The 53,634-nt window shown below is 67.9% G+C and carries 57 protein-coding genes and 7 pseudogenes (1 of these 64 only partly in view); 34 read left to right on the top strand and 30 right to left on the bottom strand.

The genetic code is table 11. From position 1 onward, the window contains the following. Positions 1-308 precede the first annotated feature (308 nt). On the top strand, positions 309-710 hold the full coding sequence (locus tag ACGFML_RS35955; protein WP_393549875.1) for a hypothetical protein: 402 nt from the start codon (positions 309-311) through the stop codon (positions 708-710). A gap of 34 nt (positions 711-744) precedes the next feature. On the opposite strand, the gene ACGFML_RS35950 is transcribed toward ACGFML_RS35955, so the two are convergent. Beyond that, entirely contained in the window at positions 745-1,122 is a 378-nt protein-coding gene (locus ACGFML_RS35950) for an SUKH-3 domain-containing protein (RefSeq protein ID WP_393549874.1), read from the bottom strand. Between the two features lie 449 nt (positions 1,123-1,571). On the opposite strand from ACGFML_RS35950, the gene ACGFML_RS35945 reads away from it, so the two are divergent. After that, positions 1,572-1,736, top strand: a complete 165-nt coding sequence (locus ACGFML_RS35945) for a hypothetical protein (RefSeq protein ID WP_393549873.1) — start codon at positions 1,572-1,574, stop codon at positions 1,734-1,736. A gap of 448 nt (positions 1,737-2,184) precedes the next feature. Here ACGFML_RS35945 and ACGFML_RS35940 read toward each other — a convergent pair whose 3' ends face one another. Continuing rightward, positions 2,185-2,574 (bottom strand): hypothetical protein, encoded by a 390-nt coding sequence (locus tag ACGFML_RS35940; protein ID WP_393549872.1) that lies wholly within the window; start codon positions 2,572-2,574, stop codon positions 2,185-2,187. A gap of 542 nt (positions 2,575-3,116) precedes the next feature. Here ACGFML_RS35940 and ACGFML_RS35935 point away from each other — a divergent pair. The 3 genes from ACGFML_RS35935 to ACGFML_RS35925 all read left to right on the top strand — a co-directional run bounded on the left by ACGFML_RS35935 (position 3,117) and on the right by ACGFML_RS35925 (position 4,974). Further along, entirely contained in the window at positions 3,117-3,950 is an 834-nt protein-coding gene (locus ACGFML_RS35935; RefSeq protein ID WP_393549871.1) for a PIG-L family deacetylase, read from the top strand. A gap of 398 nt (positions 3,951-4,348) precedes the next feature. Continuing rightward, positions 4,349-4,606, top strand: coding sequence for a hypothetical protein (locus tag ACGFML_RS35930; RefSeq protein WP_393549870.1), 258 nt, complete (start codon positions 4,349-4,351; stop codon positions 4,604-4,606). Positions 4,607-4,656: 50 nt separating this feature from the next. Beyond that, entirely contained in the window at positions 4,657-4,974 is a 318-nt protein-coding gene (locus ACGFML_RS35925) for a dihydrofolate reductase family protein (RefSeq protein WP_393549869.1), read from the top strand. A 196-nt stretch (positions 4,975-5,170) separates the two neighbouring features. Here the strand turns inward: ACGFML_RS35925 and ACGFML_RS35920 are convergent, their stop codons facing one another. The 3 genes from ACGFML_RS35920 to ACGFML_RS35910 all read right to left on the bottom strand — a co-directional run bounded on the left by ACGFML_RS35920 (position 5,171) and on the right by ACGFML_RS35910 (position 7,852). Further along, on the bottom strand, positions 5,171-6,331 hold the full coding sequence (locus tag ACGFML_RS35920; RefSeq protein WP_393549868.1) for a hypothetical protein: 1,161 nt from the start codon (positions 6,329-6,331) through the stop codon (positions 5,171-5,173). Continuing rightward, positions 6,328-7,473, bottom strand: a complete 1,146-nt coding sequence (locus ACGFML_RS35915) for a hypothetical protein (protein ID WP_393549867.1) — start codon at positions 7,471-7,473, stop codon at positions 6,328-6,330. The genes ACGFML_RS35920 and ACGFML_RS35915 overlap by 4 nt, the downstream gene beginning before the upstream one ends. A gap of 256 nt (positions 7,474-7,729) precedes the next feature. Then, on the bottom strand, positions 7,730-7,852 hold the full coding sequence (locus ACGFML_RS35910; RefSeq protein WP_393549866.1) for a hypothetical protein: 123 nt from the start codon (positions 7,850-7,852) through the stop codon (positions 7,730-7,732). 193 nt (positions 7,853-8,045) lie between these two features. Between ACGFML_RS35910 and ACGFML_RS35905 the strand changes: the two are divergent. Further along, positions 8,046-8,549: pseudogene (locus ACGFML_RS35905) on the top strand (DUF2071 domain-containing protein); the annotation flags it as partial. Positions 8,550-9,150: 601 nt separating this feature from the next. Here ACGFML_RS35905 and ACGFML_RS35900 read toward each other — a convergent pair. The 4 genes and pseudogenes from ACGFML_RS35900 to ACGFML_RS35885 all read right to left on the bottom strand — a co-directional run bounded on the left by ACGFML_RS35900 (position 9,151) and on the right by ACGFML_RS35885 (position 13,230). Continuing rightward, positions 9,151-9,435 carry a hypothetical protein gene (locus ACGFML_RS35900; protein ID WP_393549865.1) on the bottom strand — a complete coding sequence of 95 codons (285 nt, stop codon included), beginning with the start codon at positions 9,433-9,435 and terminating at the stop codon, positions 9,151-9,153. A gap of 1,165 nt (positions 9,436-10,600) precedes the next feature. Next, a pseudogene (locus ACGFML_RS35895) lies at positions 10,601-12,045 on the bottom strand (NF041680 family putative transposase); the annotation flags it as partial. A 264-nt stretch (positions 12,046-12,309) separates the two neighbouring features. Next, positions 12,310-12,618 carry a hypothetical protein gene (locus ACGFML_RS35890; RefSeq protein ID WP_393549864.1) on the bottom strand — a complete coding sequence of 103 codons (309 nt, stop codon included), beginning with the start codon at positions 12,616-12,618 and terminating at the stop codon, positions 12,310-12,312. A gap of 159 nt (positions 12,619-12,777) precedes the next feature. Continuing rightward, the gene (locus tag ACGFML_RS35885) at positions 12,778-13,230 is read right to left on the bottom strand and encodes an Lrp/AsnC family transcriptional regulator (RefSeq protein ID WP_393549863.1); all 453 of its coding nucleotides are present in this window, start codon (positions 13,228-13,230) and stop codon (positions 12,778-12,780) included. Between the two features lie 147 nt (positions 13,231-13,377). Between ACGFML_RS35885 and ACGFML_RS35880 the strand changes: the two genes are divergently transcribed. The 5 genes and pseudogenes from ACGFML_RS35880 to ACGFML_RS35860 form a co-directional block, all read left to right on the top strand. Beyond that, positions 13,378-14,388 carry a DMT family transporter gene (locus tag ACGFML_RS35880; protein ID WP_393549890.1) on the top strand — a complete coding sequence of 337 codons (1,011 nt, stop codon included), beginning with the start codon at positions 13,378-13,380 and terminating at the stop codon, positions 14,386-14,388. Further along, positions 14,357-14,972: pseudogene (locus ACGFML_RS35875) on the top strand (DUF4158 domain-containing protein); the annotation flags it as partial. The gene ACGFML_RS35880 and the pseudogene ACGFML_RS35875, both read left to right, overlap by 32 nt. Before the next feature lie 805 nt (positions 14,973-15,777). Then, positions 15,778-16,188: a hypothetical protein gene (locus ACGFML_RS35870; protein WP_393549862.1), complete on the top strand. Its 411-nt coding sequence runs from the start codon at positions 15,778-15,780 to the stop codon at positions 16,186-16,188. Between the two features lie 821 nt (positions 16,189-17,009). After that, positions 17,010-17,795, top strand: coding sequence for an ArsR/SmtB family transcription factor (locus ACGFML_RS35865; RefSeq protein WP_393549861.1), 786 nt, complete (start codon positions 17,010-17,012; stop codon positions 17,793-17,795). 279 nt (positions 17,796-18,074) lie between these two features. After that, positions 18,075-18,318: pseudogene (locus ACGFML_RS35860) on the top strand (Tn3 family transposase); the annotation flags it as partial. 457 nt (positions 18,319-18,775) lie between these two features. Here ACGFML_RS35860 and ACGFML_RS35855 read toward each other — a convergent pair. Then, positions 18,776-19,690, bottom strand: coding sequence for a hypothetical protein (locus ACGFML_RS35855; RefSeq protein WP_393549860.1), 915 nt, complete (start codon positions 19,688-19,690; stop codon positions 18,776-18,778). 45 nt (positions 19,691-19,735) lie between these two features. Here ACGFML_RS35855 and ACGFML_RS35850 point away from each other — a divergent pair, with 45 nt between their 5' ends. Further along, entirely contained in the window at positions 19,736-19,891 is a 156-nt protein-coding gene (locus tag ACGFML_RS35850; protein ID WP_393549859.1) for a hypothetical protein, read from the top strand. A gap of 791 nt (positions 19,892-20,682) precedes the next feature. Here the strand turns inward: ACGFML_RS35850 and ACGFML_RS35845 are convergent. Both ACGFML_RS35845 and ACGFML_RS35840 read right to left on the bottom strand, forming a co-directional pair. Then, positions 20,683-20,868: a hypothetical protein gene (locus tag ACGFML_RS35845; RefSeq protein WP_393549858.1), complete on the bottom strand. Its 186-nt coding sequence runs from the start codon at positions 20,866-20,868 to the stop codon at positions 20,683-20,685. 369 nt (positions 20,869-21,237) lie between these two features. Further along, positions 21,238-21,759, bottom strand: coding sequence for a transposase (locus ACGFML_RS35840; protein WP_393549857.1), 522 nt, complete (start codon positions 21,757-21,759; stop codon positions 21,238-21,240). Positions 21,760-22,067: 308 nt separating this feature from the next. Here ACGFML_RS35840 and ACGFML_RS35835 point away from each other — a divergent pair, with 308 nt between their 5' ends. Then, on the top strand, positions 22,068-22,361 hold the full coding sequence (locus tag ACGFML_RS35835; protein ID WP_393549856.1) for a DUF1330 domain-containing protein: 294 nt from the start codon (positions 22,068-22,070) through the stop codon (positions 22,359-22,361). A gap of 534 nt (positions 22,362-22,895) precedes the next feature. Here ACGFML_RS35835 and ACGFML_RS35830 read toward each other — a convergent pair. Further along, positions 22,896-23,057 carry a hypothetical protein gene (locus ACGFML_RS35830; RefSeq protein WP_393549855.1) on the bottom strand — a complete coding sequence of 54 codons (162 nt, stop codon included), beginning with the start codon at positions 23,055-23,057 and terminating at the stop codon, positions 22,896-22,898. 225 nt (positions 23,058-23,282) lie between these two features. On the opposite strand from ACGFML_RS35830, the gene ACGFML_RS35825 reads away from it, so the two are divergent. Further along, positions 23,283-24,533, top strand: a complete 1,251-nt coding sequence (locus tag ACGFML_RS35825) for an IS256 family transposase (RefSeq protein WP_393549854.1) — start codon at positions 23,283-23,285, stop codon at positions 24,531-24,533. Between the two features lie 5 nt (positions 24,534-24,538). Continuing rightward, positions 24,539-25,048, top strand: coding sequence for a GNAT family N-acetyltransferase (locus ACGFML_RS35820; RefSeq protein ID WP_393549889.1), 510 nt, complete (start codon positions 24,539-24,541; stop codon positions 25,046-25,048). 185 nt (positions 25,049-25,233) lie between these two features. Here the strand turns inward: ACGFML_RS35820 and ACGFML_RS35815 are convergent, their stop codons facing one another. From ACGFML_RS35815 to ACGFML_RS35795, 5 genes are all read right to left on the bottom strand, one after another. Continuing rightward, on the bottom strand, positions 25,234-25,566 hold the full coding sequence (locus ACGFML_RS35815) for a DUF6355 family natural product biosynthesis protein (protein WP_393549853.1): 333 nt from the start codon (positions 25,564-25,566) through the stop codon (positions 25,234-25,236). Between the two features lie 617 nt (positions 25,567-26,183). Continuing rightward, positions 26,184-27,086: a hypothetical protein gene (locus ACGFML_RS35810; RefSeq protein ID WP_393549852.1), complete on the bottom strand. Its 903-nt coding sequence runs from the start codon at positions 27,084-27,086 to the stop codon at positions 26,184-26,186. A 408-nt stretch (positions 27,087-27,494) separates the two neighbouring features. Next, on the bottom strand, positions 27,495-27,653 hold the full coding sequence (locus ACGFML_RS35805; protein WP_393549851.1) for a hypothetical protein: 159 nt from the start codon (positions 27,651-27,653) through the stop codon (positions 27,495-27,497). A 39-nt stretch (positions 27,654-27,692) separates the two neighbouring features. After that, a complete protein-coding gene (locus ACGFML_RS35800) occupies positions 27,693-27,953 on the bottom strand; it encodes a hypothetical protein (protein ID WP_393549850.1) in 261 nt (86 codons plus the stop codon). 80 nt (positions 27,954-28,033) lie between these two features. Further along, on the bottom strand, positions 28,034-28,726 hold the full coding sequence (locus ACGFML_RS35795) for a hypothetical protein (protein WP_393549849.1): 693 nt from the start codon (positions 28,724-28,726) through the stop codon (positions 28,034-28,036). 1,021 nt (positions 28,727-29,747) lie between these two features. Between ACGFML_RS35795 and ACGFML_RS35790 the strand changes: the two genes are divergently transcribed. The 4 genes from ACGFML_RS35790 (at position 29,748) to ACGFML_RS35775 (ending at position 33,112) form a co-directional block, all read left to right on the top strand. Further along, a complete protein-coding gene (locus ACGFML_RS35790) occupies positions 29,748-30,212 on the top strand; it encodes a hypothetical protein (RefSeq protein ID WP_393549848.1) in 465 nt (154 codons plus the stop codon). A gap of 29 nt (positions 30,213-30,241) precedes the next feature. After that, on the top strand, positions 30,242-31,504 hold the full coding sequence (locus ACGFML_RS35785; protein ID WP_393549888.1) for a sensor histidine kinase: 1,263 nt from the start codon (positions 30,242-30,244) through the stop codon (positions 31,502-31,504). Positions 31,505-32,196: 692 nt separating this feature from the next. Then, positions 32,197-32,655: a hypothetical protein gene (locus ACGFML_RS35780; RefSeq protein ID WP_393549847.1), complete on the top strand. Its 459-nt coding sequence runs from the start codon at positions 32,197-32,199 to the stop codon at positions 32,653-32,655. A gap of 37 nt (positions 32,656-32,692) precedes the next feature. Next, positions 32,693-33,112: a hypothetical protein gene (locus ACGFML_RS35775; RefSeq protein ID WP_393549846.1), complete on the top strand. Its 420-nt coding sequence runs from the start codon at positions 32,693-32,695 to the stop codon at positions 33,110-33,112. 900 nt (positions 33,113-34,012) lie between these two features. On the opposite strand, the gene ACGFML_RS35770 is transcribed toward ACGFML_RS35775, so the two are convergent. Further along, on the bottom strand, positions 34,013-34,453 hold the full coding sequence (locus tag ACGFML_RS35770) for a VOC family protein (RefSeq protein ID WP_362032003.1): 441 nt from the start codon (positions 34,451-34,453) through the stop codon (positions 34,013-34,015). Between the two features lie 210 nt (positions 34,454-34,663). Further along, positions 34,664-35,161, bottom strand: a complete 498-nt coding sequence (locus tag ACGFML_RS35765; protein ID WP_393549845.1) for a hypothetical protein — start codon at positions 35,159-35,161, stop codon at positions 34,664-34,666. Positions 35,162-35,423: 262 nt separating this feature from the next. Between ACGFML_RS35765 and ACGFML_RS35760 the strand changes: the two are divergent. Then, positions 35,424-35,636: pseudogene (locus ACGFML_RS35760) on the top strand (helix-turn-helix domain-containing protein); the annotation flags it as partial. Positions 35,637-35,903: 267 nt separating this feature from the next. Here ACGFML_RS35760 and ACGFML_RS35755 read toward each other — a convergent pair. Further along, on the bottom strand, positions 35,904-36,482 hold the full coding sequence (locus ACGFML_RS35755) for a hypothetical protein (RefSeq protein WP_393549844.1): 579 nt from the start codon (positions 36,480-36,482) through the stop codon (positions 35,904-35,906). A 137-nt stretch (positions 36,483-36,619) separates the two neighbouring features. Continuing rightward, entirely contained in the window at positions 36,620-37,201 is a 582-nt protein-coding gene (locus ACGFML_RS35750) for an AAA family ATPase (protein ID WP_393549843.1), read from the bottom strand. Between the two features lie 208 nt (positions 37,202-37,409). Here ACGFML_RS35750 and ACGFML_RS35745 point away from each other — a divergent pair, with 208 nt between their 5' ends. Further along, on the top strand, positions 37,410-38,339 hold the full coding sequence (locus ACGFML_RS35745) for an ADP-ribosylglycohydrolase family protein (RefSeq protein WP_393549842.1): 930 nt from the start codon (positions 37,410-37,412) through the stop codon (positions 38,337-38,339). 646 nt (positions 38,340-38,985) lie between these two features. Here ACGFML_RS35745 and ACGFML_RS35740 read toward each other — a convergent pair. Next, on the bottom strand, positions 38,986-39,231 hold the full coding sequence (locus tag ACGFML_RS35740) for a hypothetical protein (protein ID WP_393549841.1): 246 nt from the start codon (positions 39,229-39,231) through the stop codon (positions 38,986-38,988). A gap of 242 nt (positions 39,232-39,473) precedes the next feature. Further along, the gene (locus ACGFML_RS35735) at positions 39,474-39,854 is read right to left on the bottom strand and encodes an Lrp/AsnC ligand binding domain-containing protein (RefSeq protein WP_393549840.1); all 381 of its coding nucleotides are present in this window, start codon (positions 39,852-39,854) and stop codon (positions 39,474-39,476) included. Here ACGFML_RS35735 and ACGFML_RS35730 point away from each other — a divergent pair. From ACGFML_RS35730 to ACGFML_RS35715, 4 genes and pseudogenes are all read left to right on the top strand, one after another. Beyond that, the gene (locus ACGFML_RS35730) at positions 39,796-40,146 is read left to right on the top strand and encodes a hypothetical protein (RefSeq protein WP_393549893.1); all 351 of its coding nucleotides are present in this window, start codon (positions 39,796-39,798) and stop codon (positions 40,144-40,146) included. The genes ACGFML_RS35735 and ACGFML_RS35730 overlap by 59 nt on opposite strands. A gap of 924 nt (positions 40,147-41,070) precedes the next feature. After that, positions 41,071-41,262 (top strand): hypothetical protein, encoded by a 192-nt coding sequence (locus ACGFML_RS35725; protein WP_393549839.1) that lies wholly within the window; start codon positions 41,071-41,073, stop codon positions 41,260-41,262. A gap of 375 nt (positions 41,263-41,637) precedes the next feature. Then, entirely contained in the window at positions 41,638-42,570 is a 933-nt protein-coding gene (locus ACGFML_RS35720; protein WP_393549838.1) for a phosphotransferase family protein, read from the top strand. Between the two features lie 193 nt (positions 42,571-42,763). Continuing rightward, a pseudogene (locus tag ACGFML_RS35715) lies at positions 42,764-43,172 on the top strand (class I SAM-dependent methyltransferase); the annotation flags it as partial. Here the strand turns inward: ACGFML_RS35715 and ACGFML_RS35710 are convergent. Then, positions 43,151-43,807: a TetR/AcrR family transcriptional regulator gene (locus ACGFML_RS35710; protein ID WP_393549837.1), complete on the bottom strand. Its 657-nt coding sequence runs from the start codon at positions 43,805-43,807 to the stop codon at positions 43,151-43,153. The pseudogene ACGFML_RS35715 and the gene ACGFML_RS35710 overlap by 22 nt on opposite strands. A gap of 76 nt (positions 43,808-43,883) precedes the next feature. Here ACGFML_RS35710 and ACGFML_RS35705 point away from each other — a divergent pair, with 76 nt between their 5' ends. From ACGFML_RS35705 to ACGFML_RS35695, 3 genes are read left to right on the top strand one after another with little or no spacing between them, the layout of a single operon-like run. Next, on the top strand, positions 43,884-44,576 hold the full coding sequence (locus ACGFML_RS35705; RefSeq protein ID WP_393549836.1) for an NAD(P)-dependent oxidoreductase: 693 nt from the start codon (positions 43,884-43,886) through the stop codon (positions 44,574-44,576). Further along, positions 44,573-44,977 carry a pyridoxamine 5'-phosphate oxidase family protein gene (locus tag ACGFML_RS35700; protein ID WP_393549835.1) on the top strand — a complete coding sequence of 135 codons (405 nt, stop codon included), beginning with the start codon at positions 44,573-44,575 and terminating at the stop codon, positions 44,975-44,977. The genes ACGFML_RS35705 and ACGFML_RS35700 overlap by 4 nt, the downstream gene beginning before the upstream one ends. Then, positions 44,974-45,882, top strand: coding sequence for a haloalkane dehalogenase (locus ACGFML_RS35695; RefSeq protein WP_393549887.1), 909 nt, complete (start codon positions 44,974-44,976; stop codon positions 45,880-45,882). The genes ACGFML_RS35700 and ACGFML_RS35695 overlap by 4 nt, the downstream gene beginning before the upstream one ends. Before the next feature lie 344 nt (positions 45,883-46,226). Here ACGFML_RS35695 and ACGFML_RS35690 read toward each other — a convergent pair whose 3' ends face one another. Next, a complete protein-coding gene (locus ACGFML_RS35690) occupies positions 46,227-46,991 on the bottom strand; it encodes an ABC transporter permease (RefSeq protein ID WP_393549834.1) in 765 nt (254 codons plus the stop codon). Further along, positions 46,984-47,925: an ATP-binding cassette domain-containing protein gene (locus tag ACGFML_RS35685; protein WP_393549833.1), complete on the bottom strand. Its 942-nt coding sequence runs from the start codon at positions 47,923-47,925 to the stop codon at positions 46,984-46,986. The genes ACGFML_RS35690 and ACGFML_RS35685 overlap by 8 nt, the downstream gene beginning before the upstream one ends. Between ACGFML_RS35685 and ACGFML_RS35680 the strand changes: the two genes are divergently transcribed. From ACGFML_RS35680 to ACGFML_RS35665, 4 genes are all read left to right on the top strand, one after another. After that, positions 47,813-48,226, top strand: a complete 414-nt coding sequence (locus tag ACGFML_RS35680) for a hypothetical protein (RefSeq protein WP_393549892.1) — start codon at positions 47,813-47,815, stop codon at positions 48,224-48,226. The genes ACGFML_RS35685 and ACGFML_RS35680 overlap by 113 nt on opposite strands. Continuing rightward, a complete protein-coding gene (locus ACGFML_RS35675; RefSeq protein ID WP_393549832.1) occupies positions 48,223-48,582 on the top strand; it encodes a hypothetical protein in 360 nt (119 codons plus the stop codon). The genes ACGFML_RS35680 and ACGFML_RS35675 overlap by 4 nt, the downstream gene beginning before the upstream one ends. Beyond that, a complete protein-coding gene (locus ACGFML_RS35670) occupies positions 48,473-48,829 on the top strand; it encodes a hypothetical protein (RefSeq protein ID WP_393549831.1) in 357 nt (118 codons plus the stop codon). Before ACGFML_RS35675 ends, ACGFML_RS35670 begins: the two co-directional genes overlap by 110 nt. A gap of 76 nt (positions 48,830-48,905) precedes the next feature. Further along, entirely contained in the window at positions 48,906-49,241 is a 336-nt protein-coding gene (locus tag ACGFML_RS35665) for a hypothetical protein (RefSeq protein WP_393549830.1), read from the top strand. Here ACGFML_RS35665 and ACGFML_RS35660 read toward each other — a convergent pair. Continuing rightward, positions 49,238-49,714 (bottom strand): annotated as a pseudogene (locus ACGFML_RS35660) (IS5 family transposase); the annotation flags it as partial. The gene ACGFML_RS35665 and the pseudogene ACGFML_RS35660 overlap by 4 nt on opposite strands. Before the next feature lie 10 nt (positions 49,715-49,724). Further along, a protein-coding gene (locus ACGFML_RS35655) for an IS5 family transposase (protein ID WP_393549829.1) occupies positions 49,725-50,533 on the bottom strand; the annotation gives its coding sequence in 2 pieces (ribosomal slippage) (positions 49,725-50,185 and positions 50,185-50,533; 810 coding nt in all). Between the two features lie 155 nt (positions 50,534-50,688). Between ACGFML_RS35655 and ACGFML_RS35650 the strand changes: the two genes are divergently transcribed. After that, positions 50,689-51,315, top strand: coding sequence for a DUF3291 domain-containing protein (locus ACGFML_RS35650; protein WP_393549828.1), 627 nt, complete (start codon positions 50,689-50,691; stop codon positions 51,313-51,315). Between the two features lie 268 nt (positions 51,316-51,583). After that, positions 51,584-52,915, top strand: coding sequence for a hypothetical protein (locus ACGFML_RS35645; protein WP_393549827.1), 1,332 nt, complete (start codon positions 51,584-51,586; stop codon positions 52,913-52,915). Between the two features lie 652 nt (positions 52,916-53,567). Here the strand turns inward: ACGFML_RS35645 and ACGFML_RS35640 are convergent. Then, positions 53,568-53,634, bottom strand: partial view of a hypothetical protein gene (locus ACGFML_RS35640; RefSeq protein WP_393549826.1) — the 3' portion only. The gene runs 356 nt beyond the window's last position; 67 of the gene's 423 nt are visible here — the last part of the coding sequence; the start codon falls outside the window, past its right edge; it ends in the stop codon at positions 53,568-53,570.

Here is a 53,634-nt window from a genome sequence, read left to right as displayed (position 1 = left end):
TACGGACCTCAGCCCTGATGGCAGCACCACCGGACCTCAGCCCTGATGGCAGCACCACCGGACCTCAGCCCTGATGGCAGCACCACCGGACCTCAGCCCTGATGGCAGCACCACCGGACCTCAGCCCTGGACGACTACAAGCCCTACCCCGACGAACGCTGGAACGAGGGCGCAACCCACGCCCGGAAGCTCTGGAAGGAGATCGTCCCGCTCGGCTACCAGGGCAGCTACGGCCTCGTCAGCGCCTACATCAGGAAGAAGCGCACTCACCCCGACCGGTCACCGCACAGCCACCGGCACCCCGCCTGGTGACCAGATGGATTCTCAGCCGCCCGGAATCCCTCACCGAGATCGAACAACTCCAGCCCAAGGCAGTCCTGGCCAACTCCCCCGAGCGTGACGCCCCCACCAGCCACGTCCGCTCCTTCGCGACCATCCTCACCGAGCGCCAGAGCGAACAGCTCCCCGAGTGGCTCGACGCCGTCCGCCAGAACGACCTGCCAAGCCTCCACACCCCCGCCGCTGGCATCGACCGCGACCACGACGCCGTCACCGCCGATCTGACCCTGCCCCGGAGCTCAGACATGATCGAGGACCACGTCAACCGGATCAAGACACTCAAGCGCCAAATGTTCGGCCGTGCCGGCTCCCAACCCCTTCAGAAACGAGCCTGTTGTCGCGACACGCAGCGAAGGCGTCACACAAGCTGAGTGACAGCGGTCACTCGGATCGAGCCGCGGGAAGTCAAGGACCTTGCCCCGATGACGCACACTCCTCATCGATCCGGCGGGGAGCCACCGCGCGAACCAAGTTCTCGAGGGCCCGCGGCACCGGCCCGAAGCCGGCAACCCAGGTCTCGACGAGGTAGACCTCATTACCCTCGTCGATTGCCAAAAAGAACCGGCCGTGATCAAGCTCGCCGAGCGGGAAAAGACGACGCCCGATGAACTCACCCCACTCCAGCAACCGGTCGTCCTCGCCCCAGGCCAACTCGGGATCCAGCTCGAAAGACGTGCACGCACAGCTGATCCCTGAGCCACCGACATTCACAGCCAAGCCACCCAACTCTCGCAGAAAGACTTCCGCTGCGTCATGCATCGCAAGGCCCACCACTTCGAACATGGGTCCATGCCCGACACAATCGGCATGGGCCCTTGCATATCGCTGTCTCAGGCACTGGGCTCTTTGAGCGCGGCTGGTCAGCGTGTCGCGCAGGACGCTGTCGGGCGTGCGGGCCATGCGTAGCAGTCCACGCACCACTTCGGCCTTGTCCAACGGATCCCGGTCCGGGTCCGCAGCTCCAGGATCCACCGGTCGATCTCCACAGACTCGCTCGGGTCGAAGCGAACTGTGAACGCGGGGGCGCCATCTGCCTTTGGGCGGGCCGCGGAGCCGCGTCATACATCGTCATGCCCGGTCCAACCAGCCACCCGGGCGGCAGGCTTCTACCGCTCCCAAAGAGGCTGCGGCACGCCTCCGGTCTGGGAGTGTGCCGCAGCCTTCGCCAGTCATGACCGGGGTGAGTACTTCTACGGATGGCCGGCCCACACCGAGACCAGCAGGATGACTCCATGAGTGAACACGAAGACAGTCCCTCAACTGTTGTGCAACCCGCCCGCGACCACCGGAGGGCGGAGACGGTGATGAAGACCGTCCTCCTCGTGGCGGCCATCGCGGGTGCGATTGTGCTGCTCCCCATGGTTTTCTTCATCGCCGTCTTCGCCATGGGCAACTGACCGCACCCGTCCGGACGCGCCTGCCGCAGGCCAGGGCCACTGCGAACCGCTGTCCCGGGCGGCATCGCACTCCGTGGCACGCCACGCAGTCCCACACTCGTGTTTCTTTCCGCCTCGGCTTCGCGGCCCGCTTACACAAGACCACACCTCTGCCTCTCTTGGCCTCACCAGCCTTGGGCCTATCCCTCGTAGTCGTTGAGGTCTGATCTTCGGCTCACGGCACAGTGAGGACAAACTTTCCGAGTGTCTGGTGGGAACGGAGCCTCGTGGCAGCCTCGTCGGCAGTGTCCAAGGACATGGTGCTGTCGATGAGGGGCGTACGCGTCCATCGGCGACGGCAGGCAACAGATCGTGGCCGGCGGCTGCGATGACGGCGCCAAGTTCCGCGGCGCGGGTGACCCCGGTCGAACCCCTCTGAGACTTCGGCTTCGGCGACGCGGTAAGGGTCCTACGGACGCGGCGGAAGTGCTGTGGATCGTGGATCGTGGACGCCACGTTGATGCCGGTCCGCGACCGGAGCGTCGGTGCTTCCTCCCCGCACCGGCCGGTCCAGCACCGTGGCCGCGGCCTCCAGGCCGGGGCCGGTCAGATTCCCCAGCTTCTCGGTGACCAGGTCGCCCACGGCGTTGGAGCGGCTGGCCGAGCCGAGCGACTCCACCAGGCCGTCACGCCCGAGATCGAGGCAGCCGTTGCGGACGGTTTGCCCGCTGACCGCGCCCGGGCACATCAACTGCCGGCTCTGCTCAGCGGTCGCCACCTTCGCCACACCCAGCGCGGCGAGGACCATCTGCCGCGTCTTGGCCGTCGACCCGTACGGCCGCCGCTTCGTCCCACCCACTACTGCCCACCCTCTCCCACCGCACCACTCACCGCCGGTGCGTCCGCTCGTCCATGCGGCCACGAGCCGGCCCAGAACCCGACGCCCCACCCTCAACTCACCAACACCCACCACTGACAAGAAGAGAGGAAGGAGGGTCGTCGAAGTGCCGCGCAGTCTTTGACCACGGCCTCTGACCAGCAACTCTCACCCCGCACACCGGAGAGGACGGCGTAGGGAGGTTGGTAGGGGAACCCTAGGACGCGCACAGCAGGAGGCATGCCGGCGAGGCGGTCTCTGGCGCCCTTCAACGCCACGGGCCTACCACCGGGCGGAATGCGGGCGGGTGCTCAGAGCGGTACGCGACGGCCGCTGTCTCTGCCCCAGGCCCGCGGCTGCACCCTCTGGGAATCGCCGTCCTGCTGGCACTGTTGCATCGACCGAGGACCGGCGTCGGACGGTGGGAACAAGGTCATCCGCCCCGACAGGATCCGGGCCTCCGGGATCGCGGTACACCCGCCGCGGACTCAGACCAGGATGTATTTCCCCAGGAGGACTTGTTCATGACTGACCGGCCCTTGACGCTCATGGCAGTGCACGCCCACCCCGACGACGAGGCCACCGGAACCGGCGGGGTTCTCGCGCAGTACGCGGCGGAGGGCATCCGCACGGTTCTCGTGACGTGTACCGACGGCGGTTGCGGAGACGGACCGGGGGGCACCAAGCCGGGCGAGCCCGGGCACGATCCGGCAGCCGTCGCCTTGATGCGCCGTCAAGAACTGGAGGCGAGCTGTGAAGCCCTGAAGATCAGCGATCTGGAAATGCTGGACTACGCCGACTCCGGGATGGTGGGCTGGCCGAGCAACGACGCCGCTGGATCCTTCTGGCAGACCCCCGTGGAGGAAGGCGCCGCCCGACTCGCGGAACTCATGCGGCACTACCGACCCGATGTGGTCGTCACCTATGACGAGAACGGCTTCTACGGCCACCCCGACCACATCCAGGCCCACCGCATCACGATGGCGGCGCTGGAGATGACCGCGCTGACACCGAAGGTGTACTGGACGACGATGCCCCGCTCGATGATGCAGCGGTTCGGGGAGATCATGCGCGAATTCCATGAGGACATGCCGGAGCCGGATCCTGCCGAGGCCGCCGCAATAGCCGAGATCGGCCTCCCCGACGATGAGATCACCACCTGGGTGGACACCACCGCATTCAGCGGTCAGAAATTCGACGCACTGGCCGCACACGCCAGTCAGGGCGAGAACATCTTCTTCCTCAAGATGGGCAAGGAGAGGTTCGGCGAGTTGATGGGGATGGAGACCTTCGTACGTGTCAAGGACGCCACCGGCGCAGCCGTACCCGAGAACGATCTCTTCGCCGGACTGCGCTGATCCGACCGTCCGACCGGGGCCCGGGAAAGGTCATCAGCCGCACAGCACGATTGCACCCGTATGCGCTCAATCATCGAATCTGCCATCGAAACGGCGAACAGTGGAGTAATCATTACGACATCACCCCTATCGTCCCTTCTCCCCGCTGCGAGTTACGGATGCGGACGTGACCCGTGTGCACATGACTGCAGGAGCCAGGGCTGCAACTTCCGATGGTGCAGCGTGCCGATGATCCAGCGTTTGAGCCGGACGCGATCAGGTGGACGCCGGGCAGGACCGGGCTCACGATGAATGCCAGACACACAGGCGGTCTGTAGGGAGAAGCGTGAAGCCGAGATGAAGCAGCGTGATGACTCGCTCGGCCTGTCCACACTCCGTCACGACAGGAGGACCCGATCGTGTCCCGCTCCGTGCCCTACATGTCCATGTCCCTCGACGGCTTCATCACCGGTCCCGAAGACGGCCCTGACAACGGCCTCGGCACCGGCGGCGAGCAGCCGCACGCGTGGCTGTTCGACGGCGACCGCGAGACCCACGGCGGAGTCGACCTACCGCTCAGCCGCACCGACACGGCCAGCCTTCCGGTGATCCAAGAGATAATGGCCACCTGCGCAGTACTGACGGGACGGCGCACGTTCGACGCGGCCGGCGGCTGAGGCGGCGTCCACATTGAGGCGGCGACCACCACGACGGCGTCCACATTGAAGTGTTCACCCGCTCCGAGGCCGACGACGACGCTGTCCAGGGCCCCAACATCCGCTACCCCACCGACGGCATCGAGGCAGCCATGACGCGGGCCAAGAAGGCCGCCGGTGAGCGCAACGTGCTGGTCCACGGAGCGACGACGGCGCAGCTGGCCTTGCACGCCGGAGTGCTGGACGAGCTTGAGATCCACCAGATCCCCGTGCTGCTCGGCGCCGACCGGTCGCTCTTCGGCCCGCTGGGCGCGCCCCGCCAGCTCGACCTCGTCCGCGCCATCGACGCCCCAGGAGCCACACACCTGCGATACCACGTAATCGGCTGAACACCCGACACCATCACAGGCCAGGATCCACTCATCCGCCCAGCCAACCAACCCAGCCTGATCAACCGACCCCGACATCGACATGACCCGGCACTCAACCCCCACAGCGACCAACCGCGATCCCCCAAGACCCGGTGAGAATGACCCCCTCGACCCGGAGGGTGTGACAAGACCACCCAGCTACGGGAACCAGCCCCTACGTCGGCCGTGGCAGGTTCAGCTTCAGCGGGCCGCAGCCGAGACGGGCAGCCTCGGCCTCGACGTAGCGGGGGAAGAGGGTACGCACGTCCGCGCCGGTCCCGCCCTCGTTGGCCTGTACGAGGAACACCGTCTCGCCCGCCTGGCAACGGGTCTGGAAGACTCCTAGGTTGGGGCCGAGGCCGCCGACGCCGGCGCCGGCGCGCATCCGGTCGCCCTCGTATAGCGCCATTCTCGTGAAGATCCCGGCCAGCCGCGGGTCCTCGATGGTCATCAGGCGCTGCTTCGGTTGCGAGCCGGTGATGCCCCGGTCGCAGGTGCGCACCGGGCCGTGCCCGTCGGTGATCATGGGGTACTTGTCCGGCCGGCGTTTCTTGCCCAGGGTCAGCCCCTCGATGCCGCAGAGCGCGTTCGGCTTCTCCGTGCGGGTGTAGCGGGCGGCCTTCGGCAGGCGTTCGACGGGATCGGCGATCGTGCCGGCGCAGCCCAGGTCCGCGCTGACCTTGTTGACGAGCTTCACGACCATGCGGGCCATCCCGTCCCGCTCTTTGGTACGCGGCTCCATGTCGGTGATCCAGCTGCCCTGGGCGATGTCCACGACGGTCGGCCCGTCGAAGTCGCCGGGGCGGCCCAGGCAGCCGTCCGGGATGGCGAGCCAGGCGCGGTTGTCCGAGGCCATGCCGAGCAGGCCGCCGCCGAGCGGGGTGAGGCGGGCGGAGAGGAACTCGTCGGCCCACTTGCCGTCGTCGCCAGTGCGGTCGTCCAGCCGGTGCACCCGGGCGGTGAGCGCCCATGCGTCGCCTTCGCTGTTCGTCAACTGGCAACTGCCGGTGGGGCCGTCCAGGGAGTGCCCACCGTGCAGCACGGGCGCCTCGACCGCCTTGACGTCCTCCGGCTGGCGGAAGGTCGGGGCGAGGTCGTCGCGGGACAGCGCGCCCCAGCACAGCTCGTCCGGCGCGAACGGCCCGGCCTGCGTCTGCCAGGCCATGCCGCCGGCGCCGAGCAGCACCCCGGCGAGACCCGCGGCCAGCAGCGGCCGGACCCGGCCACGCAACAACCTGCGCCAGTGCCACCGGCGCAGGCGCCGCTCGCTGAGCGGCTCCCGCTCGGCGGGCAGGGGCTGCTCGTAGCGGTTCGGCTCGTCCTGTGTGCTGCTCACCGGGCGGCTCCCTTGGGGGCGATGGGGGCGCAGCCAAGGCGGGCCGCGGCCGCGTTGGCGAAGGCGGCGAGGTGGTCGGGGTCGGTGGAGGCGCCCATCAGGAAGGTGACGGGCCGGCCGGCGCAGTCGGCTTGTACGATCGCGTGCCCCTCGCTGATGGTTCCGGTGCCGCGCCAGCCGCGGCCCGCGGAGCGTTCGCCCGCGATGCCGTCGAACACCGCGGCCAGCCGGGGCTGCGCGACCATCGCCAGGTTCAGGTACGGCATGCCGTCGCGATCGCCGCTGACACTGCACGTCTGCAAGTCGCGGGTGACCGCGCCGGTCTGGTCCTCGATGTCCTTTGTGGCGAGGTGCAGGCCGCGGATGCCGCAGACGTCGTCGGACGCGCCGAAGATGCTCTCCTTCTGGCCCGGCAGGTCGTAGACCGGCGAGCTGACCTTCAGCGGCTCGTCCGGCGCGCAACCGGCCGCCGCCATCCCACGGTTGGCCGCCGCGACGAGCAGCACCGCCGCCTCCCGGGCGCCGCCCAGATCGGCCGGATCGTGTTGGGTGTACGAAGGGCCGCTGCTGTACGTGCCGGACGCGTGCATGGTGACGACGGTCGGCCGGCCGGCCTGTGTATCGCAGGACTTCGGGAGTACCAGCAGGCCGCCACGCCCGCTCACCGTGCCCGGCAGGCCGTCCGGGAGCGGGGCCATGTCGCCGCCCAGGAAATCGTCCTGGATCATCGCGAGCCGGGCCTCCGCGGTCTTGGGGACCGGGCCGTACTCGACGGTCACCTGCTGGTCGGTGGAGACCTGGTCACCGTCGTAACTGCTCTTGTAGTCGCTGGCGATGGCGACCTCACAGCTTCCGGTCGGGCTCTCGCGGGTGGGCGCCGTCTCCTTGCCGGTGCGTGACCCGTCGTCATCGTCACCGAACGCCTCGTCACCGAGGAAGTCCGGACCGCTGCCCTCTTCCCAGGCGCCCCAGCAGTAGTGGTCCTTCGGCCACGGCCACGTGTCCGCCGCCCACGTGCCGAGCCCGGTGCCCGCAAGCACGAGCACCAGCGCGGATATCAGCAGCAACCAGCCCCGCCTGCCGGTCGGCAGCGCCCGGCGCAGCCGGCCAGGCGCCGCGGTCGTCTCTTCTGTCTCACTCACCCCGTGTCCCCTCCGGCGGAGGAGTGTATCCCCCGTCATCAGTCAGGAGCAGCCCGCCCCGTCCATGGGGATCTTGCCGTTCGGCAGGCAGTCGTCCGCGGCGGCTCACACGGTCGAGGCTGGTGCCGCCGTAGCCGAACGGGAGTCCAGGAAGCGTTCGGTCGAAACGTATCCGCACTTGGCCAACCTGCCTGACAACGGATCACCCCACCTGACCTGTGCGAAGCCATCGCCCCCTAGATAAGCCACGTGGCCGTCAGCCCTCGTAGGGGTGCCCGATCGCGCTGTGCTCGCTCCGGATCGTCGGGCCGGACAGGAGCGGTAGCGCGGTAGGCGGGCCGGCCTTGCCGCGCAGATGAACGTTGGAGGCCGTCACCATCAGGTGTCGGCCTCCGGCTACGAGCGCACGCGCCCGTCGTCAGCTGGCGAGGTTGGCGAGGAAGGACTCGGCGGCGGACCAGGGCGTGAGCTCGATGCCGAAGGCGCTGTCCTGGTCCGGGCCGCGGACGTGGCCAGCCGGCCGGAGAGGTAGACAACGTAGCCTTCGCGGACGGCTCCGGTGTACGCGCCCGGACCGGCACGGCCGACGCGGCGTGGTGTTCCGCTCTCTGGAGGCATCGCGGCTGCTACCGGTGGCCTTCGCCCGCAGCGCCTGCCGGCTGCCCTACATGTGGGCCAGGATGGCGATCCACCGCGACGCGGACACCATCAGCTACACCAGCAGCCGACGCTGGCCGGGGCCGCGCGGGGTGCGCTGTCGGATCGAGGTGCGGGTCGGCGAGCGGATCGAGGAACCGACTGCCCTCGAACACTTCCTGCCGCCCAACTGGGGGATGCACCACGCCTTCTTCGGGCAGCCGGTGTATCTGCCCAACGCCCACCCGCGCTGGTCACTGCACCGGGTCGAACTGCTGTACTGCGAAGATGAGTTGGTGACCGCCGCCGGGCTGCCTTCGCCGGTCGGACCGCCGGTGAGCGTGCTGTACTCCCCCGGCGTGCCGGTCCGATTCGGCCGCCCTGCCCGCCCGGCGGCCTGCCCACCCCTTGAGCCCCCGCAGGCGGCGGCCGGGCGTTAGGCGAGAGCGTGGTGGCCCGATCTTCGACGCCCCTCAGCGCGCGGCACAAGGCAGCCGACCGACCGGAGTAACGAAGCCAAGATCCGGCTGTTGCCGACAACCACCGCCACATCATCGACACCGAATGCTGGGGCCACCGCCGCTGACCCGGCGCCTGATCCACAAGAGCCCAAAAGCCGGTGACCCAGAACGCCACTCACCGGCCCCCGGACACGGTCGCCGCAGACCCGGCCTGCGGCGCACCGTCACGTCCATGGCAACCGCCGTCGCCACGGCCACTCGAAGGCCGGCGGTCAGTGGGCAGCACGGTGGTCGGCGCGTAGCGGGTGAGCAGTTCGGCAGGGCCCCGAAGCAGGAGCGCAGAGTTCGCCCAGGTACCTGGGCGAACTCTGCGCTCATCGGCTGTTCCTTCGGCGGTCCTGCCCCGTGGCACTCGCGCCGCGAGGCAGGTGAGGACATTCGGTAATCCTGCCGGGCAGGAGCGGGCGACGACCTGAGCAATCTCGTGCGCGGAGAGGCTCTCTTTCTTGCAGGTCGCGTCGACGCGGATAAGGAGTTGAGCCGCCGCGAACCGACTACACCTCAGAAGGAAACCCTGAGGTCAGGCGTCGAGGATCTCGCATTGCCTTGCCGTACTCCGGAGGCCCTGGGCGCGGAGCTTGTACTCGATGGCCTTTTGCTTCTTGCCCGCCTTCTCCGCCTTCTTGGCGAGGACGTCAAAGTTGGCTGCCTGGCGGCGGAGCTTGGCCGGATCGCACACAGTACGAACGTTGGCGGTGTGCGTGCCGGCGCCTGTCTTGGCGTTCGCCTGCGCGGGCAGGGCGATGCCACCGACAAACAGGCCTGCCGACAGTGCGATAGCGGATCCAGTGATGATCTTCTTCATGGGCAGCAAGGGTCCCCCTAGGAATTAATTCGAACTATTCTTCGAATGAACCTAGCCTATACCGCGACGGCCTGAGAGGCCAACTAGCTGAAAGACAAGGCAAGTTGAGGGCTGCGGCGAACACGAGTAGGCGTCTGTCACATCACGTGCGCGCCGCGATCCATATCTCCGGAGAGCGGTTTGGGCTCGTCCGTGTCCAGGCCTGAGCCTCCGCCTCGCCTCGCCGCGCCGACCACTGACACATCGACACGTATCACCGCCGCACCAGCGTCAACCCCGAACGATGACCTCAGCCAACATCCTGGCCGGCACCACCGCCCACGTGATCCTGGCCAACACTCCCCTCGCCCCCGGACGACGAGCACAGGGACCGCCGCACGCTCCAGCCAACCGGCCATCTGAGCCTGCAAGGTGTCCTTCTCACAGGCCACGTACAGGGCCGTCGCCTGCCCAGCAGTCCGATCCAGGGCCAACCAGTCAGGGGCGGCCTGAAGGAACACACCGGCGCCCGACCAGGCCGGCGGAACATGGACCTCACGCAACGGATCGATGAGATCGGGGAACCACCCCTCCCGCGGCGGGCCTGGGCAAGCCGCGCGGACAGGCGCCGATACGTCGGCTCAGTGTGCGGGATCAAGCCCGCCGAGACCACCCGGTAATACGCCTGTCGGAGAGTGCAGCCGCCGACGTCGTCGTAGCTGGTGACGATGTCGGCGGCGCGGTCCACGATGCGCGCCCACTGAAGTCTGCTCACACCGTGTACCCCTCAGGCCGAGCGAGGTTCACAAACAGGCTCTGAGCTTGTTTTTTATGGTCCGAGCCGCCTTGGGAATGCGTGACACGATCCGATTCAGATGCTGAGTAGGGTTGTGGCCATGGCCAAGGGGATGGGGCGGCGGCCCAAGGTGGACCTGGACAGCGGCGTCGAGGACGTGACGCTGTCCATCCTGGAGTGGCTTGGCGAGCAGGGGGTCGGTGCCATGATCCGGGTCGACGCGGAGCGCATGCGTGACGGTCAGCCGGCGTGGACATTTGCCGCTTCTGGTGGGCCGCTGGACGGTGGGATGAGGGCCGACGGGGCCTCGGTCGCCGAGTGCATGGGCAGGGCACTGCTTCGACTGCGCGAGGCCGGGTTGTCCGTTCCATTCTGAAGTCGTGTTCCGCCTCTGAGCTGATCGCGTTCGGTGATGCTTTCAGGGCGTCTGGTGGTCTTGCCCACGTCGTAGTGGGTGGCGGGGTGCTGGTTCTTCGAGCCGAGTGGCCTGCCGGGGCCAGGCCGGTTGGGTTTGGGTGCACGGGCCGGGCAGGGCAGGGCAGGTTCGGGCGGAGGTTCCTGAACCCCCGGCGGACCCGGGCGGGGGTGAGTCGGCCGGGCTCGGCCGGTTTCTCCCAGGGGCGGCGGAGGTCCGCGGCCAGCGGCCGGGCGAGGCGGAGTTGGGTGTGGGCCGCGACGATGAGCCATGTCCACCGGTCCGCCGCCTCGGGGGTGCGGAGCTTCGGGCGGGTCCAGCCCAGCGTCTGCTTAATCATCCGGAAGGTGTGTTCCAGGTCGAATCTGCGCAGGAACGCCTGCCAACGCAGGTCGACGTCCTCGGCTGGCAGTCCGGTGGCCGACGTCCACAGCCAGACGGGGAGCGGAGCGTGGCCGCCGGGCAGGCGGTCGACCTCCAGGCGGATCAACGTGCCCTCGATCACGGGGAGTTCGCCGGTGTGGTCGATCCACGCGGAGCGGGTGGTCAGACGCGGATGGATACGGTCCCAGGCCGCCGCACGGACGGTGCCGTAGCGGTCGGCGACCTGCACCGTCGCGGCGTCGGGCTCGCCCCAGGTGTCGGGCTTGGCGAAGCGGAACTCCTTGCCGTGCTTGGGCGGGCGTCCACCCTGCGGCGGTGAGATCCATGGCACCGGGACCGGCTTGCGCATCACGCGGTCCGTGCGCATCCGCCCGAGGACCTCCACCGGCAGCCCTTCCAGCAGATGGGCCATGCGCGGAGCGTCATAGCCGGCATCGAAGATGATCAGGATGTCGCGGTCACCCGCCTGCCAACGGCCCATGTCGACGAGGTTCTCGACCACGCGACGGACCTGGGCCGCGGTGACCGAGGCGACGTCGTCGGCTGGCCCCAGACGCAGCGCGTCCAGGATCTGGCACCACGAGGTCCGGCCCGACTCCAGCGCGGCGACGAACGAGTAGGGCCAGCCGGGCACGAACTGGTCCGAGGAGCGTCCGCTGCGGCCGTAAACGTGGCAGAACAAGCGGTCCGCGCTGGTCGGCGCGTCCGGCCGGAGCCAGTGGGTGACGTCCACCGCCAGGATCAGACGCCCGCCGGCGGCCTCGGGTTGCGGCAACCCCGCCAGCACCTGCCGCAACCGCGGCACATCCACGTGACCGCGGTTCAGCGCGTCGTACATCGCGCCGTGTCCGCGCCGGTGCACGGCCGTCAGTGTGAGGTCCACCGGTGCGGTCACCGGCCCGTCCGCGCACAACAACGCGTCGGTCAGCTCGAACAACGTGTCCCCGCGCACGGTCAGGCAGTCGAAGAAGCCGTCCCGGAAGTGTGACGCCACCGCGAACGCTTCCCGCCGGACATCGTGATGCAGCAGACTCATTCCCCCACGGCCTTCGTACTGGTCAAGTGCCTCTTTGGTCGGAGCACAGGATCAGACGGAGGCCGTCTTCACGTCCCTGGAATCCCCGTATGAGCGATCACGTTCGGGGCATCGTTCGAGGTCCGACCATAAAGAACAAGCTGAGAAGTTCCCAGTCAAGGTCGGCGGTCTCTAGTAGTGCTTCGTCAGGTCGGGGCTGCGCTGGTGCTGTGCTGTGCGGGTGCCGGGGCCCGCCTGGATCAAGGCCCAGGCGGACCATGGCCGTCACCTCTTGGAGGCAGCCTCGCGGATCAGCGGCTCGAACTCCCGTCGCACGGAGGTGTCAAACGGCTCCGTCAGGGCACCGTTGATCACCCGCCGCACCCGGCGCTTTGCCGCGAACTCCTCAATCGCTGCGCGGGAGTCCGGCTCTACGCCCCCGCCAATGATCAGCACACCGAACTCCTCGGCCTCCAACAGCTTCCGAGCCTCCTCATCGGTGCTCACTCCCTCCGCGTCAAAGCCGTCCGCGCGGAGCGTGGCCAGCACCTCCGTCACCCTGGCAGGCGTCCTTCCCAGCACCAGCGTCCTCATGGCCGTACCTCTCAGGTACGTCGACATCGGCACCCCCGAACCTAGAACCTCAACTCGACTTGAGGTCAACCCCAACTCCCGCCCCACTCCGGCAGCCACCTGATCCGCCGGGCCGGGCCTCATCCCGGTGACCAGCTCTGGGCGAGGTTCACGCCGGTGTCACGTCGCGCCGATGACCTTCCTGCGCATGTGCCCGTAGACCACCGATGTCCGTACGTCGGCCAGCTCCGGCCGCTTCGTCAGCTTGTCCAGGACCACGGCGTGCAGATGGTCGGTATCCCGGACGGCGACGTGCACGAGGAAGTCGTCGTTCCCGGTGAGGACGAAGAGTGAGATGACCTCGGGCATCTGCTCCAGGAAGGTCTGGAAGGACTCGATCACCGAACGGGTCGGCGGGCGGACCCGAACGGCGATCACCGCCTGCAGCCCGCGGTCGATCGCAGCGAGGTCCACCTCCGCGTGGAATCCCGTCAGGACACCGCTTCTGCGCAGCGCCCGGATGCGCTCCAGGCAGGTGGAGGGGGCGATACCGAGTTCCTGGGCCATGTCCCGGTTGGTACGCCGACCATCCTCCTGGAGCATGCGCACCAGCGCCGAATCTAGTTCATCCACACGTTCCCCATCTCATCACATTCCGAAGGTAATTCGGACTCTTCGCGTAATTCTCGATGATGTTGTTAGCCTCCAGCCTAACTGGCTGATGTTTATTCGGTATCGATGCGATCGACGCCGATGGGCTGCGGAGAGGGGCGACTTGAGATGAGGGAACGCGGACCGACGGTGGGGGCGGTGTGTGCCGTCATGGCGGCCGCGCTGATGTGGAGCAGTTCGTACGCGGTGACCAAGAAGGTCCTCGACGACGTCGGCCCGCTCAGCATCGGCGCCGTCAGATTCACGCTCGCGGCAATACTCCTCGGCGTGCTGGTCCGGCTGGGCCGACGCCGCCCGGCCCGCCCGGACGCCAGGCAGCGGCGGGAGCTCTACCTGAGCGGATTCCTCGGCATCACCGTGTACTTCGTCTTGGAGAACGTCGGCGTCGATCTGTCCACGGCCTCCGATGCGTCGCTGATCGTGGCCACATACCCGCTGATGACGATGCTGGTGGAACTGGTCGCCTTCCGTACCCGGATGCCGCTGCCGAGGGTGGCAGGGGTACTCCTCGCCGCCACCGGCGCCTTCCTCGTCGTACGCAACGGGGCCGAGGTGGGCGGCAGCTCACGCTGGCTGGGGGACGTACTGCTGCTGCTCGGCGGTCTTGCCTGGGCTGGCTACAACGTGCTGGGCAAGCGCGCGAGCGCCGGCCAGGACGCCGCGAGCGTCACCTACTACCAGACCCTGGCAGGCGCGGCCGGGTTCGTGCTCGCATCGCTACTGGAGGCAGGCGACTGGCAGATACCGGGCGCAACGGCCTCAATCCTGCTGGCCTACCTGGCCGTGGCATGCTCGGTCGGCGGCTTCCTGCTCTACAACTACGGCCTGCGCAGGATGGCTTCGAGCGTCGCGGTGAACATCCTCAACCTGGTCCCGGTCTTCGGCGTCATCGGCGCCATCGTGATCAACGGGGAGTCGATCCGGCTCGCCCAGGTAACGGGTGGCGTGATCATCATCGCCGGGGTGGCGCTGGGCATGATCGAACGGAGACAGGGAACCACAGCGAAACCGAACATGGAGAGAAACGAACCTTCCGGGACTGCGACCGCGCGGACTAAGGTGAAGGCTGGCCCCATGCCGGACGGGCCTGAAGCGGGAGTGCCAGGTTCTTGGGTCTGACACGAAAGGCCCCGCAGTTCAGCAGGCGGCCCGGTACGGGTCGTTCCACGAGGTGCCCTCGCGAGCGGAGCTGGAGCGGTACTTCTTCCTGGACGACGTGGACCGGAAGACGGTGCAGGCCAAGCGCCGTGCGCACAACCGGCTCGGGTTCGCGGTCCAGCTGACGAGCGTGCGGTTCCTGGGCCGGTTCATGCCGGACCCGCGGCAGGTGCCGGCGGAGGTGGCCGAGTACCTGGCCGGGCAGAGGACGTCGCGTGCCTGAAGCTGTACGGGGAGCGGGACGGTACGGCCCGCACGCACGCCGGGGAGATCCAGGAGGCCAGGGGCTGGCGGGACTTCGCCGAGGTCCGCGAGGAGCTGGCGGGATGGCTGGAAGCGCGGGCGTGGACGACTGGGGACGGGCCGAAGGCGCAGCTCGACGCGGCAGCGGGGTGGCCGCGCGAGGGCCGGGTGCTGTTTGCCAGGGGCGAGCCGTCTGGCGCGGCTGGTGGGCTCGGTGCGGGAGGCGGCGAATCAGCGGCTGCGGGACACCCTTTACGGGATGCTGAACACCGGGCAGCGGGCGGTGCTGGACTCCACCATCGGCGTCTGCGTCGAACTCCAGCACGCCATCGGCGAGCAACAGACCAACGGCTACCACGGCAAGCACCTCTTCTACGCTCTCCTCGCGGCACTCGGCGTATTCGGACCCGACGCCCCTGCACGGCTCAAGACAGTGATGCTGCCGGGGCAGCTGACGCCGGCGGCCCTGGTCGACCGGCACGACATCGCCTGCACCGCGATACGCGACCTGTTGGTGGACTACCTCACCGAGCGCGCGGTCGACATCGACTACACACCACGCCGGAGGACATGGCCCGCGCGCTGGCCGGACTGTTCTGGCGAGACCTGGGGAAGCATCACCCGGGCATCGATTCGCTCCGGCTGGACGCCGATACCGTCACCGCCTGGCGGGAACGGGTCCGGATGGTCCGCGACCGGCACGGCGCTCCCCTCCGCCCGCGGGTGAACGTGCACACCGTGTTCACCTGGGTCAGGGCCTTCTATCAGGACCTCGCCCGTTGGGCTGCTGATGAGCCGGCACGCTGGGTCCTTTGGGTGGCGCCGTGTCTTATCCGCGACAGCGACACCGATCACGGAAAGGTCCGCCTTCGACGTAAGGCAGCCATGGACCAGCGCACTCGCACCCTGCTGCCGTCCCTTCCCGCCCTGGTCAGAGCTGTCGAACGTCAGCTCAGGGACGCCCAAGCGTGTCTCGCCGCGGGGCGAGAGGCTCCAGCCGGGGCCACGTTCATCACCCCGGCAGGCGAGACTCTCCTCCGCCGAGCCGGGGTATCAACCCGCGTCTATGCGGACGACCCCGCGGCCGGGCGGCGCCGGGACTTGACCATGGAAGAGGAACCCGCTTTCTGGGCCTGGGCAATCGTCGAGGTCCTCCGCCACACCGGCATGCGCATCGAGGAGGCGCTGGAGCTCACTCACCACAGCTTCGTCGCCTACCAGCTCCCCACCACCGGCGAGATCGTGCCCATGTTGCAGGCCGCCCTCTCCAAGCTCGACCAGGAGCGTCTGCTGCTGGTTTCCCCGGAACTCGGTGAGGTGCTGACGGCGGTCATTCACCGCGTTCGGTGCGGGCAGGCAGCCATGCCCCTGGTCTCCGCCTACGACACTCTGGAACGTCTTTCGAGTGCACCGATGCCCGTCCTCTTCCAGCGCCGCTACGGCCCGGAGAACCGGGCCATCCCACGCAACTACATCTACACCTGCCTGGGCGACGCCCTTTCGTCGCCAGCGGGCTGACCGGGCCTGGCGACAGGCCGCTGCGATATACGCCGCACGACTTCCGAAGAATCTTCGTGACCGCCCCCCTCCGCACCGGCCTGCCCCCGCACATCGCCGCCCGCATATGCGGCCACCGGACGACACGACTCTCGGATCCGCCGCGATCTACCCCGAGGACGTCATTAGTCACCACCGGGCATTCATCGCCCGACGCCGGTCGCTACGGCCCGGAGAGGAGTACCGCGAGCCGACCGCGCAGGAGTGGCAGGACTTCCTGACGCACTTCGAACTACGGAAGGTCGCCCTCGGCACCTGCGCACGCGACTTCGGCACCCCCTGCATCCACGAACATGCATGCATCCGCTGCCCCGTCCTGCGGCCGACCCCGAGCAGGTGCCCAGGCTGGAGGAGATTCGCGCCAACCTGGTCGACCGCCTGCAAGAGGCCGAGGAACAGGGCTGGCTCGGCGAGGTCGCGGCGATCGAAGCCAGCCTCGCCGCCGCCGAGCAGAGAAGGTCGCCGCGATGCGCGACGTCTCCGCCCGACACACGGCCGTGCACCTCGGGATGCCAGACTTTCAGACCAGCGCCGGCCGTCTCACCTCCGACCCGTCCAGCGGCTGAGGAGCCGTGCCATATCTCCTTGAGGCAATTTTCTGCGGCTTCGCCAGACGTGCACTTCCATGTGCCGGGTCGAGCAAGTTCGCGCCAGGCGTCACCTCAAGCGCTTCTCCTGGGCCGGGGCGGAGGGCGATTTTCAGGAATACAGAGCACCAATCCACCTGCCCTTTGACACGCAACCAAATAGTTGCCCCTCTGATGGTGAGGGGGTTGGATGGCATGGACGAGGTGTTCAAGGCGCTCGCGCACGCGAGCCGACGGCGGCTGCTGGACCGGCTGAACGAGCGGGCCGGTCAGAGCCTGCTCGAACTGTGTGCGGGACTGGAGATGACCAGACAGGCGGTGTCCAAGCATCTGTCGGTGCTGGAGAGCGCAGGCCTGGTCACAGCGGTCCGGCGCGGCCGGGAGAGGCTGCACTACCTCAACCCCGTGCCCATCCACGATATGGCTGACCGCTGGATCGGCCAGTATGAGCGGGGCCGGATGGCCGCGCTCAGCAACTTGAAGCAGGCCCTGGAAGGAACAGCGATGAGTAAGCCCGAGTTCGTTTACACGATCTACATCCACACCACGCCCGAGAAACTCTGGGAGGGTCTTACCAGCCCGGAGTTCCTGAAGGAATACCACGGTGGCTGGGCGCCCGCTTCCGACTGGAAGGCCGGTTCGAAGGTGTTGTGGCCGGTCGAGGACGGCGGCGAGCCTCAGGACCTCGGCCAGGTCGTCACCGAGTCGGAGCCCGGCAAGCGGCTCGCCTACACCTGGCACACGCTGCAGCCGATGCATCAGGAGATGTTCGGCATGAGCGACACGGAGTTCGGTGAGGCGGCCAAGGAGCGCTCGAAGGTCGCCTTCGACATCGAGCCGGCCGAGGAGCCGGAACTGGGTGTGAAGCTGACCATCACCCACGATGGTTTTACCTCGGCCGACTCCAAGATGCTCGAGGGTGTCAGCGGCGGCTGGATCATGATGCTGTCGGAGCTAAAGACGATTCTGGAAAAGGCCTGACCCGCTTCTCGGCCGATCCACTGCCAGCGAATCTGCCGCCCCACATGCTCCTTGTTCGAGGGGGGCGTGGACGCGTCGATGCTGAAGGCGCACGGCGAGCGGAAGGACACCCCCAGCGGTAGCTGGGGGGCCTGGTCGGGTATAGACAACAGCCTCTGCCGCCACGTGGGGCATCCACGACACTCCGGACGAGCCGCGGATGTCCAACTCTCTTGAAGTCGCGTTCCCTTACGGAGCCCGAGAGGTCGGCAACCCTCCGTTGTGCTGGGCTAGTTCGGACAAGACCAGATCGGGGCGCTCGGCCTGGCCCTCAACGCGCTCGTGCTGTTCAACACCCGCTACATGGATGCCGCCCTCTGCCAGCTCCGCGACGACGGTTTCGAGGTCCGCGACGAGGACGTTGCCCGTCTTTCCCCATTCGTGCCACCACATCAACGTGCTCGGGCGGAACTCCTTCCAGCTCCCCGACCTGCCAGGCGGCCTGCGGCCCCTGCGCGACAAGCACGCCACCGACGCAGAGTGAGACCCCGGAACGCGGGCCTGTCAACGGTTCAGGATCATCCGCTGAGGTTCTGGCTTTCGGAGCTGTATGGCGTGGGCGGGCACCGGTGCGGTGCCCGCTGGTTTTCGCTGTGGTTCAGCCGCGGAAGACGCAGTACAGGCGGCCGTAGGATGCGTCGGGGCCGGCGAGGTCGCCCTGGGTGAGGACGAGGGCGGGGAGTCGGCGATGGTGGCGGTGGGGTGCTTGACGAACGGGCCCCATGTGGTGCCGGTGAGGGCGGACCACCGCACTTCTTCGGACTTGTCCGCGGCTCGGATCAGGCAGTGCAGCTCGGCGGTGCCCGCGGGCGCTGTGAGGGCGGGCGCCCCGCTCATCGCGGAGGTGGGAAGAGCGGTGTCCGGGCTCCAGGTGGTCGCGCTGCTGGGGGTGGCGACTGCTGACGTCGTGCGCGGGCGGGCGTTGATGGTGCCGGTGGCATTCAGCGCGAGTACGTGATGGCCCCCGCTGCCGCCGTCGAAGTCGAAACCCTGGATGGGTCGCCCACCTGGTCGATCCACTGCCCCAGTGCGGCGCGGTCGAAGACGAAGGTGCGCTCGCGGACCAGGTCGTCGTGATTGGTGAACGCTTCGATCAGCTTCGCGATGACGCCCGTGCTCGCCGCGGAGAGCAGGAGATACTCCATCACCTTGTCGTATTCCGGCACCGGATAGTGCCCGCCGTACTCTTCGAGCTTGTCGGCCATCTCGAACAGCACCAAGGAGATCGTTTCCATGGTGCCGTGCAAGTCCCTCACCCACTGCGAATTGCTGTGGTCGGCTTCCCAGCAGATGATCCGCGCGCAGAGGAACGTGTTGACCGTGTCCTCGAACAGCAGTGTCCCGTCGTCGAAGCGCCTGGTACTGCCCGTGTTGACACCGCCGTACTCGCGCGTGACCGACGACTTCGTTGCGGCCGTGTCGGATCCGCCGGACAGCGCCCAGCAGATCTCGTCCGACCCGAGCTCATTCGACTCGCGGTAGCAGTGGAAGTAGTCCAGCGCCACCCGCAACTGCTCCGGCTGACTGGCGGCCACCTCGGCGAGGTGATCGGAGGCAGTCACCAGCGTCACCCCGTGCCCGTAGGCGCCCAATGCCTCCAGGAACTGCGGACTGTCGAACGACGGCCCCTCCACCGGCCGGTCGAGATCGACCAGGCTCACGTTCGGCTGCGCCAAGATCTCCTCACGCAGCTCAGACCGGTCCTTGACCATGTCGGAGAAACCGTAACCGTCTGTCAGGGGGCGGGCGGTGAGGGTGGAGGGCAACGTCCGCGACGCGGCGGCGCCGAACGCGAACGCGGCACCACCTGGGACCAGATCGCCTCCGTCGTCGGCACCACCCGGCAGTCCGCCCACGAACGCTGGTCCGGCCACGTGCAGCTCTGGGCCCGCCTGGGCCGCGTGGACAACGAAGCCCGACCCACCACGGAAGTCGTCAATTACCTGGACCGGCAGTACGCCAAGCTCGACCCCACACGCCGCGACGCGATCTCCGCCGGCCTCTACGCCACCCGCCACCCCAGCTACGAGGACGCCCAGCCCACCCAAGGGCAGTAACCGCGCGCCCGCCGGACCGAGCTGGAGCGCGACAAGCAGCGCAACCACGAGGAATACGAGCGGCTCAAGGACCCCAGCGACTGCGACGGCTGGCCCCGGCCGGCCACCAACCTGACCGCCGCCACGGAGCTGAACCAGGCCACTGCCCAGGTCTACGACGAACTCATCACAGCCGAGCCGGCCCTCGCCGACTCCCGACGAGTGCACCCGACGGCAGGGCCGCCAGGCCGCCGTCACTCGATGCGGCGGGGGCCTGGGCTTTGTTCACGACTCGTGACAGCGGTTGTTCACGGGTTTGGGAGCCACCCGGATTGACGGATGGGTGTTGTTCACGAGCTTGGGTTCTGACTCAGGTTTTGTGGGCGGTTACCGTGAGCTGACTGTCAGAGGTCGATCCGCCAGAGAATGAGAGCCCTCGATGATGCCGCCGTTCTGCGCCATATGCCGTGTTCCGTACCAGCGTTCAGGCTTCGAATACGAGGACTTCACCCTAGTGAACTTCCGGCCCACAGAGACATATCCGGATGACTGGGCTGGTCACCCAGAACACTGCGAGTGGTTCTGCCCTTCGCATTTGCCCCTCACGGAGGGGCTGACGGAGCTGCCTGCCGTGGAAGCCCTGGCACAGATCCAGGAGAAGCTGCGCGAGACGACGGACCAGGAATCTTAGAGGGCGTTAAGTGATTGTTCGCCCATTTCCAGCTTTGCCCAGGTTCAGGTGCCCTGGTCAGGCTGCCGCGGGTGTGGTCCGGTTGAGGGCAGGACCGGCCAAGACTCGCGGAAGTCGATGATCAGTCATCGGCGGCGACGAGCAATAGCAGAGCCTTCCGCGAATCATCCATGATCACGAGTTCGTGGGACTCGGTGTGGGTGCCGGCCCAGTCGTGAAGCGCACTCTTGTCGAGCTCGCCGAGGCGGTACCGGCTCCTGGCCCGCCGGATGGGTGCGTAGATCTGTTCCTCCAGGACGTCGACCAACGTACTGGAGGAAGGTCACCGAACTGAGGGCCCACCTGTCGATCACGCTTACTGCGGCCTCAGCGTCCAGGCACTCATATGCATCGGCCGTGATGTGGGTGAGCTGGTAAGGGCCGTGGATCGTGCCGGTCGGGTCCACTCCACCTCCCGCGTATCCGTCTGCGAAATGCTCACCGCCAATCAGCGCATGGAGAGCGCGGTCATCGGGCAGCGGATCGGCGGGCATGCGAAAGCGTTTGATATCGATCCAGCGATACCCGGGATGCGACGGCGGAGTGAAGGCGTAATGACGGAAGTTGATGAGCGTCTGGTCGGGGTACGGATGCGCCCAACAGGTGACGCCCGAGCAGGTGGCGCTGCCCGCGTCATTTACCTGGTCAGGACTGTGGCGAGGGCTAAGGTAAGGCCGTGAACCCGGTGATCCGCGATGACGTTGCCGTGGACGCTGGCCGCGACGACGACCACAGCGATGATCAGCCCTATCACGTCGGTCGCGATGCCCCGCTTCCGACCTGGGGTTTTCTTACCGACGTCCAGACCGGCCGTGGTGGCCGGGACGTTGTTCGACGCCCGCACTGACTGGGAATCGATCACGACAGCCGTCGGGTCCTCGGCCCGGCCGGCCATCTCCCGAACCTGCCAGCGCAGCAGATCGTGAATGGTCTGCGCCGTGCCGTCGTCCCGCCACTTCGCGAAGTAGTAGTACACCGCGCCATCCGGCGGAAGATCTTTCGGAAGGTAGCGCCACTGGCAGCCGGTGCGCGCCTGATACAAGATCGCGTTCACGAACTCCCGCAGTTCATACCGCCCCGCATGCCCGGACACCGATGGACGCGCATCCTTCCACGCGGTCAATACCGGCCGGACCAGATCCCACCGCTCATCGGACATGTCATTCGGGTACCGGACGTCCTCGTATCTCACCGCGCCGGCACACCGCACCGTCACGGCGATCGGGGCCCGAACTGCCAGAGCATCACATCAACGAGCGATGACAGAACACTGATACGTTACATAACACCCTCTTAGCGCTGGACCGATAGGCGCTCACGATGATGACCGCAACAGCGGCGACCGCCGGGCCCGAACCGGGGCTGACCGGCGCGTCTCTGAATCACCCCGGTGACCCGTCGTTGGGTGCGATCGATCTGAACTGTGAATTCGAAGTCAGATGTGCTCTCCCGAACACTGGAGGTTCCGTGGCCAAGGGCTACTGGGTCAGTGCCTACCACACCATTTCAGACCCTGAGAAGCTGGCTGCCTACAACAAGCTGGCCGGTCCGGCCGTCCAGGCCGGGGGCGGGCGACCCCTCGCCCGTGGCGGTCGGGTCGTCGCACACGACGCTGGAATCGCCGAGCGCACTGTCCTGATCGAGTTCGACAGCTTTGAACAGGCCCTCGCGGCACACGAGAGCGAGGCCTACCAGGAGGCGCTGGTCGCTCTCTCCGACGGCGTCGAGCGCGACTTCCGCATCATCGAAGGCATCGACTGACCGAGGCCAGTCGGCGACCTGCCCGGCGTCCAGCAGGAACGACGGCCGCTGCGCGCCCTTGACCTGTGCCTGGCACTTGATCTCCCGGCCCTGCCCAAGCACGCCGAAGACACCCGCGGGAAGCTCAAACGCCTGGTCGGCCTCGGATTCCTCGACGAGAGCGAACCCGGATTGTTCGCACAGCCCCGCCCATAGACACGCACGGCCCCACCGAACAGCGACCCTGATCAAAGCGAAGGCGCAAAAGGAAGAAGACTCGCTCATTGCCCTCTCAGAGCCCCGTGCGGCCGCCTGACGGCCTGACAGAGCCCACCTGGCCCGAGCCTCCAAGACGAGTGCGAGACCGTCCTCCTCATCCCACTGCTCTTCGACCCCAACGAAGCCGAAGCCGAAGATCGTGGCCAGGGACGCCACGCTGTCGGGGTCGATCGTCGCCCGCACGGTCGTGACTGCGGGTTCCGCTGCTGCCCGGCGAAGCAACTCGATCAGAGTGGATCGGGCATATCCCTGACGACGGAAGTCGGGAGCGACGGACTAGCCGATCTCGACCATGCCGACCTCGACCATGCCGACCTCATCGGGCGGTCCGTGGAACCCGGCATGTCCGACGACGAGGCTCTTCTCGCCGACGACCGCCTGCCGCACCATCCACCGCGCATGGCCGGGATCGGCGGTCATCTGATCAAACCAGTACATCGCACCGACGAGCGGAAACCGCTCGCGACCGGACCCGAATGGGCGGCGATCTGACGTCGTCGGGCGGATGGCCTCGGCCGGGTTGGCAGCTGGCCGTCATTGTTGAGCAATGCTCAAGACCTGTGGATCGGCCTCGGGTTGGGACGTGAAAGGGCGTACTTTCCCGAGTGATCGATAGGTCACCGAGTAGGCCGACGTTGCACCGTCGGTTGGGAAGGCACGCCCATGCTCAGCGTAGTCAACGAAGACGGCACCACGGAGTCCGGCTCCTTGATCGACGAGATCGTCCGGGAGGGCGCCCGCCGCATGCTGGCGGCCGCACTGGAGGCCGAGGTCGATCAGTACATAGCCGATCTCGCCGCCGAGAAGGACGAGGCCGGGCGGCGCATGGTGGTCCGCAACGGCCGCCACCGGGCGCGCACCGTGACCACGGCCGCCGGGCCAGTGGAAGTCACCGCGCCGCGGGTGAACGACCGTCAGGTGGACGAGGCTACCGGCGAGCGGGCACGGTTCTCCTCAAAGATCCTGCCGCCCTGGTGCCGCAAATCGCCGAAGATCAGCGAGGTGCTGTCCTTGCTCTACCTGCACGGACTGTCCTCCGGGGACTTCGTGCCGGCGCTGGAGCAGTTCCTGGGCGGCTCGGGCGGGCTGTCGTCGGCGACGGTGACGCGGCTGACCAAGCAGTGGCAGGCCGACCACGCCGCCTTCCAGGAACGCGACCTCTCGACGTCCGACTACGTCTATGTGTGGGCCGACGGCGTGCACCCCAGGGTCCGCCTCGGTCAGGCCCGCTCCTGCGTGCTGGTCCTGATGGGTGTGCGCGTGGACGGCACCAAGGAACTGATCGCGCTCGCGGAGGGGCTGCGGGAGTCCACCGAGTCCTGGGCCGACCTGTTGCGCGACTGCCGCCGTCGCGGCATGCGCGATCCCGAACTGGTCGTCGGGGACGGTGCGATGGGCCTGTGGAGGGCCCTCGCGGAGGTGTTTCCCCAGGCCAGGCACCAGAGGTGCTGGGTTCACAAGATCCGTAACGTGGTCAACGCCCTGCCGAAGTCCGCGCAGCCCGGGGCGAAGAAGGCCCTGCAGGAGAACAACGCCGAGGACCGCGACCACGCCGAGAAGGCGGTACGCGAGTTCGCCCGGACCTACGAGGCGAAGTGGCCGAAGGCGGTGAAGAAGATCACCGATGAGACCGAGGAGCTGCTGGCCTTCTACGACTTCCCCGCCCAGCACTGGATCCATCTCAGAACGACAAATCCGATCGAATCCACTTTCAGTTCGGTGAAGCTCCGGACCAAGGTCACCCGGGGTGCGGGCAGCCCGGCCGCGGCCCTGGCGATGGTGTTCAAGCTCGTGGAGTCCGCGCAGGAGCGTTGGCGGGCGCTCACCGCACCCCAACTCGTCGCCCTCGTCCGCGCCGGCGCAGTGTTCAAGAACGGCGAGCTCGTAGCGCGCCCCGAGGCGGCCGCGGCGTGAGCATCATGACGGCCCGGACCATCAGCACCCGCCGGCTGGACCTGCTGCCGCTGCACGTCGAGCACGCCGAGGAGATGGCCGCGGTGCTGTCCGATCCCGCCTTGCACAATTTCATCGGCGGCACCCCGGACACTGCCCAGGTCCTGCGGTCGCGCTACCAGCGCATGACCGCAGGCTCCCCCGACCCGGCCGTGGCCTGGCTGAACTGGGTGATCCGGCTGCGCGACGAGTCCTGCCTGACGGGCACCGTCCAGGCGACGATCAGCCCCGGCGTCCGCGGCGCCGTCGCGGAGATCGCCTGGGTGGTGGGAACCCCGTGGCAGGGAAGAGGCATCGCCACCGAAGCGGCACAAGGGCTCGTCGGCTGGCTCAGACGACCCCCGGTGCACGCCATCATCGCGCACGTCCACCCTGAACACCGAGCCTCCGCTGCCGTCGCCGCAGCCGCCGGGCTCACGCCCACCAACGAATGGCATGACGGCGAGATCCGATGGCACCGGAGCGTCAGGCCGTAACTTCAGCGATCCACAGATATTGACAATTGCTCGTCATTGTTCGGGTGCCGGAGAACTGCACGTCGATGTCTGCGTGATGTTGCTCGGGCGTGCGGAGCGGCTGCCGTGTCGGGTCGCCGCCCTGCCGCCTGTTGAGGTCGTCAGGTGGCGACCCGATATTCAGGTCGGGTCCCTTGGCGCACCGGTCAGGGGCCGGTGTCTCCAGGGTGGGAGCAGAGACCGCCACGGTAGGTGCTGTCGTACCAGGCTCCCGTAGCGTCGACATCGAGGTTGGTTCGCCCCGGCCCGACGCAGCGGTGGTAGTTCGATCGTGGCCAGCGCTTGACCTGGATCCATACGTTGGTGTTGGTGGCGCAGTGCTCGTAGTAGGCGCGTTCACCACCGATGCTCTTGTTCCAGCCGCAGGCGTTGATCTTCAGGGGAGCGGCAGCGGTCGCTGGGACGGCGGGCAGGGTCAGTGCCGCCCCAGCGACGCCCAGAGCCACTGCATGCCGCACACACTTGATCAGAAAGGACACGAAGAGACCTCCAGAAAAAGGGACACCACAAGTCCATTACGCTGCACTCTCCCCTGCAGCAATCGAGGAAAACGACTTACCGTCGCCATCACTCTTGTGAGCGAATCGCTTTCCGTCCGGTGTGGTCGTCAGCTGTTGTGAGCCTGGCGCCATGGGTTATGAACTGGGCGAACCTCTGTCGGCGCGGGCCGGCTGGCTGGCTGGCTGGGGGAAGGCGCGTCGTAGCGGGGTGGCTGGAGGCTACGTCCGTCCGGCTCGGTGGCGGCGGGCGCTCACGGGAGAGGTCCAGCACGGCCGGGCAGTCGGTGTGACAGGGCCGGTCCAGGACACGAAGCGCGCCTGGTGGTCTCGGGCGGGTGGTGTGGAGGGCCACCGAAGCTGCCCGTCAAATGTCGGGGCCAGGCCTCCACAACCACACGCCCTGCGGGGTCCTCCTGACGGGCCGTTGCCAACCGCATCCGGTCGGTGATCTGCGTGCCGTCAGCGGATTTGCCGCATGAGCTCTGGGCTCTGCGGTGTGGGGTGCTGGAGGCCGGCCTGGTGCCCGATGCCAGTGCAGCGGGAGCGGTAGCGGGCCTTCTGCGTGAGGATATGCCTGGTTCCAGGTGGTTCCAGGCTCAGCCCCAGGTCTCGCCGCTGACAAGGGAGGGGCCGAAGGGGCGAGCAGCGACGGAGGTGATCGCCGGCACGGCGCCGTCTTCTGCCGCGTGTTTGAAGGTGTGGACAATGGCGGTGCGCACCGGATGGACCGGCCCGCCAGGGCTCGCGGAGTCGTTGGTGGCGAGGGGCCGGACTTGTGAGTGGGTCAGGGCGAAGCAGACCAGCGTGGTGCGGTGGTCTGAAAACCGGAAGTGGTCAAGGATGGCCCGGTTGCCGAAGCCGAGGGAGTCGAAGACGACGGCGACGTCCTCGTTGCCGTACGGGGCCTGTTGCAGGGCCGGCAGCACGTTGAGGATCGCGTCGTCGCGGGCGAGCAGACGGGCCTGCTCATGCGAATCGCCCCATGGTGGCGGGTCGTTGTCTTGGAACTCTTCGGGGACGTCATCCGAGCGCAGAAGCGTGCCCACAGCTGGCCGGTCCCAGCACGTCTGCCCACTGACGCTGCCCCAGTTCAGGCTCGCGTTGACGCAGAGTTCGCCCGCTATCAGCGCCCAGGGCGTGCGGACCACACGCTCGCGCGCCAGGTCGATCACAAGACGGCCGAACGCCTCCCAAGGCAGCAGGCGCACTGCCCATGACGGCCCGAGGTTCCCGGCCAGTCGCTGGGCCGCCACCAAGCCCTGCTCGACGTGCTTCCGCAGTTCCGGGCGGGAGGTGAATCCGTTCGGCGGGCGGGACAGTGACCATGAGCGCAGCGCGTGCGTCAGGTCGTCCGGCAGGCCCAGGGCGGAGTCGTCCAGCGGCACGTTGCCGGTGAAGGTCCCGATGTCCTCGTAGGTCCCGCACTCGTACGACTCATACAGGGGTGAGGGCTCGGATCGGGCCCGTACGAGCAGGTAGCCCGGTCCTTCGAGGGGCATGCGGATCTCCACGACCGTGTCGGGAGGCGGGCCCGTAGAGGGGGTGTCGAACCGGGGCACCGAACCCCCACCCTGCACAGAGGACTTCTTCGGCCCCACCTCACAGACCAAGTTGCTCGGCGCATCGGAAGTCTACGGGGCGCCCAGCACCCACAGGCCGGCCGGCACCTATGCGACGCCGACATGATCCACAACCCCAGTCCGACCAGGTCAGACCAAAAGAGCGAGCCAAGTCTCCGCCGGTACGTCGGTGACAACGGCGCTATCAGGTGCTGCCGCTTCACCACTGCCATGCCTATGGGCAGCAGGGGTGATGATGCGTCGCAGGGAAGGCTGAGCGATTCTCAGCGAAGGCTGGTGACCGGTACGTCCAGAACAGGGGATCCACAGCAGCCGGGCCAGGGTCGGTCAGCGGTCGACCCAGGCGGGCACGGGGAGGGCAATCTGCTGCCGGGCCGCGTAGAGCGACGGGCGTTGCTCCTGGGTCTGCACTCCAGGCCACTCGGTGATGGTGGTGCACTGGTCGCTGTAACCGGGCGTCGGAGAACGGTGCGGTTGATGGCGCATCAGGAGACGCTTGACGCCGGTTGACGCCGGTGTCCCGTGCTACTGGCTGGATTCTTCGTCAATCTCTTCATTGAGGGCAGCCATGCGGGCCTTATATTCCGCCTGCGGGATTTGCCCGAGAACCGCGAGACGTTCCAGTTCGGCGGCCTCGGAAGCATGGGATATCTTGCGGCTCTGTTCTACCTGCTCCCTGCTGTACTTGACGGCCGTGGCCCGTTTCCTGGCGCGATTTCGCTGCAACTGCTCATCGATCGCCCTTCCTGTTGCCTCGAAGTAACTGTCGTGTCTCCCTGACCACATACTTTCCCCTCGTCGTCGATTTGAAATGCAGGAAGCCGGATCCAGGATATCCTGGATCCGGCTTCCTGGTTGATCATTCGTCAGATCTTGAAGTTCTTGTAGTCGATGGTGCACTTGATTGCCGTTGTGCCGGCGCCGCCGCAGCCCTGCGGGTGCGACTGCCACACCCAGCCCGGCGTGATGAAGTTCACCCACATGTCGTGCTGCACGTGCAGGGTCTTGGGCCGCTGGACCTTCGCCGTCACCTCCGAGACGGTGGGCGTCGGATCCAGCGGCTGGATGACGGTGCGATCGCCGTTGGCGATCGCCGTGTTGTGGTCGTCCATGAGCCGTGCGCGAGACTCCCCGGTGAACTGCGGACTATCGGGGCCTACTGCTGCACAGTAGAACCTGGTGCTGCCCGTGACCTGGGAGACGGTCCCTGCTCCCCACTTCCAATCGGCGTTCCACTCGCACAGGAGTGTCTTGGCCTTGAGCGTTGCACCGGTCTTGGGGTCGACCTTGGCGACCTTCGCGGTGAAGCTTCCGCTGCCGCCCTGAAAGGCATCGTGTCCGGCAGCCACGGCTGAACTGGCCGCGCCGCTGCCGACGCTGTTGGTCGTGACGCTCTGGGCGCTCGCGGAACTTCCTGCCGTAATCGTCATTGCCGACGTGACGATGGCGGTGGCGACGGCGATCTTGACGGTACGGGACGTGCTGAGACGCGCGAGTCCCCTGTGAGCCAACTTGCCTTTCACTTTTCCCCGTTTCTCGTATGGATGGTGCGTGATCATTTTTAGCAGTACGACGGGGACCCGTCGAGCGGATTCAAGATCTTGACTGGAACTGAAGATTCTTGGCCAACACGCCGCACTTAACGCTTTTCTAACGGGAGGGGCGACCGGGGCCTGGACCAGATACCTGAATTACTGATACCGAACCGGTCGGGCGCACAAAGCTCCGATCCTGCTGGAATGGTGCCCTCCGCTATGCGATGCCTTCCGGTGGGGACTGTGTGACTGAGCGCTTCATGTGACTGAGCTCTTCAGTCGGCGGGATTCGCCGACTGAAGCGCTCAGTCAGAGGCCGCCGCCCAATATTCGGTAGCTTGGGTGGCGGGGACGACTGTGAACCTGCGTGAGACCGCGGCGAGGAAGCCCCCCCCCCGCGGCCGCGAGGCCGGCCGGGTCGTTGGCGTATACCAAGTGGTCGGTCTCCAGCTCGACGAGGTGGGTGCCGGGGCGCCGGCTGACCATGTGTTCGCGCCCCGTGGCCTCATCGGCACGCCGGCCGTTCACCCTCGGCGTCTTCACCTCGACCACCCCCAGCCGCGGTAGTGACCAACCGGGGGTGGTGGTAGCCGTTGCGCACCATCAGGCGGCGCCCCTTGTCGGTCACGTTCACCCGCCAACTCGGCTATGCAGGCGCTGGCTTCGGTCTCGCAGCGGCCCGGCATCCGCCGTGCGCCCATCTATAGACCGTCGTTACGAAACCGTCGGATTACCGTGATACGCAGCAGGAAAGATCATCATGCCCGTACGCAAGCGCCCCTCGATGTCTGGAAGTCCCGTGCCCCTTTACCGTTCCCTGCTGCTCCCCCGCCGGGCGCGAGCCGCTGGGTTCGCTCTTGCGACAGTGGGTTCGGCGGTGCTGATGGCGGCGGGATGTGCGGGAGCAGACGAACCCACGAGTGCCGGGCGTACCCCGGTCGCATCGGCTCCCGCGCGGTTGTGGCCCGATCGGGGGCCCGCGTATCAACCGCCGCCGGACGACAGCAGCCAGGACAACCAGCCGCCGCTTCGCAGGCTGCCCCGGGTGCCGTCCGGAGACATCCGCACGCTGGACGCGCTCGACGTCGTCAACGCGGAGATGGCCGAGGAAGCCCGCACCCGCACGTCGCCCTTCGAAACGAGCACCGAGCGGGGGATCGCCCGGTGCGCCGCCGAACCGGAGCACTGTCCCGTCCGATCCCCCAAGTACCAGGACCTGACACACGACGGACAGGACGAGCTGATCGTCGGCGTCGAGGAGACTCGTCACAGGCTGGTCGTATGGGCGTTCATGGTCCAGGGCGGGGTGGTGCACCGCATCCTGGAGACCGTCGGCATGTCACTGTCGGTGGAGGTGGTGGAAGGCGATCCGGTCATACGGCAGTCCACCGGCTATCCCGGGTACGACAGGCGCACCGTCTACTCGTGGGACCCCGAGGAGCAGACCATGAACATCCGGAAGATCGAGCTCGACAGGCCGCTCTCCTCCTCGCCGGGGCGCACCCCGTGAGCACCACCGGGCGCAGCGCTGGGCGGCGGATGCGGCTGCCCTTCTGGACGGCGACGCTCTACTGGAAATCCGTCGTCTTCATCACGGTCATGTGCTGCACCCTCGCGGCACTGCTCGGCATCCTGGTGCATGTCCTGGTCGACGATCAGACCAAGAGCCAGGCCCGCAGCGCCGCTCTGGACGCGCTGGACAGCACGGTGGATACGTATGTCGCCGGGGAGCCGCTCGGCCGCAACGCGGCGGTGGATCCATCCGACCTCCCCCGCAATCTCCGCGAGATGGCCGTACGGCACAAGGAGCGCGGCACCCAGCTCGCAGACCACAAGGGCCGTCCGGCGATGTGGGCCGTCGCCCCCGCCGACGGTGGCCGGGCGCTGGCCGTACATCTGGACTACAGCGACCGGGCTGCCGCCATCCAGGGACTGGATCGGGCCATCATCGTCTCCTCCGCCGCCGCCATCGGCGCCACCGTGCTCGTCGGACTGATCGCCGTCTCCCGCGTCACCCGCCGGCTGCACCACACCGCCCGCATCGCCCGCCGGATCAGCTCCGGCGATCCAAACGCCCGGGTGTGTGACCCACGCGCCCTTCGACCCGATCGCGCCCAGGACGAGGCCGCAGCGGTGGCGGCCGCGCTCGATGCCATGGCTGCCACCCTGCAGGCCAAGCTGTACAGCGAGCAGCGCTTCACCGCCGACGTGTCGCACGAGCTGCGCACCCCGCTCACCGGACTGCACGCGGCGGCCGAGCTGCTGCCGCCCGGCCGGCCGGCCGAGATGGTGCATGAGCGCATCCAGACCATGCGCCGACTGACCGAGGACCTGCTGGAGATCTCGCGGCTCGATGCCGAGGTCGAGCACGCCGACCTCGACATCCACCAGCTGGGGCCGCTGGCCGAGCGCACGGTACGGGCCACCGTGCTGGCGACCGAGGTCGATGTCGTGGCAGACGCCCGTGTCGAGACCGACCGGCGCAGGCTCGAACGTGTCCTGGGAAATCTGATTGCCAACGCCCACAAGCACGGCCGCCCGCCGGTGGTACTGACCATCGACGGCACTGTCGTCACCGTGCGGGACCATGGGAACGGCTACCCGGACGACCTCCTCGACCACGGTCCCCAGCGGTTCAAGACCGGATCGGCAACCGGCAGAAAGCCCGGCCACGGCCTGGGCCTGGCCATCGCCGCCGGCCAGGCCCGCATCCTCGGCGCCGCCCTCTCCTTCTCGAACGCCCCCGACGGCGGAGCGGTCGCCACGCTCCATCTGTCGACCGAGCCACGACCGTCGCACTGACCCACACATGACCCACACAGCAACCGCGTCACGGGCCAGTCCCTGGGCGTCGAACAGCTCCATGTTGTCGAACCGGTCAGGGCTGCCCAAAGCCGGAAGAAGAAGCGGTACCAGCAGACGCCGCTCAGTTCGCCGACGCCCGCGGCCTGCAACCCGCCTCCGGGTCCCCTGCCTCGCGCCCGGACCTCACCCACGAGGACGGACGCGGGCCAGGCCACCCGGGCAGCTGGCCCGCCCGCCAGGTCCTCTCCCTCGACACCCTGCGAGGTCAGCGAGTAGGCCGTGGATACGCCGCTCGACTTCTCCTCGCACCCCCGCCTCCACCTACCTCTGTTCGGCTTCTGTGCGCATGATCTCGAGAGGAAGGCATATCACCGCTCGGACCTCGCGCGGAGTGTGCGCAACGCTCCTCCATCAGCAAGGAGGGGTGCGGCGGTGGGATGACGGGGCGAATGCAGTGGGGGCTGTGGCGTCGGAGTTCGAGGAATTCCCGATGTTGCTGGGGAGGGTGCTACGGGGGTGATGCGGGTGGTAGGGCACCCGCCAGCGGGCATGCGGAAGGGACGGTTCGGAATGTTTCTCCGTCTACCCCGGAATTTGTCTCCGTCTACCCCTGTATGCGAACCGCTGCTAGCGTCTTCGCTGGCGGATCGTAAGGGCCACACGACCAACTTCGGGGGATGGACTGCGCTATGAGAATCAACAGGACCGCGGCCAAGGGGATCGCTGTCATCGCTGCGGCCGTCTCCGTATCAACGACGGCGCTGACCGGGTCGGCTCTGGCCGCTACACAGTTTCCCTCGGGAACGGCCGGCGATGTCAGGGTGGACTGGAGCGGCGCGTGGGCGAACGCCAACCGCCTCGAAGACATCACTCTGCAGGTGTGCGACGCGACGCCGGGGGACAAGGACCAGGCGACGGCCCAGCTCCAGGGGTACGTCACCATGGGCGGTAACGCGAGCACCAGAACCGCCCCGTCGATGTTCCAGGTTCCGATCGGGGACAAGGCGTGCAAGGAATGGCGGAACGTCTTCCTCACGTACTTCGCGCAGGACGAGCGGCTGGCCTATGCGCGTGTCGAGCTCTTCGGGTCCCGGACCAAGGAGAAGCAGCACACGAAATGGGTGCGGAATCCGCACCTGCGCGGCTAGCCGACCCGTACGCCGGTCATCACAGGGGGAATGAACAGTGAACTCTCGAACATTGGCGATGCTGACCGCAGGCATCATGGGGGCGATCACCATGTCGGCGGCGCCGGCGCAAGCCGCTCCGCAGAGCCCGTCCTCGGAGCATCGGTGCCGGATCGAGGCATTCGGGCACAGCGTTCCCGTGGTGTGCGGAAGAAAGTGGGTGAATGCCGACTGGGACCGCGACGGCACAAGGGACGAAGTGTTCTTCGTCAGCCCGCCGAACTCCTACGTGTACCGGATTTCGGGCGGCAGTAACGGTCCCGTCCGGGTGAGCAACGGAGCCGCGTACACCATGGACACGTACGAGATCCGCCCGACCGGCAAGCACCGGATCTACGCGGTCACCGCGGGGAGCACCCGGATCTACTCCCAGCTCGAATCCGGCGGCTGGAGCGCCTGGGAGAAGTACGTGCCGTAGGCCCTGGGGCCGGCAGGCTCAGCGGCCCGGACAACTGCGCCCTTTCGCGGGGCGGCGACAAGTGCGCCCCGCGGAAGGGCGCATGCGCACCACTGTCGGCAGCGCTCCTCCTCCCCCCGGCCTACGAGCACTCGATCCCCCGCCACCGAGCGGTCCCTCGGCACTCAGTACGTACGCCGACCCGGCACGTATCCACCCCTGCTCGATCCGCTTCAACACGTCGATCCAACAGGGAAGACTCCGCGGGCGACCAGGACGCGACCGGCGACGCCGTCGCAGCCCTGCACCGGCGAGGGAGTGCCCGGCGATAACGTTCTGGCCGGCTCCGTTGTTGAGCCACAGGCCGGTGGCGTCACTGCTCACGGTCGAGCTCGGGTCGTTTCGGTGCACCCAGTCGTAGCGGAGCAGGCCGAGCCCGAAGAGGGCGATCGGTAGGTCGATGACGAAAGCCACGATCCAGGGTCCGCCGCGGTGCGGGTGGCCGTGGGGTCGGGGCTGGGCTCGTGGGCGGTTGACATCGGCGTGCGGCGGCGTTCCGGCGCGGGCGCGGGGTCGTACGGGGCGACCGCGGCGTCGACGCCGAAGATCGGCCGTACCCCGTACTCCGTACCCCGTACCCGTGCTCGGCGCATGCCTTCGCGGACCGCACCGCACCGCACCCGTGACTGTGACGGTGACTGTGGCTGTGTCCCGATCGGTCACGGGAGTCTGGGCGCGTTCTTCGTCGTACACATGACGATGTGCGACGCGTTCCAGGTGAAGGCGATCGGTACGTTGCGCGGGGTCCCGTCCTTGGCGACGTAGGCCAGGCGGGTCACGTCACGGGGCAGCAGTCCTGGCTGATCGGGCGGTTCAGAACCTCGATGATCTCGCTCGGCTGCATGGTTCGGTTTCTCCTTCTCAGCGCAGTTGCTCGGCCAGACCGACGATGATGCCTTCCGGGCCGCGGAGGTAGCAGAGCAAATAGCTGTCCTCGAACCGGGCGATCTCGCCGACGAGTTCGGCGCCGTGAGGGCGCAGGCGGGCAACGGTGTCCTCGATGTCGTCGACGGCGAACATGACGCGGTGCGTGCCCAGAATGTTGTGCGGCCGGTTGCGCGGCCCGGCGCTGATCACCGCAGGGCTGCGGTACTTCGCCAGCTCGAGCCGGCTGTGACCGTCCGGGGTCCGGACCATCGCGATGTCACAGCGGACGCCGTCGAGTCCGGTGCACTGGTCGGCGAAGAGGCCCTCGACCTCCCCCCTGCCCTCCAGCTCCATACCGAGTTCCACGAAGAACGCGATGGCGGCATCCATGTCCTCGACGACGATGCCGACGTTGTCCATCCGCTGAATCGCCATGCTGGTTTCTCCTTCTTCGTCGTGCGGCCGGTGGTGGCCGCTGATGTACCTGGGACGGAGCCGGTGGCACGTTCTCGACATCCTCAGACCGCCGAACTCCGAAAAATCTGGTTCGCGCCGCTCCAGACCCGCGCGTCCTGCCCGGTTTGACGGGTATGCCGTGCGTACGCACGTGGAGATACCGGTGCTCATTCGTACCGGGCTCGTCGCTCAGTCGTCGGCGATCTGCAGGGCCAGCGCGAAGTACTCACCGTCCGTCCCTGCGAGCAGGCTGTCGAACAGAGGAGTGAGTCCGTTCACTGCGCCGCATCCGACGTCGTGGTTGGTCCACCAGCTGGCCTCCGGTCCGAGCAGGGACACCACCCGGTCCGCCGCGCGCTCGGCGGCCTCGGCGGGCAAGTGCCGGTGGCCCGGCCAGACCAGGTCGACGGCCGCGACCCGGGCCAGGAACGCGGCGGCCTCGTGGATCTCCAGCGGTTCCAGAGCGGCGCAGATCTCCCGGACGGACGGCGGGGCGTACCCGGGCAGGAAGCGCCGCCATGCCTCGTCCGCCGCGACCACGGCCAGCAGCGCGCGAGTCCGGGCCGCCAGCTCGGGCAGGTCGGGTTCCGGCTCGGTGTACCGCCCGGCCGCCACGTACACCCGCATCGGCGTGGACAGCTCTGCCACGCCTGCTTCCAAGTCGGCCAGGATTCCCAAGGACGTCACCAGCGGGATTCTGCCGTACGCCCCTGATCGCTCCGCGGCCCGCACCCGGGCCAACACGGCGCTACGCGTCACCGGGGCGGTCGGTTAGCCGGATCACGAGTGACCGCAGCACGCTGTGCTGTGACCGCATGGGTTCGCCAGGTTGGCGGTCGTGGCGGTTGGATGCGCGGTGACGTCCGATCCGATCGATGGCGGCGCGGCGCCTGAGCCTGTCCGTGTGCGCAGACCGACCGACCAGGAAGGTCAGCGGCGACAGCAGATCATGCGCCACGGCAGCACGAGTTCGGTGCGCCACCGGCGCGCGATGATGCCGCCGGCCTCGGCCGCCGGGAACCGCGCGTGCCGGTGATCGCACAACTGGTGCAGGCCGACGAGGAAACGGCCCGCGACGTGTTCCACCGGTTCAACGAGATCGGCCTGGCCTGTCTTGGACCCTCAGTGGGCGGGAGGCCGTCCCCGCCTGCTCAGCGATGACGGACGCGGGCCGCGCACGCCTACCTGCGCGGCGCAGCGCCAACGCCCGCCACCGCGACGTCCCTGCCGCCGAGCGCAGAGAACGCGCCGCATCCGAAGCCACAAGGGCATCCGATGGGCGGACGCCCCCTGGCAACCGCAGACTGACAGCCGGTTTCTGAGCCTCCGGCGCGGTGAACGCGGGCCCTTCCCCGAGGGCCAGGCCGACGGCCTGCACTGACGACCTCTCGCGATCGGCGCAATTCCCGACATCTTCTCCGGTCGGTGGTCATTCGATCCCCAGGGGCTCGATGCCCAGATCCTCACGCATGCGGCGGCGCATCTCAGCCATGGCCGTGCGGCGCTGTTGGATGAAGGCCGTGTCCTCGGCTGAGCCGACTGCCACCCCGCGGGCATAGGCGTTGCGCATCCGACGCAGGCTGTGAAACGCCTCGTTCCCGGCCGCAACGACTTGCGGCGGGCCCACGAGCCAGAGCTGCTCGCTCGCCGTGTGCAATCCGGTCCCACGGAAGGCTTCGCGCACCGCCTCATCACGCGCTGACTCGGACATGTGATCCCCAAGGGCGACAGCCCGTATCTCTTCCCCCGCGTCTTTGAGGGCGGAGGCATACTCGGAGTACACGGCGCGCCGCACTTCCCGAGTGTGTCGTGCTTCCTCGCGCCGCCACCTGTTGCGATCGGCAATCAGGGTGGCGGCGATGCCGATAGCGGCACCGGCCAATGTGGAGAGCAGAGGCATCCAGTCCATGCGCCGCATGCTGTCTGAACCACTGCTGCGACACCAGTGGTTCTCACATTCCGGCAGGGTGGTCACGGGCCGCTTGCCGAGTGCCAGTTCAATGACCACGCAGGGCCTGACCTGCCGCGTTGAGGTGGAAAAGCGCGCACCGACCAACCCGGCGAACCTATGCGGTCACAGCACTAGTTGTCACCAATAGGGTGGGGTGACCTGCTCCGTGCATATCCTTTGAAGCGATCTGGCTGTCACCAACGAGGCAACTGTTTTGCCGCTTTCGCAGGATGTTCCATCGTCTTGTCACCAGTCGTTGTGGTGATGTTGAGCCACGCCCGCGCCGCCTGCGGGGTGGCGAGGTGGACGACTTCGAGGGGAGCGAACCGGGGGTCGGCGCAGCGGGTGGCGATATCAACCCTGCGATTCGCGTGTTGCGACCAGGCCCACCAAGCGGGGTGGTCGGCCTTGAACCAGTCACTCACGGTTTCGACGTTTCCGCCGAAGATCCGGCGGCGAATCAGGGTACGGGCCGCTGACCGGCGCAATACGCGGCGCATGATCACCGGGCGGGAGTAGTCAAGCCAGACGATGGTGTCGGCTCGGGACCACAACAGGTCTCGGACCTTCGGGTAGCCGAAGGAGTCGAAGATCCAGGAGGGGCCGGAGCTGATCTGCCACACGTCCTCGAACAGGCGTGGGTTCTCCTCCCAGTGGGGGCCGGCGATGGCCAGCGCATCCATCTCGTGAAAGGGGATCGCGAGGCGCCCGGCAATCGCGCGGGCCAAAGTGGTCTTGCCGGCGCCCGTGCTCCCGGCGACCAGGACTCGTTTCATGGATGAAGTGTGGCTGTTGGATGGGGCCCGGAGACGGGTGGTGCGTTTCTACCGGAGGTTCACCAGCAGCGGTGGCGCGGCCTCCCCCGTCACCGCGGTGACCGAGAGGACCGCGTGCCCGGCCAGGTCGGGTGCCGGTAGGAACCGTGTCTCCAGCCGCAGCAACAGTGCCGCGCGGCCGCCGAGACGGCACAGATAACCTGCGCGAATGAAGCGGATTCAGCGGGCCGCTGGCGCGGTCGTCGGCTCAGCGGTGGGTGACGCCCTGGGCGGCCCCTTCGAGTTCGGTCGCCAGGGAGCGTTCTCCGCACGGTTTCCCGCGCCTGGTGCCGGTGGCGAGATGTGCGGAGGTGGCGGCTGGGACCCTGGTGAGGCCACTGACGACACGCAGATGGCCGTCCTGGTCGCGGAGTCGCTGCTGGAGCGGGGCGGACTGGATCTGCCGGACATCTTCGCCCGCTTCCAGCGCTGGGCGGCATCAGAGCCGAAGGACATCGGCTTGCAGACCGAAGACGTCCTGACCAACGGCATGCCCTGGGACCTCGCCGCCGCAATCCATTTCCAGGTGAACCAACGAGCAGCGGGAAACGGCTCCTTGATGCGGGCATCGACCTCCGCGGTCCACTTCGCACCCGCCGGCCAAGACGCCACCATGGACGCGGCCCGCCGCATCGCTGCCCTCACCCACGGGGACCCCGCGGCCTGGGAAGGCACCGCAATCTTCCACGAACTCATCCGCGTCACGTGCGAAGACGCCGAGCCCCTCACCGCGCTCCCGGACATCCTGGCTCTTGTCCACCCCGACCACCGCGGGCGCTACGCCACAGTCCTCGCGCCCGCCTGGCACCCCGATCAGGCGACGGAGTTCAACGGTGCCGTCTGGCCCTGCCTGGGCTCCGCCGTCTGGGCCCTGCGCACCACCACCAGCTTCGAAGACGCGATACGCGCGGCGATCGACCTCGGTGGCGACACGGACACCGTCGCCGCGGTGACCGGAGGCCTCGCGGGGGCGTACTACGGACTGGATGCGATCCCCACCCACTGGACCCAGCCGCTCCATGTCCCCCTGCCAGGATGCAACGGACGGGTGCTGCACCTGGCAGATCTGCTCCACCTTGCACACCACCTCGGAAGCTGAACCGGGCCTTGCCCATCAATCCGACGATCGATGGGCGGACCACCACAATGTCGGGGCTTTGCGGACGGTTTCTGGCTGGCTGTCCCTTGCTGTGCCGACGAACGGCCCCTCAGGTGAGGGGCTCGATTCTCTGAGCAGTGCAGGTTGTGCAGGAGTTCGGCATCTGTCATCGCGGGGCGGCTCTGCGCCCGCCGGCAGGATCAGGTGAAGCGCGCGCCGATGACGTGAGCAGCTCTGGGTTTACAGGGACTGATCAGCGATGGGGGCGCGAGGCCGGCACCTGTGCCAAGGCGCCGTTCGTGGGGTCACTCCGGACGACTTGCCCAGCGTGGTACATCGAGTCCTGAGCGTGACACCGGACCATGCGGACAGACTGTGGCCGGTGGGGGCAGGGACGGTCCGGTCCGGCGGGCCGAAGGGAAACCCTCCCACCACCACTGGCCGGCAGCTCAAGTACCGGTTCGCCTTTGAGGTGGGCGCGGTCTGCTCGCCGTCCCACCGCAGCAGTCGAGCGCCAGCAGAGTTACCCGGCTGCCGGCCCCTGGGGCTGGGGTAGCCGTCCCCTGGGGTCGGCACTGAGGCACCAGGGGCCCGGCCGCCTCCACTGACGGAGGCATCGGGCGCGGAGCTGCCGGTGATCAACTTGTCAGAACATCTCGGTGAAGCGGACGGACCAGGCGTAGCCGCTCGAGCTGTCGTGCGGGACCCGCCGGACTTCTCTGACCTGGCAACCGTCGTGGGCATACTTGCGGGCGAAACGGTCGAGGCGCTGCGCGTCGGTGAGATCCTCCATGGACAGCGGCGCTCCGACGACGAGGTCTTCGTGAAGGGCTGTGTCCGGCGCGGAACCGTCGGAGCAGGCCGAGCAATGATGCGTTTTGGGTAGGGCCATACGGTCAGTGTCCTCCTCATCCGGGTGCCCCGACGTTCACGGCGCAAATGGCCGCGCCACAGAGTCCCTGGGGCGCGTCGCCGAATCACGTCAACCCCTCCGGCTCAGCGTTGATCCGCACGTGCTGGTGGGACTCCGACCTGATGGGCCATCTGGACTGACCGGACTCGGGGGATGGGGACCGCGGCAGAAAGACCCGTTGCCGGCTGCTCGGTCAGCCTTGAGGAGCGCGAGGCTGTGGCTCACCACCGTCCTGGGTCGTGTGGGAAATGAGGGCACAGGGAGTGTCGTATGAGGGTGAGCTGGACGCGCCTCGTAGCGGACGAGATTGTCGTAAGGCGTCGCGACGCCGCGGGCGTGCCTACGGTCACCCTTGAGCCGGTGGCCCGACGAGGCGGTCGCCGGACAGTAGCGTGCGTGCCTGCTTGCTTGATGCGCCGTAGGACAGGTGAGACTTCCATGCTCTGCAGGCGAGGCAGGCCCCCGATGCGATCCGACGTGAATTCGAAGAGTTCGCCGAGGTCTCGGCAGTGGGCGACGGCATGGATGCGATAAGGGCCGGAGATGGCCGCGACGAAGATGATCTCGGGTTCTCGTGCCAGCGAGCGTCCGACGTTCTTCACCTCTGGCGGATGTACGGATGTACGGATGTGCTCGCAGCCACAGGTTGGCCCGCGCGTGATAGCCCAAGGCTGCTGGGGCGATCTCGACGTCGATGTGGACGACGCGTTGCAGGAGCAGGATGCGGAGGCGGCGGAGTACGCGACCTGGTGTGGAGTTCGCCGCTGTGGTGAGGTCGACGAGACTGGCCCGGCCGTCTGCAGCGAGGGCGTCGAGGATCTTCTCGTCCTCGAGGGTGAGGGGTGCGGGGTCGTCAGTGACGACCGGAGATTCCGTGAACAGGGGGGTTCGTGACCCGGCCCGGTGCTGGGCGTCCGCGCGTCCGTCCCGATCACGTGCTCGCCGACCGCGCCAACTCCTCCCGCGAGATCCGCGCCTACCTGTGCAGACGGCAGATCCCCCACACGACTCCCGAGAAGCGCGACCAGGGCGCGAACCGACTCCGCCGGGGCAACGGCAGGCGGACGGCCGCCCGGCTTCGACCGCGCGAGGTACAAGGCCAGGCACAAGGCACGGCCGTACCGGCGTAGAAGCGGTAGAGCGGGTCCCCGTCCTCGTAACCCAACATCCCCCTCATACAGAGGTGCGCGCCGTAGTTGGTTCGGCATGCACCGTCAGGCGGAGTCATGGTGGCTGCACCGCCTTTGAAAAAGTTCGTCACCAATATTTGTCGCCATGTTGGAACCGACGGGCGGCTTGCGAGTTCTCACTCCTCGAGTCGCTCGGACGATTGGAGACCACAGAATGAGCCCACATACAAGCAACGGCCGTCGGCTGCGGCACGCGGCAGTGTCCGCAGCAGCAGCCGTGGGGTTCTTAGCAGTATCGGCGTGCGGTACCGACGGCACACCGAGCTCCGACACCGCGCACGCCTCCAGCCCGGCCGGAGCACGTCCTACAGACCAGCCCGACTTCAAGAAGGTCTATGCGGCGGGATACGTGCAAGGCGAGAAGATCCATGACACAGACGGCAAGGGCGCCGCGGTCCGTGAGGTAGTGGGGGGCGGTTGCACTCGCCGTGCCCTGGACGCAGGGGGCAAGGCCGCCCAGGACCGCGGAGCTTGGGTGAAAGGCTGCCAGGACGGGGTCAGCGGCACTCCGCAACGTCCTCCGTCCCATCCCCTGACCAAGCGGGAGGCGAACCCGCGACTCCTCAGGGACTTCCGCGAGTGGGCGCGTACTGAGGGTGATACTGCGGCCGCCCGCCATGCCGGCAACGTGTTCACCGTCGAACTCACGGGCCCCGACTACGACGTGGAAGTGTCCACGGACTACAGCTCACGGGCACAGGCTCAAGCGTTCGCCGGCAGCTTCGCAAAGTGGTGGGATGCGGACGACGGGAACGGTGTGGCGAGGAACCTCGTCATTCTCGACGCACACGACCTGCACATCGCCACGAAGCCGCTCTGAACGGCGCCCGGATTGCCGGCGGACCCGCTGGGCGTCGTCGGCCGAGTTGCGTCTGCGCTACGCCAGGGTGGACTTCTCTCACGCGGTTCTCGAATACCCTCTCACGATGGCTGCGAAGGCCGAATCCTTCGTGGTCCCCTTCTGGCTCTGGCTCTGGCTCAGACACCCACCGCGTGGCCACGGCTCGATGCGGGCGCCTGAACGGTGTCTGCGGCAGCTGCGAGACGTGCCGTTGAGCGGGCACGAGGAAGAGAGCGGTGTTGCCATCGCCTCCAACGAAAATCTTCTTTGCGCGTGCCGTCGTCCGGATGATGGGGTGGCACTGTGATCAATCACGATGAAACAGCGGCTGTCCGACCGTTGACACTGGCTTGGGTGAGCCGACACCTGGAGGTCGGCGAACGGATCGTCAGAACCGAGGCGCTGCACGGCGGCATCACTGCCGAAATGCGGAGGCTGACCATCGGCACGGGGGACGGAGGCACGGGGGCCATGGGCACGGGGGACGGAGGCACCCGTGACCTGGTGCTGCGGACCTTCGTCAACGTGGAGCACGCCGAGGACTGGCTGAACAGGGAGACCGGCGCCCTCACCCTGCTCACGGGCACCGGCGTGCCGGCTCCTGGACTGGTCGCGGTTGATCCGACCGCCGCGCATTGCGAGTATCCGTCGCTCCTTATGACGCATCTGGCGGGCCGGACGGTCCTCGACGATGAGGGATTGGAGGCGCGCGTCCCTCTGCTGGCCCGTCAACTCGTGGCGATCCACGCGTTGCGACCCGCCGAGCGGCCCCGGAAGTATGTGGCATGGACGACCGCCGACACCGTCGTGATTCCGAAGGGCGCCGACGCGGCGGCGTGGGCCGCGGCGATCGACGTGATCCGCCGGCCGGCGCCGCCCTATGAAGGGCGATTCCTGCACCGGGACTTCCACCCCGGCAACGTGCTGTTCGACGTGCCGCGCCCACAGCCGGCAGGTGCCCGGATCACCGGCGTCGTCGACTGGGCGGCGACCTCCTGGGGCCCGGCGGATCTCGACGTGGCGCACTGCTCCACCAATCTCGCGCTGCTGCACGGCCCGGCGTGGGGTCTGCGGTTCGCTGAGGCGTATGAGGAGGCCGGAGGGGTGCTGGCCGCGGCCGCGAGCGAGCGGCTGTACTGGCTGGTGCGGGACGGGCTGGCGTTCTCGGAGGAAGTGCAGGTGGTGGCGCAGTCATGGCGGGAGGCAGGGAGGGCAGAGCTGACGACGCGAGCCGTGGAGGAGAGGCTGGATGCCTATGTCACCGCCCTGATGGACGCACTGGGCTGAGCCAAGGCGCTCCGGAGTGCGGGCACGGCGGCGAACCGCCATTGCCTCTGCCCCACCTCGATCCGAACAGCGGCATCGCCCGCCGTGACCACTCCCCGTGATCTGTGAAAGACCCGAGTTTCCACAGCAGTTGGCGATCAACGCGCTCGCGGATGTTCACGGGAAATGGCGGTGCTGCCGTCGGTGCGGGCCCCTGATCGGCCAAGATCGCGCGGCGGTCCTCGACTGTTCCTGCGGCATCGGCACGCAGGCCATCGGCCTGGCGCTGCGCGGGCACCGGGTCACCGGGTCACCGGGACCGACCTCAGCCCCCGCGCCGCCGCCCGCGCTGCCCGTGAGGCCGGCCGCCGGAATCTGAGCCTGCGCACGGCCGCTGCCGACATGCGACGACTCCCGTTTCCTGATGGCCGGTTCGACACGGTCGTCTGCGCCGACAACTCGCTGCCTCACCTGCTGACGGAGCAGGATGTGCACGCCGCCCTGCCGAGATGCGCCGCGTACTGCGTCCCGCCGGCCGGCTGCTGGTCAGCACACGTCACTACGACGACCTGCTGCGCGACCGCCCGGCTTCGACGCCTCCTCAAGTCCACAGGAACGTCGAAAGGACATTTCCTGGGCCCTGGAGACCGGCTCCGATGATCGCCGCGGTGCGCGGCCTCGGGGTCAGCGCCGCGCGAAGCGCCGGGGTGAGGATGTGGCGGGTCTCGGAGGGGGTGAGGGCGGCGGGGGTGGGGAGGGGATTGAGGTAGCGGGTGTAGATGAGGCCGCCGAGGATGGTCACCACAGCCGTGGCGCGTGCGGTCGCGTCCCGGCCGCCGAGAAATTCAACAAGCCGGGCCAACAGCTCGCGTTCCAGGTATTCGCGGATCACCTCGGCGGCCTCCTCTCCCTGGGCGGTGAGCTGCACGAAGTCGGCGTCCTCCCACAGGTCCGTCACCGCGTCGATCAGACGGTCGGGGAGGGTGGCCCGGTCGCCGCCGAGGACGGCGTCCACCGCCAATGCATTGGCGCACTGAAACTGCATCACCTCTGCGAACAGGCCCTTCTTCGAGCCGAAGTGGTACGCGATCAGCGCCGGGTCGACCCCGGCGGCCCCGGCCACCGCACGCAGAGTGGTGCGCCGGTAGCCGTGCTCCAGGAACAGCGCCCGGGCCGCCGAGACGATCGACTCGCGGGTCGGCGGTTTGCCGCGGGGACGGCCTCGGGTGCGGGCGGGGGCAGGGGTGGCGTTATTCATCAGCGTTGAGCCTGCGTTTCGTGATCGACACAGTCAAGGGCGTTCCGGGAATCACACGAAGGGATGACCCGACGCCATGCGTATCGCAGTCTTCGGCGCCAATGGACCGACCGGCCGCCACCTCACCGACCAGGCCCTCGCAACCGGCCACGAGGTCGTCGCCGTGACCCGCCGCCCCGGCTCCCTCCCCGCACGGCCCGGCCTCACCGTGGCCGTCGCCGACGCCACCGACCCGGCGGCCGTCGACGCCGCGATCGGCGGGACGGACGCCGTCCTCTCCGCACTGGGCGCGCGCTTCCGCAAGGAGACCATCACCATGTACTCGGCGAGCGCCACGGCCATCACCAGGGCCATGGCCCGCCACGGCGTCAAGCGACTGCTCGCCGTCAGCTCCAGCATCGCCGACCCGAACTGGCGCCCCACTGGCGCCCACTTCTTCCATCATGTGCTCGACCCGCTGGTCAACCGACGCCTCGGCCGTACTCTCCACGAGGACATGCGCCGGATGGAGACCGTGATCCATCGGACAGACCTCGACTGGACCCTCGTCCGGCCCTCGGGCCTCTTCGAACACCCCGTCGTCACGGCCTACCACACCGCTGGGACCAGCGCCGACGGTGTCTTCACCGCCCGTGCCGACCTCGCCGCGAGCATGCTGCGCGAGCTGGAGGAGCGACGGTACGTCCGGACGGCCATGGATGTCATCACCACGGCCGTGCGGCCGAACATCGCCAAGCTGATCTGGAACGAGGGGGTGAAGAAGAAGTGAGCCGGGCGGGCGTCGAACTCGAGGCCGCCACACGGGCGTTCCTCACGGGTCCCCACACGGCCACCTTCACCACCCTCCGCCCCGACGGCACCCCGCACGTCACCCCCGTCCGCTTCACCTTCGACGCGACCACCGGCCTGGCCCGGGTGACCACCCGGGCTGGAGCCCGCAAGGCCCGGAACGTGGCGGCGGGCGGCGCAGCGGCCCGTGTCGCGCTCTGCCAGGTGGGCGGCTTCCGCTGGGTCACCCTCGAAGGCCGGGCCGCCGTCACCGACGCCCCCGAGCGCCTGGCCGAGGCCGTCCGCCGCTACACCGCCCGCTACCGCGTGGCGCCGCCCGCCCCGCCGGACCTGGTCGTCGTCGAGATCGCCGTCGACCGCGTCCTGAGCCGCAACCTCTGAATCCGCACGTACGGAAGCGAAGTGACACCGCGATGCCCACCCTCCCCGTCCTCGAGTCCACGCTCCACTACCGCGACTCCGGCGACCCCGACGGGCTGCCGTTCGTCTTCCTCCACGGCAACCCCACCTCCTCCCACCTGTGGCGGAACGTCCTGCCGGGCGTGGCCGCGCCCGGCCGCCGCCTGCTCGCCCCCGACCTCATCGGCATGGGCGACTCCGGCAAGCCCGACCTCGCGTACTCCTTCGACGACCACGCCCGCTACCTCGACGCCTGGTTCGACGCCCTCGGCCTCGCCGAGGCCGTCCTCGTCGGCCACGACTGGGGCGGCGCCCTCGCCTTCGACCGCGCCGCCCGCCTCCCGTGCACCGTCCGCGGCCTCGCCTTCACCGAGACGATCGTCAAACCGCTGGTAGGCGACGAATTCCCGGCGGCCGGGCGGGAGTTGTTCGCCCTCCTGCGTACCCCCGGCGTGGGCGAGGACATGATCCTTGAGAGGTCACTGTTCATCGAGGGACTCCCGGACACACTCGCCACCCCGCTCGACCCCGCCGACCTCGAGGTCTACCGCCGCCCCTTCCCGACCCCGCACAGCCGCCGCCCGATACTGGCGTGGACGCGCATGATGCCGCTGGACGCCGAACCCGCCGACGTCGTGGCCCGCATCGAGCACTACGACGCCTGGCTGGCCGCCAGCCCCGAAGTCCCCAAGCTGCTCGCCGCGTTCGAGCCCGGCCCAGGCGCGATGACCGACCACGGCGCCGTGGCCTGGTGCGAGAAAAACATCGCGTGCCTGGAGGTCTCCCGCCACGGCCTCGCCGGCCATCACACCCCGGAGGACCGCCCCGAGGAGCTGACCGCGACGATCAACGCCTGGGCCGACCGCCACGGGCTGGCGCGCCAGTAGGTGTCCTCGATCACGGCGGTCCCGGTCATCCCGGGCTCGGCCGAACTGCCGCCGACGGGTGGACGCGCCGCGATCGCCGTCACAGTCGAACGCCAGGCGCTGCCCTGGTCCGGGCCTGCGGCCACTTCCCACCGACGGCCCTCACCTGACCGACCTGGAGACCCACCTCGCCGATCGGCCGCGCAACCGCGAGCGGCTTCTGGTCCACGGTCGACACCGACTGCGGGGCGAAAGCCGAGGCCCTGCCTTCCGACTGGGAGATCCGCCACCCGACTGGGAGAAGATCCGCCGCATCCGTCGCCTGCTCCGTCAGCGGTGCCTTGCGACGTCCCATCGGCGTCAGCTCAGAGGCCGCGCTTCATGGCGCGGGTGGACAGGATCAACCCGAGGGTGGCGATTGCTGTGGCTGCGATGAGGCCGTGGAGCGCGGAAGTGTCGAGGAAGTCGCCGGAGAACAGGGCGCGGGCGGCGTCGACGATGTAGGTGATGGGGTTGATCACGGCGACCGCGCTCAACCAGCCGGGGCCGGCGCCGACCGGGAGCAGGATGCCCGAGAGCAGCATGATCGGGAAGGTGAGCATCTGGGTGACGATCCAGAACAGGTTGCCGCGGGGATGTGAGGCGATGGCCAGGGCGTAGGACAGAGCGCTGAGCCCGACGGCCATGACGCTCAGCAGAACCATGGTGGCCAGGACGCCGGACAGGTGGAATCTCATGCCCAAGGGGATGGCGATGGCGATGAGGAGGATCGTCTGAACGAACAGGGTGATGGTGTCCTTGCCGGTGCGTCCGAGGATGATCGAGGTACGGCTGAGGGGGGTGACGAGGAAGCGCTCCAGCTGTCCGCCGTTGAGCTCGCTGAGCATGCTGTGGCCGGCCGACAGTGGCCCCATGAGGCACATCATCACGAGGATGCCTGGCACGAACCATTGCCAGACGTCGCCGGTGCGGGCGCCGGTGTTCGCTCCGGTGCCGACGAGCATCGATCCGAACAGGATGAGGAACAGCAAAGGCTGTCCCATGGCGAAGACGATGCTGACCGGGGAGCGAAGTTCGGGTGCGATCTCTCGCGAGAAGACCGTGGCGGTGTCGCGGGTGAGCTTAGACATGGGTGGCCCCGATCGGTGCGTCGGTGGTGGTCTCGTAGGCTTCGGCTGATTCTTCGAGCCTGCGTCCGGTGAGGTTGACGAAGACGTCGTCGAGGGACGGGCGTCGCACGCTGACCCGAGTGACCGTGATCGAGTGGTGATCGAGCAGTCGCAGGTAGGTCGGCAGCGAGGCATCGGCGTCGGCGATCCGCACGCTCACCGTCTGTCCTTCCGTCGTGACCTCGGAGGTCTCAGCCATCTGACCGGCAAGACCAGCGGCGGGTCTTGCCGCGTCTGTGTCCGACGTCGTGATGTGCATCCAGTCGCCGGCCAGGTCGGCTTTGAGAGCGTCCGCGGTGCCGTTGGCGATGACCTGCCCCTGGTCGACGACGACGATCCGCTCAGCCATCCGGTCGGCCTCGTCGAGGTAGTGGGTGGTCAGGACAATCGTGATGCCGTATGCGCGCCGCAGGAGTTGTATCTGTTCCCACAGGTCGGCGCGGCTGTGAGGATCGAGGCCGGTGGAGGGCTCGTCGAGGAACAGCACTCTCGGGTTGTGGATGAGGCCGACTGCGATGTCCACGCGCCGTCGCTGACCGCCGGAGAGCGTGCCGGGGGTGCGGGCGGCCAGGTCGCTGATTCCCAGGATCTCCAGTACTTCGTCGGCCCGGCGCCGCGCGTCGCGGAGTCTGAGGCCGTAGCAGCGTCCCTGGGTGATGAATTCGTCGCGGATGCGGTGGTTCTCTCCGGAGGCGTTCTTTTGGCCCACGTAGCCGATCACCTCACGCACCCGGCCTGGTTCGCGTGCCGCGTCAAAGCCTGCGATGCGCACGCTGCCCGACGTGGGCGGTAGCAGCGTGGTCAGCATCCGCAACGTGGTGGACTTGCCGGCGCCGTTCGGCCCGAGCAATGCCACAAGCTCACCGGTCGCGACATCGAAGCTGACGTCACGCACCGCCTCGATCGTCTTCTTGCCCGCCCGCGATGTCGTCCCCACCACCGAGCCTGACCTGCCGGCACCGCCCGACCCGGTGATCGGCCTCATCCGTCGCGGGCAGGCCGACAGCGTGTTCGACGACCAGCTCTCCGCCGAATGGATCCAGCAAGTCCTCTGGGGCTTGTCCTACACGGCTTTCGAACAAGTCGAGCGAGGCACCCTCGCCAGGTTCGACGTCGCCGCGACCGTGATCCGGACCTTGGAACAGGGCATCACTGCCCGCAGCAGCGACCGTGCAGAACCGGAGCAACGGTCATGACCGGCAGCTCGGAAGCGAACGCGGGCTGGAGCGTCGACTTCTGGCTCGACCCCGCCTGTCCGCTCACCCGCCACACCGCACGCTGGATCGCCCAAGTCGCCGACGAGGTCCTCCTTGAGGTGCGCTGGCGCGCGATGAGCCTGTCCGTGCTCAACGAACACCGCGACGACGACCCAGAAGACGACCGACACGGCTACTTGTGGATCCCCGCCCGCGTCGCCGCAGCCGTCCAGACCGAGCACGGGCATGCGGCACTCGGCGCCTTCTACGACGCACTGGACCGAGCCCGACGGCACCGGGCGCGAATGGATCGGCGACATCGGCGAAGCACTGCACCGCAGCGACCTTCCCGTTGAACTCGCCGAGGCCGGCACCTCCACCGACTACGACCAGGACCTGCGCGCCTCCCACCACGCCGGCGTCGACCGCATCGACGCCCAGATCGGCACCCCCGTCCTGGTCATCAGCACGCCACAAGGCACCGAAAGGGCCGTATTCGGACCCGTGCTGCACGAGGTCCCAGACCACCGTGACTCGCTTGATCTCTGGAATGGGCTGACCAGCCTCGCCTCCGTATCCGCTTTCCACGAACTGAAGGCTTAGAACCTCTAACGGAATGCCCTACGCGGTCTTGATGCCCACGCCGCGGGTGAACGAACGCGGTTGCTAGTGTCCGGACGTGACCCTGACTGACCTCAACACCGGCTTTCGTGATGACGAGCAGCTGCGGCGCGTCCAGAGGGTCATTCATGATCACCTCGCAGACGACCGTGACTCGCAGGAATGCCGCTTCCTCATGCGGTTCTGGTGGCAGCTGGTCGTGTCGTACCAAGAGGTGTCGATGGACGAGCTCAGCCGGGACATCGGTAAGCCGAAGCTTGACGTGATCGAGGCGCTGATCAGTGCCATCAGGTCGTCCCATGCCGAGATCGATGCCTGGGTTGCCACCACACGGCGCGTCTTCCCCGTGATCCAGGATCGCGGGTTCAGGGCCACCCAGGACAACGACAGTTAATGCAGCTGGATCTCCTTCAGCCGCCGCCAGCAGATGATGCTGCAAGCGAGACTGAGGAAGGCTTCGTGGATGTCGTCGCGGATCTCCCAGCGGATCCGCAGGCGACGGAACCAGTGCAGGTGAGCGAACGCACGCTCCACGACCCAGCGCTGGGCGCCGAGCCCAGAACCGTGTTCGGTGCCCCGTCGGGCGATCTGAGGCTTCACGCCAAGGTTCCAGACCAGACGGCGGTACTTGTTGTGATCGTAGCCGCGGTCGCCGAGGTCCACGTCTGGGCGGCGCCGGGGCCGGCCGCGCTTGCCCCGCACCGGCGGAACTGCCTCGAGCAGCGGGATCAACTGCGTGACGTCGTTGCGATTGCCGCCGGTCAGAGTGGTGGCGAGTGGGATGCCGGTGGCGTCGGTGATCAGGTGGTGTTTGCTGCCCGTCCTCCCCCGGTCGGCAGGGCTTCGTCCCGTCTTGGAGCCCCCTTTAGAGGTTGTTTCACTTGGCGAGTCGGCGGTAGCCGATGAGGGTTGCGGCTATGCCGACGAAGGCAAGGAAGTGCTCGGGCTTGCGTTCGTAGCGCCGATGGAGGCGTCGGCAGCCGGCCAGCCAGGACACCGTTCTCTCGACCACCCAGCGGTGGCGGCCGAGCCGTTGTGAAGGCTCGACACCTTTGCGGGCGATGCGATGGGTGATGCCGCGCTCGCGGAGCCATCGCCGCAGGTGGTCATAGTCGTAGCCCTTGTCGGCGTGTAGCTTGGTAGGGCGTCTGCGACGGGGGCCGCGCCGGGAGCGGATGGGCGGGATTCCTCGCACGAGCGGCGCCAGGCCGAGACTGTCGTGCATGTTGGCGCCGGAGATCCCCAGCGACAGCGGCAGTCCGTTCCGGTCGGTGACCAGGTGAATCTTCGACCCCAACTTGCCACGGTCGGTCGGATTCGGTCCGGTCAAAAGCCCCCCTTTGCCGCCCGGACACTGACGGAATCGATCGCACACCGAGACCAGTCCAGCTCGCCCTGAGCGCCGAGCTCATCCAGGACCACGCGGTGAAGGCGGGCCCACACACGGCCCCGGCTCCATTGCGCGAAGCGCCGGTAGACCGTGGGCCAGGCCGGCCCGAACACCGGCGGCAACTGCCGCCACGTGCAGCCCGTAGTCGCCACGAACAAGATCGCCGCCAGCACCTCACGATCACCCGCCCGAGCGCGGCCACCACCCTGCGGACGTATCACCGCCGTCGGCGGAACCACCCGACGAAACAACACCCACAACTCATCCGGCACCAACCGCTCAACCAGATCCGTCATGCACCACTCAACGAACCAACATGCCATAAGAAACGACGTCTTAGGGCAACCCACGTCTGCCCCGAAGCCCCCTCACCAGTCAGGTTCCCCTCCCGAAGCTGCGTGAAATCCACGTTCAGCTTTGGGTCGTACGCCTCCGGCTGGAGGCCGCGCTCGTGTGTGCTGTACCCGCCGAATCGCTTGATGTGCTCGGTCACCGGCTGCGGCTGCGAACCGGCCGAGGTCAACATCGGCCGCCTCGTCGCCCCACTCTCGACAACGAAACGCTCGCCGCGTCCTTCGCGACCCTCGATCCGAACAACGCAGTGGCCGACGCCGCCGACGGACTTCGTCTCGCGCATGCAGAGGGAAGACGGGAACAACACGTCACGCGCGTCTTGTCCGACCCACAGATGGCCGTCGATCTGCCGGTCTGGCGCGAACCACAGGCCCGCAAGAACTACGCCTACGAAGCCGAGCTCCACGCTCAACTCCGTCGCCGCCGGGAATGGTTCGAGTGGCCCACCGAGATCATGAACGCCGTCCCCCGTCATGAGCAGTGGGAGGCGTACATCGTGTTGACCGGTGACTCGTTCCACAGGTTCGTTCGATTTCGTTGCGGCGATTGTGCTGCTCCCTGCCGAAGCGGGAGCGGCGGCCGCCCTTGTTGCCGCGGAGTCTGCGGTTGGCCCGCTGGACCCCCGCATGAGGTCGAGTCCACGCCGGCATGCTCCAGTCGATCCGCCCCTGACCTTCACCCGGCGGCCGAGCGCTCCGGCCCGGCGCGCGGCTCGGGGGTCTGAGCCGCCGCCAGCCCGTCGGCTCGATCCGGTCGTCGTGCGGGTGCCGGCCCTCGCCGCGGTGTGCCTGGCGGCGAGGCGAGCCACTTTTGCTCGACGCGGTGAGTAATCTCGCTGTTGCAGTCAGTTACTCCGGTAGATGGGTGGCCGGATCCCCTCCCCTGCCGGGAGTTCCGACAAGTCCCGTGCATCACCCGCCCGCTCACATGTGATCAGGGATGGGCTGTGGCGGGCCCGTGAACAACACCTACACAGAGGCGGTAGCTGTCCCATGGCACAGGAAGCCAGGATCGATGTCGAACTGACATGGAAGCAGGCCGAGGAGAAGTCCTCGGCGGACAAGGTGGCGGAGTTCGCCAAGAACCTGCCGCAGGGCCCTTGGTTCGGCACTCCAATGGGCGTAGCGCGCGACAGCGACCGGCAGCCGAAGCACACCTGGCAGCTTCGGTCCGCCCGACCGTACCGGCGGGAGGTGGCCGTCGGCGAGGCTGCGGTCTACCTCGCCGACGGCCACGACGAGCTGGTACGGCCGCTCATCTTCGCGGACGGCTTCAACTACGGCCGCAGTGATCTGCCGGGGCTGTTCGCCCACTTCAACGCGCCCTACCCGGGCAGCAAGGTGGGCTTCCTCGAGCAGCTGCTCAGCGCGGGCATCGATGTTGTCCTGCTCGGCTTCGAGGAGCGCCACACCTACATCCAGGCCAACGCCGGGGTGGTGATCAGCGCCATCAACAGAGTCATCCAAGAGAGGCAGGGCGATGAGCCGCTGATCGTCGGCGGGGTCAGCATGGGCGGCATCATCACCCGCTACGCCCTCGCCGAGATGGAGAACCAACACCAGGACCACCAGACCGCGACCTATCTCTCCTGGGACTCCCCCCACAACGGCGCCTGGATCCCGCTGATCCTCCAGCAGATGGCCTACTTCTTCGAGTCTCTGCCGGCCAAGCCCGGCAAGGTCAAGGAGGCCGAGCTGATCAGGAGCCCCGCCGCGCAGCAGCTGCTGTACGCGTGGATCCCGGACGCAAAGTACGACGGCCCCGTCGCCACCTCCAGCGAACTGCGCACGCAGTTCCTGGCCGAACTGCGCGACCTCGGCCAGTTCCCGCAACGGCCCCGCAAGCTGGGCGTGGCCAACGGCACCGGCAACGGCACCGGCCGCGACCTTCCGGCCGGCGCGGAGGTGTTCAAGCGGCAGGTGCCGCTGGTCGTCTACGCCCAGGCGAACTTCCAGCCCGATGGCGGAACGCGCAAGCCGATCGGCGAGATGCGGGCCGCCGGCCAGGTACGACGGGGCTTCACCTCGCACGTTCCCGGCCTTGACGGCACACCCGGTGGCACCCTCGGCTCCTTCGGTAAGATCGCCGGGGCACTCGGGGCCGACATCCCGGAGAAGTACAAGTTCAGCTGCTTCGTCCCCTCCGTGAGTGCGGTTGCCCTGGACTACGACCCGGCCAAGTGGGACATCAACCCGTACGAGAACGTCGAGGCCGCCGACGAAAAGAGCGCGCTCGACGAGTTCAAGTGCGACGGCGAGAACACCGAGCACAGCCAGGTGACCAAGCCACTTGTCGACTGGATCGTGGAGCGAATCGTCCACTGATACCCACGACTTGGACAGCGCGGGACTTCGCCGGGCTACCGGCCCCGGGGGGGCCGCACTGCGACATTCCGGACGGGGGACCAAACGCAGGGCTGCGTCGTGCTCGCGGTTGGGTGTCCGGTGGAAGACCACGGCACGTCGGGGCTGGGACGTGGCCAAGCACGGTGTTCGATGATCGCTCCATCCATGCCACGGAGACTCATCGGCACCGATGTGGCCACGTCCGAGCCCCTCAGCAGCTCGCGCCGGGCACGACTTCTTCGACCGCTTCGAGCCTCCGGCTCGCCACGCGGCCGCCGGCGACTCCCACGCGGCCACCCGGCTGACTCCGATCCGGTCGGCGTGTGGGTGCCGGCTCGCGCCGAACAGGGGCCGCAGCTGCGCCTCGGCGACTTCGTCCCGGCCGCCAGGCCGAGGGCCGGCAGCCACCTGCTCGTCCAACGCCCAGCTGGGACGCCGGCCTTCTCTGTACGTCTCGCCGGACGGGAAGCGGCTCCGGTCGGACCGCAAGCAGCGGCAGCCGGGCACCGTCGTCACCGTCCAGGCTCCGGGCAGCCGGGCAGCCGGGCGGCCGGGCTCAAGACGCGGCTGCCCGGCCGACGAGCGGCCGTGGGCAGTGGTCGTGCCGGCTGTCCACGGCCGCGCTGCCGGCTCAGCGGACGTGCACCGTCACCACGTCAGAGGCGTGCAAGCGCACGGGATTCTGGTCGTGCGGGCTG

The sequence above is a fragment of the Streptomyces sp. NPDC048650 genome (genome assembly GCF_043199095.1).
Taxonomy (GTDB): Bacteria; Actinomycetota; Actinomycetes; order Streptomycetales; family Streptomycetaceae; genus Streptomyces.
The sequence above is the reverse complement of the archived record's forward strand: the minus strand, read 5'-3'. Positions and strand labels throughout refer to the sequence as shown.

Excerpts from the sequence above, each read along its gene's own strand:
- ACGFML_RS35780 (WP_393549847.1), top strand. The coding sequence starts at position 32,197 with ATGAGAATCAACAGGACCGCGGCCAAGGGGATCGCTGTCATCGCTGCG.
- ACGFML_RS35800 (WP_393549850.1), bottom strand. The coding sequence starts at position 27,953 with ATGTGGTCAGGGAGACACGACAGTTACTTCGAGGCAACAGGAAGGGCG.
- ACGFML_RS35675 (WP_393549832.1), top strand. The coding sequence starts at position 48,223 with ATGACCGGCAGCTCGGAAGCGAACGCGGGCTGGAGCGTCGACTTCTGG.
- ACGFML_RS35710 (WP_393549837.1), bottom strand. The coding sequence starts at position 43,807 with ATGAATAACGCCACCCCTGCCCCCGCCCGCACCCGAGGCCGTCCCCGC.
- ACGFML_RS35770 (WP_362032003.1), bottom strand. The coding sequence starts at position 34,453 with ATGGCGATTCAGCGGATGGACAACGTCGGCATCGTCGTCGAGGACATG.
- ACGFML_RS35825 (WP_393549854.1), top strand. The coding sequence starts at position 23,283 with ATGCTCAGCGTAGTCAACGAAGACGGCACCACGGAGTCCGGCTCCTTG.
- ACGFML_RS35670 (WP_393549831.1), top strand. The coding sequence starts at position 48,473 with ATGCGGCACTCGGCGCCTTCTACGACGCACTGGACCGAGCCCGACGGC.
- ACGFML_RS35890 (WP_393549864.1), bottom strand. The coding sequence starts at position 12,618 with ATGAGGACGCTGGTGCTGGGAAGGACGCCTGCCAGGGTGACGGAGGTG.
- ACGFML_RS35830 (WP_393549855.1), bottom strand. The coding sequence starts at position 23,057 with ATGTACTGGTTTGATCAGATGACCGCCGATCCCGGCCATGCGCGGTGG.
- ACGFML_RS35810 (WP_393549852.1), bottom strand. The coding sequence starts at position 27,086 with ATGCCCCTCGAAGGACCGGGCTACCTGCTCGTACGGGCCCGATCCGAG.
- ACGFML_RS35900 (WP_393549865.1), bottom strand. The coding sequence starts at position 9,435 with ATGAAGAAGATCATCACTGGATCCGCTATCGCACTGTCGGCAGGCCTG.
- ACGFML_RS35805 (WP_393549851.1), bottom strand. The coding sequence starts at position 27,653 with ATGCGCCATCAACCGCACCGTTCTCCGACGCCCGGTTACAGCGACCAG.
- ACGFML_RS35880 (WP_393549890.1), top strand. The coding sequence starts at position 13,378 with ATGAGGGAACGCGGACCGACGGTGGGGGCGGTGTGTGCCGTCATGGCG.
- ACGFML_RS35750 (WP_393549843.1), bottom strand. The coding sequence starts at position 37,201 with ATGAAACGAGTCCTGGTCGCCGGGAGCACGGGCGCCGGCAAGACCACT.
- ACGFML_RS35730 (WP_393549893.1), top strand. The coding sequence starts at position 39,796 with ATGGCCGCGACGAAGATGATCTCGGGTTCTCGTGCCAGCGAGCGTCCG.
- ACGFML_RS35865 (WP_393549861.1), top strand. The coding sequence starts at position 17,010 with ATGGACGAGGTGTTCAAGGCGCTCGCGCACGCGAGCCGACGGCGGCTG.
- ACGFML_RS35950 (WP_393549874.1), bottom strand. The coding sequence starts at position 1,122 with ATGTTCGAAGTGGTGGGCCTTGCGATGCATGACGCAGCGGAAGTCTTT.
- ACGFML_RS35745 (WP_393549842.1), top strand. The coding sequence starts at position 37,410 with ATGAAGCGGATTCAGCGGGCCGCTGGCGCGGTCGTCGGCTCAGCGGTG.
- ACGFML_RS35910 (WP_393549866.1), bottom strand. The coding sequence starts at position 7,852 with ATGGTGACGGCCTCCAACGTTCATCTGCGCGGCAAGGCCGGCCCGCCT.
- ACGFML_RS35785 (WP_393549888.1), top strand. The coding sequence starts at position 30,242 with ATGCGGCTGCCCTTCTGGACGGCGACGCTCTACTGGAAATCCGTCGTC.
- ACGFML_RS35795 (WP_393549849.1), bottom strand. The coding sequence starts at position 28,726 with ATGATCACGCACCATCCATACGAGAAACGGGGAAAAGTGAAAGGCAAG.
- ACGFML_RS35740 (WP_393549841.1), bottom strand. The coding sequence starts at position 39,231 with ATGGCCCTACCCAAAACGCATCATTGCTCGGCCTGCTCCGACGGTTCC.
- ACGFML_RS35645 (WP_393549827.1), top strand. The coding sequence starts at position 51,584 with ATGGCACAGGAAGCCAGGATCGATGTCGAACTGACATGGAAGCAGGCC.
- ACGFML_RS35945 (WP_393549873.1), top strand. The coding sequence starts at position 1,572 with ATGAGTGAACACGAAGACAGTCCCTCAACTGTTGTGCAACCCGCCCGC.
- ACGFML_RS35705 (WP_393549836.1), top strand. The coding sequence starts at position 43,884 with ATGCGTATCGCAGTCTTCGGCGCCAATGGACCGACCGGCCGCCACCTC.
- ACGFML_RS35840 (WP_393549857.1), bottom strand. The coding sequence starts at position 21,759 with ATGTCCGATGAGCGGTGGGATCTGGTCCGGCCGGTATTGACCGCGTGG.
- ACGFML_RS35935 (WP_393549871.1), top strand. The coding sequence starts at position 3,117 with ATGACTGACCGGCCCTTGACGCTCATGGCAGTGCACGCCCACCCCGAC.
- ACGFML_RS35870 (WP_393549862.1), top strand. The coding sequence starts at position 15,778 with ATGGAAGAGGAACCCGCTTTCTGGGCCTGGGCAATCGTCGAGGTCCTC.
- ACGFML_RS35820 (WP_393549889.1), top strand. The coding sequence starts at position 24,539 with ATGACGGCCCGGACCATCAGCACCCGCCGGCTGGACCTGCTGCCGCTG.
- ACGFML_RS35690 (WP_393549834.1), bottom strand. The coding sequence starts at position 46,991 with ATGTCTAAGCTCACCCGCGACACCGCCACGGTCTTCTCGCGAGAGATC.